Source organism: Pseudomonas capsici (genome assembly GCF_017165765.1).
In the GTDB taxonomy this organism is placed as follows: domain Bacteria; phylum Pseudomonadota; class Gammaproteobacteria; order Pseudomonadales; family Pseudomonadaceae; genus Aquipseudomonas; species Aquipseudomonas capsici.
In genome coordinates, this window is the sequence record NZ_JAFGZD010000002.1 from 1 (window position 1) to 57430 (window position 57430).

51 protein-coding genes and 4 tRNA genes (1 of these 55 cut by a window edge) are annotated in these 57430 nt (G+C 56.4%); 37 read left to right on the forward strand and 18 right to left on the reverse strand.

Going from position 1 to position 57430, the window contains the following annotated elements; genetic code table 11:
* Positions 1-349 precede the first annotated feature (349 nt).
* The 4 genes from JSY17_RS02740 to JSY17_RS02755 all read left to right on the forward strand — a co-directional run bounded on the left by JSY17_RS02740 (position 350) and on the right by JSY17_RS02755 (position 2470).
* Positions 350-679 (forward strand): PA4575 family protein, encoded by a 330-nt coding sequence (locus JSY17_RS02740; protein WP_117163431.1) that lies wholly within the window; start codon positions 350-352, stop codon positions 677-679.
* Between the two features lie 114 nt (positions 680-793).
* A complete protein-coding gene (locus JSY17_RS02745) occupies positions 794-1282 on the forward strand; it encodes a TIGR00645 family protein (protein ID WP_117163430.1) in 489 nt (162 codons plus the stop codon).
* Positions 1283-1421: 139 nt separating this feature from the next.
* Positions 1422-1730 (forward strand): DUF6482 family protein, encoded by a 309-nt coding sequence (locus JSY17_RS02750; protein WP_117182066.1) that lies wholly within the window; start codon positions 1422-1424, stop codon positions 1728-1730.
* Positions 1731-1852: 122 nt separating this feature from the next.
* A complete protein-coding gene (locus JSY17_RS02755) occupies positions 1853-2470 on the forward strand; it encodes an FKBP-type peptidyl-prolyl cis-trans isomerase (protein WP_117163428.1) in 618 nt (205 codons plus the stop codon).
* A 78-nt stretch (positions 2471-2548) separates the two neighbouring features.
* Here the strand turns inward: JSY17_RS02755 and JSY17_RS02760 are convergent, their stop codons facing one another.
* Both JSY17_RS02760 and JSY17_RS02765 read right to left on the reverse strand, forming a co-directional pair.
* Complete coding sequence (locus JSY17_RS02760) at positions 2549-2791, reverse strand: PA4570 family protein (protein WP_025261881.1); 243 nt, start codon at positions 2789-2791, stop codon at positions 2549-2551.
* A 154-nt stretch (positions 2792-2945) separates the two neighbouring features.
* Entirely contained in the window at positions 2946-3914 is a 969-nt protein-coding gene (locus JSY17_RS02765) for a polyprenyl synthetase family protein (protein WP_201013109.1), read from the reverse strand.
* A 240-nt stretch (positions 3915-4154) separates the two neighbouring features.
* Between JSY17_RS02765 and rplU the strand changes: the two genes are divergently transcribed.
* The 5 genes from rplU to JSY17_RS02790 all read left to right on the forward strand — a co-directional run bounded on the left by rplU (position 4155) and on the right by JSY17_RS02790 (position 7924).
* Positions 4155-4466 (forward strand): 50S ribosomal protein L21, encoded by a 312-nt coding sequence (rplU, locus tag JSY17_RS02770; protein WP_002551971.1) that lies wholly within the window; start codon positions 4155-4157, stop codon positions 4464-4466.
* 32 nt (positions 4467-4498) lie between these two features.
* On the forward strand, positions 4499-4774 hold the full coding sequence (gene rpmA / locus JSY17_RS02775; RefSeq protein WP_025261879.1) for a 50S ribosomal protein L27: 276 nt from the start codon (positions 4499-4501) through the stop codon (positions 4772-4774).
* Positions 4775-4986: 212 nt separating this feature from the next.
* Positions 4987-6210 carry an Obg family GTPase CgtA gene (gene cgtA / locus JSY17_RS02780; protein WP_206400504.1) on the forward strand — a complete coding sequence of 408 codons (1224 nt, stop codon included), beginning with the start codon at positions 4987-4989 and terminating at the stop codon, positions 6208-6210.
* Positions 6211-6308: 98 nt separating this feature from the next.
* On the forward strand, positions 6309-7427 hold the full coding sequence (gene proB / locus JSY17_RS02785; RefSeq protein ID WP_122371751.1) for a glutamate 5-kinase: 1119 nt from the start codon (positions 6309-6311) through the stop codon (positions 7425-7427).
* 26 nt (positions 7428-7453) lie between these two features.
* Positions 7454-7924 carry a CreA family protein gene (locus JSY17_RS02790; protein ID WP_117182198.1) on the forward strand — a complete coding sequence of 157 codons (471 nt, stop codon included), beginning with the start codon at positions 7454-7456 and terminating at the stop codon, positions 7922-7924.
* A gap of 150 nt (positions 7925-8074) precedes the next feature.
* On the opposite strand, the gene rpsT is transcribed toward JSY17_RS02790, so the two are convergent.
* Positions 8075-8353 (reverse strand): 30S ribosomal protein S20, encoded by a 279-nt coding sequence (gene rpsT, locus JSY17_RS02795; protein ID WP_117163424.1) that lies wholly within the window; start codon positions 8351-8353, stop codon positions 8075-8077.
* A 250-nt stretch (positions 8354-8603) separates the two neighbouring features.
* Here rpsT and murJ point away from each other — a divergent pair, with 250 nt between their 5' ends.
* From murJ to ispH, 6 genes are all read left to right on the forward strand, one after another.
* Positions 8604-10142 carry a murein biosynthesis integral membrane protein MurJ gene (gene murJ, locus JSY17_RS02800; protein ID WP_200998865.1) on the forward strand — a complete coding sequence of 513 codons (1539 nt, stop codon included), beginning with the start codon at positions 8604-8606 and terminating at the stop codon, positions 10140-10142.
* Positions 10143-10272: 130 nt separating this feature from the next.
* Complete coding sequence (gene ribF, locus JSY17_RS02805; RefSeq protein WP_200998866.1) at positions 10273-11199, forward strand: bifunctional riboflavin kinase/FAD synthetase; 927 nt, start codon at positions 10273-10275, stop codon at positions 11197-11199.
* A 177-nt stretch (positions 11200-11376) separates the two neighbouring features.
* Entirely contained in the window at positions 11377-14208 is a 2832-nt protein-coding gene (gene ileS, locus JSY17_RS02810; RefSeq protein WP_200998867.1) for an isoleucine--tRNA ligase, read from the forward strand.
* Positions 14201-14719 (forward strand): signal peptidase II, encoded by a 519-nt coding sequence (gene lspA, locus JSY17_RS02815; protein ID WP_117182071.1) that lies wholly within the window; start codon positions 14201-14203, stop codon positions 14717-14719. The genes ileS and lspA overlap by 8 nt, the downstream gene beginning before the upstream one ends.
* On the forward strand, positions 14712-15179 hold the full coding sequence (locus tag JSY17_RS02820; protein ID WP_117163419.1) for an FKBP-type peptidyl-prolyl cis-trans isomerase: 468 nt from the start codon (positions 14712-14714) through the stop codon (positions 15177-15179). The genes lspA and JSY17_RS02820 overlap by 8 nt, the downstream gene beginning before the upstream one ends.
* A 58-nt stretch (positions 15180-15237) precedes the next feature.
* Positions 15238-16185 (forward strand): 4-hydroxy-3-methylbut-2-enyl diphosphate reductase, encoded by a 948-nt coding sequence (ispH, locus tag JSY17_RS02825; protein WP_025261870.1) that lies wholly within the window; start codon positions 15238-15240, stop codon positions 16183-16185.
* Positions 16186-16187: 2 nt separating this feature from the next.
* On the opposite strand, the gene JSY17_RS02830 is transcribed toward ispH, so the two are convergent.
* Positions 16188-16688, reverse strand: coding sequence for a GspH/FimT family pseudopilin (locus JSY17_RS02830; RefSeq protein ID WP_206400505.1), 501 nt, complete (start codon positions 16686-16688; stop codon positions 16188-16190).
* Positions 16689-16821: 133 nt separating this feature from the next.
* Between JSY17_RS02830 and JSY17_RS02835 the strand changes: the two genes are divergently transcribed.
* The 7 genes from JSY17_RS02835 to thiO are packed head-to-tail and all read left to right on the forward strand — an operon-like array spanning position 16822 to position 23781.
* A complete protein-coding gene (locus JSY17_RS02835) occupies positions 16822-17292 on the forward strand; it encodes a GspH/FimT family pseudopilin (protein WP_122371730.1) in 471 nt (156 codons plus the stop codon).
* Entirely contained in the window at positions 17292-17810 is a 519-nt protein-coding gene (gene pilV, locus JSY17_RS02840) for a type IV pilus modification protein PilV (RefSeq protein ID WP_117182075.1), read from the forward strand. Before JSY17_RS02835 ends, pilV begins: the two co-directional genes overlap by 1 nt.
* Positions 17807-18511, forward strand: a complete 705-nt coding sequence (locus JSY17_RS02845) for a PilW family protein (RefSeq protein ID WP_200998869.1) — start codon at positions 17807-17809, stop codon at positions 18509-18511. Before pilV ends, JSY17_RS02845 begins: the two co-directional genes overlap by 4 nt.
* Positions 18512-18524: 13 nt before the next feature.
* A complete protein-coding gene (locus JSY17_RS02850) occupies positions 18525-19025 on the forward strand; it encodes a pilus assembly PilX family protein (RefSeq protein WP_122371728.1) in 501 nt (166 codons plus the stop codon).
* Positions 19012-22173 carry a pilus assembly protein gene (locus JSY17_RS02855; RefSeq protein ID WP_206400506.1) on the forward strand — a complete coding sequence of 1054 codons (3162 nt, stop codon included), beginning with the start codon at positions 19012-19014 and terminating at the stop codon, positions 22171-22173. Before JSY17_RS02850 ends, JSY17_RS02855 begins: the two co-directional genes overlap by 14 nt.
* 12 nt (positions 22174-22185) lie before the next feature.
* Positions 22186-22584: a type IV pilin protein gene (locus tag JSY17_RS02860; RefSeq protein ID WP_206400507.1), complete on the forward strand. Its 399-nt coding sequence runs from the start codon at positions 22186-22188 to the stop codon at positions 22582-22584.
* Positions 22585-22611: 27 nt separating this feature from the next.
* A complete protein-coding gene (gene thiO / locus JSY17_RS02865; RefSeq protein ID WP_408636080.1) occupies positions 22612-23781 on the forward strand; it encodes a glycine oxidase ThiO in 1170 nt (389 codons plus the stop codon).
* Here the strand turns inward: thiO and JSY17_RS02870 are convergent.
* The 4 genes from JSY17_RS02870 to JSY17_RS02885 form a co-directional block, all read right to left on the reverse strand.
* Positions 23751-25091, reverse strand: a complete 1341-nt coding sequence (locus tag JSY17_RS02870; protein WP_117182081.1) for a sigma-54-dependent transcriptional regulator — start codon at positions 25089-25091, stop codon at positions 23751-23753. The genes thiO and JSY17_RS02870 overlap by 31 nt on opposite strands.
* Positions 25092-25093: 2 nt before the next feature.
* A complete protein-coding gene (locus JSY17_RS02875; protein WP_206400508.1) occupies positions 25094-26686 on the reverse strand; it encodes a sensor histidine kinase in 1593 nt (530 codons plus the stop codon).
* On the reverse strand, positions 26676-26915 hold the full coding sequence (locus tag JSY17_RS02880; protein ID WP_117163408.1) for a PP0621 family protein: 240 nt from the start codon (positions 26913-26915) through the stop codon (positions 26676-26678). The genes JSY17_RS02875 and JSY17_RS02880 overlap by 11 nt, the downstream gene beginning before the upstream one ends.
* Before the next feature lie 211 nt (positions 26916-27126).
* Positions 27127-28149 (reverse strand): outer membrane protein assembly factor BamD, encoded by a 1023-nt coding sequence (locus tag JSY17_RS02885; protein WP_117182083.1) that lies wholly within the window; start codon positions 28147-28149, stop codon positions 27127-27129.
* Between the two features lie 149 nt (positions 28150-28298).
* On the opposite strand from JSY17_RS02885, the gene rluD reads away from it, so the two are divergent.
* From rluD to JSY17_RS02925, 8 genes are all read left to right on the forward strand, one after another.
* Positions 28299-29261, forward strand: coding sequence for a 23S rRNA pseudouridine(1911/1915/1917) synthase RluD (rluD, locus tag JSY17_RS02890; RefSeq protein WP_117163406.1), 963 nt, complete (start codon positions 28299-28301; stop codon positions 29259-29261).
* Positions 29258-29986, forward strand: coding sequence for a peptidoglycan editing factor PgeF (pgeF, locus tag JSY17_RS02895; protein WP_206400509.1), 729 nt, complete (start codon positions 29258-29260; stop codon positions 29984-29986). The genes rluD and pgeF overlap by 4 nt, the downstream gene beginning before the upstream one ends.
* A 167-nt stretch (positions 29987-30153) precedes the next feature.
* Complete coding sequence (gene clpB, locus JSY17_RS02900) at positions 30154-32718, forward strand: ATP-dependent chaperone ClpB (protein WP_117163404.1); 2565 nt, start codon at positions 30154-30156, stop codon at positions 32716-32718.
* A 300-nt stretch (positions 32719-33018) separates the two neighbouring features.
* A tRNA-Asn gene (locus JSY17_RS02905) sits at positions 33019-33094 on the forward strand.
* Between the two features lie 29 nt (positions 33095-33123).
* Positions 33124-33200, forward strand: a tRNA-Pro gene (locus JSY17_RS02910).
* 5 nt (positions 33201-33205) lie between these two features.
* Positions 33206-33281: transfer RNA gene (locus JSY17_RS02915), tRNA-Lys, on the forward strand.
* 95 nt (positions 33282-33376) lie between these two features.
* Positions 33377-33453: transfer RNA gene (locus JSY17_RS02920), tRNA-Pro, on the forward strand.
* Positions 33454-33641: 188 nt separating this feature from the next.
* A complete protein-coding gene (locus JSY17_RS02925; protein ID WP_117182085.1) occupies positions 33642-34541 on the forward strand; it encodes a DMT family transporter in 900 nt (299 codons plus the stop codon).
* A gap of 521 nt (positions 34542-35062) precedes the next feature.
* Here the strand turns inward: JSY17_RS02925 and JSY17_RS02930 are convergent.
* The gene (locus JSY17_RS02930; RefSeq protein WP_183134012.1) at positions 35063-35965 is read right to left on the reverse strand and encodes a DMT family transporter; all 903 of its coding nucleotides are present in this window, start codon (positions 35963-35965) and stop codon (positions 35063-35065) included.
* 185 nt (positions 35966-36150) lie between these two features.
* Here JSY17_RS02930 and JSY17_RS02935 point away from each other — a divergent pair, with 185 nt between their 5' ends.
* A complete protein-coding gene (locus tag JSY17_RS02935; RefSeq protein ID WP_122371721.1) occupies positions 36151-37041 on the forward strand; it encodes a 2OG-Fe dioxygenase family protein in 891 nt (296 codons plus the stop codon).
* Between the two features lie 67 nt (positions 37042-37108).
* Here JSY17_RS02935 and JSY17_RS02940 read toward each other — a convergent pair whose 3' ends face one another.
* From JSY17_RS02940 to JSY17_RS02960, 5 genes are all read right to left on the reverse strand, one after another.
* Positions 37109-38443, reverse strand: coding sequence for an LLM class flavin-dependent oxidoreductase (locus tag JSY17_RS02940; RefSeq protein ID WP_122371720.1), 1335 nt, complete (start codon positions 38441-38443; stop codon positions 37109-37111).
* 22 nt (positions 38444-38465) lie between these two features.
* Complete coding sequence (locus tag JSY17_RS02945) at positions 38466-39239, reverse strand: ABC transporter permease subunit (protein ID WP_206400510.1); 774 nt, start codon at positions 39237-39239, stop codon at positions 38466-38468.
* Positions 39236-39856, reverse strand: a complete 621-nt coding sequence (locus JSY17_RS02950) for an amino acid ABC transporter permease (protein WP_117182090.1) — start codon at positions 39854-39856, stop codon at positions 39236-39238. Before JSY17_RS02950 ends, JSY17_RS02945 begins: the two co-directional genes overlap by 4 nt.
* Complete coding sequence (locus tag JSY17_RS02955) at positions 39853-40674, reverse strand: substrate-binding periplasmic protein (protein ID WP_122371719.1); 822 nt, start codon at positions 40672-40674, stop codon at positions 39853-39855. The genes JSY17_RS02950 and JSY17_RS02955 overlap by 4 nt, the downstream gene beginning before the upstream one ends.
* A 106-nt stretch (positions 40675-40780) precedes the next feature.
* Positions 40781-41509: an amino acid ABC transporter ATP-binding protein gene (locus JSY17_RS02960; RefSeq protein ID WP_206400511.1), complete on the reverse strand. Its 729-nt coding sequence runs from the start codon at positions 41507-41509 to the stop codon at positions 40781-40783.
* Positions 41510-41804: 295 nt separating this feature from the next.
* On the opposite strand from JSY17_RS02960, the gene JSY17_RS02965 reads away from it, so the two are divergent.
* A complete protein-coding gene (locus tag JSY17_RS02965; protein WP_206400512.1) occupies positions 41805-43514 on the forward strand; it encodes a helix-turn-helix domain-containing protein in 1710 nt (569 codons plus the stop codon).
* A gap of 34 nt (positions 43515-43548) precedes the next feature.
* Here JSY17_RS02965 and JSY17_RS02970 read toward each other — a convergent pair whose 3' ends face one another.
* The 4 genes from JSY17_RS02970 to JSY17_RS02985 form a co-directional block, all read right to left on the reverse strand.
* Positions 43549-44847, reverse strand: a complete 1299-nt coding sequence (locus tag JSY17_RS02970; protein WP_117182094.1) for an NAD(P)/FAD-dependent oxidoreductase — start codon at positions 44845-44847, stop codon at positions 43549-43551.
* Positions 44848-44913: 66 nt separating this feature from the next.
* Positions 44914-45087, reverse strand: a complete 174-nt coding sequence (locus JSY17_RS02975; RefSeq protein WP_117167578.1) for a DUF3094 family protein — start codon at positions 45085-45087, stop codon at positions 44914-44916.
* A 36-nt stretch (positions 45088-45123) separates the two neighbouring features.
* Complete coding sequence (locus JSY17_RS02980) at positions 45124-45633, reverse strand: MOSC domain-containing protein (RefSeq protein ID WP_117167577.1); 510 nt, start codon at positions 45631-45633, stop codon at positions 45124-45126.
* Entirely contained in the window at positions 45630-46259 is a 630-nt protein-coding gene (locus JSY17_RS02985; protein ID WP_117167576.1) for a DUF1780 domain-containing protein, read from the reverse strand. Before JSY17_RS02985 ends, JSY17_RS02980 begins: the two co-directional genes overlap by 4 nt.
* Positions 46260-46644: 385 nt before the next feature.
* On the opposite strand from JSY17_RS02985, the gene JSY17_RS02990 reads away from it, so the two are divergent.
* From JSY17_RS02990 to JSY17_RS03010, 5 genes are all read left to right on the forward strand, one after another.
* Entirely contained in the window at positions 46645-48051 is a 1407-nt protein-coding gene (locus tag JSY17_RS02990; RefSeq protein WP_206400513.1) for a TolC family outer membrane protein, read from the forward strand.
* A gap of 148 nt (positions 48052-48199) precedes the next feature.
* A complete protein-coding gene (locus JSY17_RS02995; RefSeq protein WP_117184895.1) occupies positions 48200-50362 on the forward strand; it encodes a type I secretion system permease/ATPase in 2163 nt (720 codons plus the stop codon).
* Positions 50355-51776 (forward strand): HlyD family type I secretion periplasmic adaptor subunit, encoded by a 1422-nt coding sequence (locus tag JSY17_RS03000; RefSeq protein WP_206400514.1) that lies wholly within the window; start codon positions 50355-50357, stop codon positions 51774-51776. The genes JSY17_RS02995 and JSY17_RS03000 overlap by 8 nt, the downstream gene beginning before the upstream one ends.
* A 29-nt stretch (positions 51777-51805) precedes the next feature.
* The gene (locus JSY17_RS03005) at positions 51806-52345 is read left to right on the forward strand and encodes a hypothetical protein (protein WP_206400515.1); all 540 of its coding nucleotides are present in this window, start codon (positions 51806-51808) and stop codon (positions 52343-52345) included.
* A gap of 2122 nt (positions 52346-54467) precedes the next feature.
* On the forward strand, positions 54468-57430 hold the 5' portion of the coding sequence (locus tag JSY17_RS03010) for a calcium-binding protein (protein ID WP_408636082.1). 10006 nt of this gene lie beyond the right edge of the window; only the first 2963 of its 12969 coding nucleotides appear in the window; its start codon is at positions 54468-54470; its stop codon lies off the right edge, out of view.

Below are 57430 nucleotides of genomic sequence, written 5' to 3' on the forward strand. Positions count from 1 at the left end.
GCTCAATGGCCTGAGCCCTGTCGACTACAGGGCTCAGGCTGCTGGCTAAAATCGTCCAACTTTTGGGGGGCAGTTCAGTCTGTAGGAGGGGCCTTGGCCGCGATAGCCAGTTGAAGGCGCTGAAAATATGTTGTCTGTGAGCTGAAGTCGCGGCCAAGGCCTCTCCCACCAGTTGCTTTGGCTACTCAGCATTACCCCTGAGCAAAAAGGCCGGATGCCCGTTCATCCGGCGTTCTTTTGTTCTGCGGCTTTTCTTCTATCCTGTGTGATTACCACAGTGGCCAAATGGACTGGCGCGTCGCTCCCTTGAACGGGAGAGACGAATACTGTCGCTCACGAGGAACTCGCCATGTCGCGTAGCCTCTGCCTTACCCGTCAATGTCTGGGGCTGATGACCCGCATTGAATGTGTCATCCGGCCCCTTCCTGGCGATGGGGGCATGTGGATGTTGCTCTTCGCCGCCGGGATGTCCGGCGAACAGCCATCAGCCATCAAGTCCCAGGGGCCATTCAACGGTTTGCTGGCTGCTGAGTCGGTGCTGCTCGCCATCACTGAAAGCCTTCTTCTGCATGGCTATGAAAGCGTTGCAGACGTGCCGATCTGGCGGCTGCACATGCAGAGTGAACTGCGCCGTATCGACAGTGACATTGCCCGCTGTGAGCGCACGTTTACCTTCTAGAGGCTGCTGGAAACAGGTGGCGAAGGTTTTTCTGTGTCATTTTGTCACGCCTCTAGAGCTATGGGCTCTCCCTGAATATACTCGCCCGTCATTCCAAATCACTGGCGAGTCTCAATGGAACGTTTTTTCGAGAATGCGATGTACGCATCGCGTTGGCTGCTGGCCCCCATCTATTTCGGGTTGTCCCTCGGACTGCTGGCGCTTGGCCTGAAGTTTTTCCAGGAAATCTTTCATGTTCTCCCCAACATTTTTTCCCTGGCCGAATCCGACCTGATTCTGGTCCTGCTGTCGCTGATCGACATGGCGCTGGTGGGCGGCCTGCTGGTCATGGTGATGATTTCCGGTTATGAGAACTTCGTCTCGCAACTGGATATCGATGAGAACAAGGAAAAGCTCAACTGGCTGGGCACCATGGACTCCTCGTCCCTGAAAATGAAGGTCGCGGCCTCCATCGTGGCGATTTCTTCCATCCACCTGCTGCGCGTTTTCATGGATGCCAAGAATATCGAGACGCAGTATCTGATGTGGTACGTGATCATCCACATGACGTTCGTGGTGTCGGCATTTGCCATGGGCTATCTGGACAAGCTGACCAAGAACTGAGGTCTGCTGCCTGTCCCGCCGCCCGCCTTCTGTGTTCAGCGATGGACAAAGGGGCGGGCGGTTTCGTTTCTGGCGTGTTGCGCCGAGATGAGGTAGAAAACCTGTTCTGATTCCTCTGAAGCAACTGCGAGGTTAGATCATGAATGTTCAGGAATTTACCGATCATGCCCAGGCCGGAAGGATCGACGAGCTGAATCTGATTTCCATCGAAGGCGGTATCTACCTGCTTGAGGTGTGTATGGAAGGTGGCTCGCGCATGCTCAAGAGCGATGAAGGCAAGACTCTGCATCTGCGTTCGGTCGAGCATGCTCGGGACTTGCTCAAGGCATTGCCGGTGGTGCCGTTCTATCTGGTCCATGCGGTGGTTCATGACGAACTGTGCGGCATGCCGGTCAATGATCGCTCGGTGATGCGCCTGCCGATCTCCTTTCATTCATCCTGGTCCTGACTGCGATAGGGCACCACAGCCAATTGTGCTAGGCTGCTTGCCCTTTTGGTTCGGGGCACATCAGGGCGAAGGGCGATGTTCTCGCTGTTTGCGGTCTGGGTGTCCCTCTACGGAGCAGCGTCATGTCCGAAGTCAATCTGTCCACCGACGAAACCCGCGTCAGCTACGGTATTGGCCGTCAGCTGGGCGACCAACTGCGTGACAACCCGCCACCGGGCGTCAACCTGGAAGCCATCCTGGCAGGTCTGAGCGATGCATTCGCCGGTCAGCCAAGCCGTGTCAGCCAGGAAGAAATGTCTGCCAGCTTCAAGGTGATCCGCGAAATCATGCAGGCCGAAGCGGCTGCCAAGGCTGAAAAGGCTGCTGGCGCAGGTCTGGCTTACCTGGCTGAAAACGGCAAGCGCGAAGGCGTGACCACTCTGGCTTCGGGGCTGCAATTCGAAGTGCTGACTGCTGGCGACGGCCCGAAGCCTACCCGTGAAGATCAGGTTCGCACTCACTACCACGGCACCCTGATCGACGGCACTGTCTTCGACAGCTCCTACGATCGTGGCGAGCCTGCCGAATTCCCGGTCAGCGGCGTTATCGCTGGCTGGACCGAAGCGCTGCAATTGATGAATACCGGCAGCAAATGGCGTCTGCACGTGCCGAGCGAGCTGGCTTACGGCGCTCAAGGCGTTGGCAGCATTGCGCCGCACAGCGTTCTGGTATTCGACGTAGAACTGCTGGCTGTTCTGTAATCGGTTACTGACCGATGCAGATGGCTGCTGAACGAATCGCGTTGATTCGTTCAGCAGCAGTACGTGAATGAATCATGTTCAGTGCAACTCTCCTGCCGGGCGCAAGGCCCGCGCGTAACAGAAGAGGAACAGATTGCGCACCAGTTCTTTCAGCACCACAGGCTCGCTGGAACTGAGGCTGTGAACATCCAGATCGCCCTGATCCCGTAATTCCTCCAGCGCTTCCTCTTCCAGTACGGCACAGACTTCGCCTGTCTCGCGGTGAAGGATTCTCAGATAGGGCTGTGGCCGATCCAGCCATGCATCGATCAAATAAGTCATGTTCCATCTCCTGCTTTGGATTTTATGAGAATAATTCCTATTACGATAATAGCAAGCTTCTATTTGAGATTAATTCGCATTTTCTGCCGGATGGTTGATCTGCGTCCATGAAAAAGCCCGTCACTGGGACGGGCTCTTGTGTTTCCGACGAGTGTCAGTGAGTGCGGGCGACCGCGAACTCGCTCAGTCCTACCAGTGCGTCGCGGTATTCGCTGGGTGGCAGGGCGTCCAGGCAGGCAATGGCGCGTGCTGCATAGTCGCGGGCCAGTTGTGCGGTGTAATCCAGGGCACCGGCTTTCTCGACGGCGTCGCGGATGCTTTCCAGATCTTCCAGGCCGCCTTTCTGAATGGCCTGACGAACCAGAGCTGCCTGTTCCGGCGAGCCTTCGCGCATGGTGTAGATCAGCGGCAGGGTAGGCTTGCCTTCGGCCAGATCGTCACCGACGTTCTTGCCCAGTGTCTCGGCGTCGCCGCGGTAGTCCAGCAGATCGTCGACCAACTGGAATGCCACGCCCAGATGATCGCCGAAAGTACGCAGGGCTTCGCTCTGCTCGGTGCTGGCGTTGCACAGGGCGGCGGCGCTGTGGGTCGAGGCTTCGAACAGCATGGCTGTCTTGCCGCGAATCACTTCCATGTAGGTTTCTTCGGTGGTGCTGGCGTCGCGAATCTTGGACAACTGCAGGACTTCGCCTTCGGCGATGATCCGCGTGGCCTTGGACAGAATCTGCATGACCGGCATCGAGCCCAGTTCGACCATCATTTCGAACGAGCGGGAATAAAGAAAATCGCCGACCAGTACACTGGGCGCGTTGCCCCACAGGGCGTTGGCCGTTGAGCGACCGCGACGCATGCCGGACATGTCGACGACATCGTCATGCAGCAGGGTTGCGGTATGCAGGAATTCGATGGTGGCGGCCAGCAGGCGCAGGTCGTCGCCTTCGCGTCCCAGGGCTTTGCCACACAAAAGCACCAGCAGCGGGCGCAGGCGCTTTCCGCCGGCCGACGTGATGTAATCGCCGATTTTCGAGACCAGCGGCACGCGAGACGTCAGTTGCTTCTTGATGATAAGGTCAACGGCACTAAAGTCGTCCGCCACCGCGCGGTAGAAGGCTTGGGGTTGCATCAGCGACAAGTGCTCCAGATAGGTTGCGCCGCATGCTAGGTTGCAGGGTAGGGCATGTCAAGGTATGCCGTCCCGGGCCTTGCAACCCATGCTTGCCTTGCGTACAATCGCGCACCCTAACTTTCCTGGGCAGCACCTGCCTTACGCAATTGCAACCAGGCCGTTCCAGCCTGATGCAGCCATGCCAGCCGATACTCTTCTTATAAAGAGCTGGGTGAGCAGGATTTTCGGAGAAATACCATGTACGCAGTAATTGTTACCGGTGGCAAGCAGTACAAAGTCGCCCCAGGTGAATACCTGAAAATTGAAAAACTGGAAATCGCTACTGGCGAATCCGTCACTTTTGACCGCGTCCTGCTGGTTGGCAATGGCGACGACGTCAATATCGGTGCTCCAGTCGTTGCTGGCGCTACTGTCGTGGCTGAAGTGGTTTCGCAAGGTCGTCACGACAAGGTTCGCATCATCAAGTTCCGTCGTCGTAAGCACCACATGAAGCGTATGGGCCACCGCCAGTGGTACACCGAGATCAAAATCACAGGTATTCAGGCTTAATTCAGCCTAATCCTCATTTGGAGAATTGACTCATGGCACACAAAAAAGCTGGTGGTAGTACCCGTAACGGTCGCGACTCAGAAGCCAAACGCCTTGGCGTGAAGATGTATGGCGGCCAGGCTATCGTTCCAGGCAACATCATCGTGCGTCAGCGCGGCACCCAATTCCACGCTGGCTATGGCGTTGGTATGGGTAAAGATCACACCCTGTTCGCGAAAGTGGAAGGCGTGATCAAGTTTCAGGTCAAAGGCGCCTTCGGTCGTCGCTACGTGAGCATCGTTCCGAAGACTGAAGTCTCCGCAGCGTAATTGCGCAGTAGCTTGAAAAGCCCTGTCTCGCGACGGGGCTTTTTTGTTTGTAGTAAGAGGTTGGTGAGTCTCTTGCAAAGCTGTTTGTGCGGGCTGTTGTGATGTGGACCTTCCGGGTCGCTGGTTTCTGATCGGTATCGCAACGCTCATTTTTGCAAGAGTCTTATGTATTTATGTGGTTCTGCTCGTCCCTGTGGCGGGAGGCGTGCGTTATGAAGTTTGTAGATGAAGTTTCAATTCGGGTAAAAGCCGGTGACGGCGGCAACGGTTGCATGAGCTTCCGTCGCGAGAAATTTATCGAAAACGGTGGTCCCAACGGCGGTGATGGTGGTGATGGCGGTTCGGTCTATATGATCGCCGACGAAAACCTCAACACGCTGGTCGACTATCGCTATACCCGTCATTTCGATGCCGAGCGTGGCTCCAATGGCGGCAGTGCCGATTGCACGGGTCGCAAGGGTGAAGAGCTGGTGTTGCGTGTACCGGTCGGAACGACCGTGATCGATGCGACAACCCAGGAAATCATCGGTGACCTGACCAAGGACGGCCAGCGCCTGCTCGTTGCTCAGGGCGGCTGGCATGGTCTGGGTAACACTCGTTTCAAATCCAGTACCAACCGTGCTCCGCGTCAGACGACGCCGGGCAAACCGGGGGATCAGCGTGATCTCAAGCTGGAATTGAAAGTGCTGGCTGACGTCGGTCTGCTGGGCTTGCCGAATGCGGGTAAAAGTACCTTCATTCGCTCTGTGTCGGCAGCCAAGCCAAAAGTCGCGGATTATCCGTTCACGACCCTGGTACCAAACCTGGGCGTGGTCAGTGTCGATCGCTGGAAGAGCTTTGTCATTGCCGACATTCCCGGCTTGATCGAAGGTGCCTCCGATGGCGCGGGTCTGGGGATTCGCTTCCTCAAGCACCTGGCGCGTACGCGTCTGCTGCTGCATCTCGTCGATATGGCGCCGCTGGATGAAAGCAGTGCTGCCGATTCTGCCGAGGTCATCATCAATGAGTTGATCAAGTTCAGCCCTTCCCTGGCTGAGCGTGACCGCTGGCTGGTGCTGAACAAGTGCGATCAGCTTCTTGAGGAAGAGCAGGAAGCCCGCAAGCAGGAAATCGTCGAGCGTCTGGGCTGGACGGGGGCGGTCTATGTGATCTCCGCGATTGCGAAGGAAGGTACCGAGCAGTTGTCCCGTGACATCATGCGCTACCTTGAAGAGCGCAGCCTGCGTCTGGTCGAAGAGCCTGGTTATGCTGAAGAGCTGGCCGAGCTGGATCAGCGCATCGAAGATGAAGCGCGTGCTCAGTTGCAGGCACTGGACGATCAGCGTGCCCTGCGTCGTAGCGGCGTGAAGAGCGTGCATGATATTGGCGAAGACGACTGGGATGAAGATGATGTGGACGATGAAGATGGTCCGGAAATCATTTACGTCCGAGACTGATCGCATGCAGTAAACTTGAACGCCGCTACTGATTGATAGCGGCGTTTTTGTATCTCGAATCCGTATTAAGAAAATTCTCTGGCTAAGGTTGGAAGATGATGCGCAGCAAAGTGACGGGTGCCCAGCGCTGGGTCGTGAAGATCGGCAGTGCCCTGCTGACGGCGGATGGCAAGGGGCTGGATCGTTCGGCCATGGGTGTGTGGGTAGAGCAGATGGTGGCGCTGCACGAGGCGGGCGTCGAGCTGGTGCTGGTTTCTTCCGGGGCGGTCGCTGCCGGCATGAGTCGCCTGGGCTGGTCTGTGCGACCCAGTGCCATGCATGAGCTTCAGGCTGCCGCTGCCATCGGTCAGATGGGGTTGGTGCAGGCCTGGGAGTCGAGCTTTGCCGAGCATGACCGGCATACCGCGCAAATTCTTCTGACCCATGATGACCTGTCCGATCGCAAACGTTATCTGAACGCTCGCAGCACCCTGCGCACGCTGGTTGAGCTGGGGGTTGTGCCGGTCATCAACGAGAACGACACGGTCGTGACCGACGAAATCCGTTTTGGTGACAACGACACGCTGGCAGCGCTGGTGGCCAACCTGGTCGAGGCTGATCTGCTGGTGATCCTGACGGATCGCGATGGCATGTTCGACGCCGACCCGCGCAATAATCCTGAGGCTCAGCTCATTTATGAGGCGCGTGCCGATGATCCGACGCTCGATGCGGTAGCTGGCGGTACGGGCGGTGCCCTGGGGCGTGGCGGTATGCAGACCAAGCTGCGTGCGGCGCGTCTGGCGGCTCGTTCCGGTGCGCATACGGTGATTGTGGGTGGTCGTATCGATCGTGTGCTGGCGCGTCTCAAGGCGGGTGAGCAATTGGGTACCTTGTTGTCGCCCGAGCGTGAAATGCTGGCGGCTCGCAAGCAGTGGCTGGCCGGTCATCTGCAGACTCGCGGTACGCTGGTGCTGGATGGTGGTGCGGTGGCTGCTCTGGTCAAGGATCACAAGAGCCTCTTGCCTGTAGGTGTGAAGGTGGTTCAGGGCAGTTTCCGTCGTGGCGAAATGGTTGTGTGCGTTGCGCCTGATGGTCGTGAAATTGCTCGCGGCCTGAGTAACTACAGCGCTGTCGAGGCGCAGAAGATTATCGGTCAGTCATCCGATGCCATCGTGCGTGAGCTGGGTTATATGGCTGAGCCCGAGCTGATTCATCGGGATAACCTGATTCTCGTCTGATGCTGGCCATCACAAAGGAAAGTTCGATGCGGGTCATGAAGGCTTTTTTGGCAGCATTGCTGGTCGTGCCTGCCTTGGCGGCGGCTGAAGAGATTGGTCAGGTATCGACGGTATTCAAGTTTGTCGGTCCCAATGACCGGATCGTGGTCGAGGCTTTCGATGATCCCAAGGTCGAGGGGGTGACCTGTTATCTGTCCCGTGCCAAGACGGGTGGGGTGAAGGGTGGTCTGGGGCTGGCCGAGGATCGTGCCGAGGCCTCGATTGCCTGTCGCCAGGTCGGGCCGATTCGTTTCCAGCCGCCGCTCAAGGATGGTGAGGAAGTGTTCAAGGAGCGTACTTCGCTGGTCTTCAAGACCATGCAGGTGGTGCGCTTCCTGGACAAGAAGCGCAATACCCTGGTTTATCTGGTCTACAGCGACCGGATTATCGAGGGTAGTCCGCAGAATGCAGTAACGGCGATTCCGATCCTGCCTTGGCCGCATGCGGATGCGCAATGATGGGGGCTTAGTGGGATTGGTGGTTGTGGGAGGCAGCTTGCTGGCGGCGATAAGCATTCTTTGATGTCGCTGGCGCTGTTAAGTCGTCTCTAGCGATATGCGGGCAATAAAAAACCGACCCTTGGGTCGGTTTTTTAAAAAGCTTATCGCTTAGGCTGCAGCAGCAAGGTTCAAAGCCTTGATGTGAGCGTTCAGACGGCCTTTATGGCGAGCAGCTTTGTTCTTGTGGATGATGCCTTTATCGGCCATGCGGTCGATAACAGGAACAGCCAGAACATAAGCAGCTTGCGCTTTTTCTGCGTCTTTTGCGTCGATGGCTTTGACCACATTCTTGATGTAGGTACGAACCATGGAACGCAGGCTGGCGTTGTGGCTGCGACGCTTCTCAGCCTGTTTTGCACGTTTTTTGGCGGAAGGTGTGTTGGCCACCGTCGAGCTCCTCGAAAGACTTTTATGAAATAGCTAACAAAATAGGCCGCGAATCATGCCGATGAGTTTGTCGCTTGTCAAGGGCAGTTGAGGTGTTCCGCCGAGTGGTCGCTATCTGCACCCGGATATTTATTTCCGGCGTATGACCTGTAAACTCGCGGACTTTCGCTCCGGGCTTTTTGCGGCGCGAAGTATCGCATGAATGAAGGTCTGAGCGCCTATCCTTTAGCCAGGGCATAACACTCTTTAGATGAATCTACTCAAGTCATTAGCCGCCGTCAGCTCTATCACCATGCTTTCCCGGGTGCTGGGTTTCATTCGCGATACCATCATTGCCCGTACGTTCGGGGCCGGGATGGCGACGGATGCCTTCTTCATTGCCTTCAAGCTGCCGAACCTGCTGCGCAGGATCTTTGCCGAGGGGGCATTTTCCCAGGCCTTCGTGCCGATCCTTGCCGAATATAAAAGCCAGCAGGGCGAGGAGGCGACCCGCACCTTTGTGGCTTACGTCACGGGGCTGCTCACGCTGGCGCTGGCACTGGTCACCCTGCTGGGCGTCATTTTCGCGCCCTGGGTGATCTGGGCCACTGCACCGGGTTTTGTCGATTCGCCGGAAAAGTTCGCCCTGACCAGCGACCTGCTGCGGGTGACCTTTCCTTATATATTGCTGATTTCCCTGTCATCCATGGCCGGTGCGATCCTCAATACCTGGAACCGTTTTTCCGTGCCGGCGTTCGTGCCGACGCTGCTCAATGTCAGCATGATTTTCTTCGCCCTGTTCCTGACGCCTTATTTCGACCCGCCGGTCATGGCGCTGGGGTGGGCGGTGCTGGCAGGCGGTTTGCTGCAGTTGCTGTATCAACTGCCGCACTTGAAGAAAATCGGCATGCTGGTCCTGCCGCGCCTCAATCTGCGGGACACGGGCGTCTGGCGTGTGATGAAGCAGATGCTGCCGGCCATCCTTGGCGTATCCGTCAGTCAGATATCTCTGATTATCAACACGATATTTGCCTCGTTCCTCGTCGCAGGTTCCGTCTCGTGGATGTACTATGCCGACCGCCTGATGGAGCTGCCGTCCGGGGTGCTGGGCGTGGCGTTGGGGACGATCCTGTTGCCGATCCTGTCGAAAACCTATGCCAACAAGGATCGTCAGGAATATTCGCGGATTCTCGACTGGGGCTTGCGCCTGTGCTTTTTGCTGGTTCTGCCTTGCACACTGGCGCTGGGCCTGCTGGCTGAGCCGCTGACGGTTTCCCTGTTCCAGTACGGCAAGTTCGATGCGCTGGATGCGGCCATGACCCAGCGTGCGCTGATCGCTTATTCGGTGGGGTTGCTGGGGATTATCCTGATCAAGGTGCTGGCTCCCGGTTTTTATGCTCAGCAGAATATTCGTACGCCGGTTAAAATCGCGATTTTCACCCTGATTGTTACCCAGTTGCTCAACCTGGCGTTTATCGTGCCGTTGCAGCATGCGGGTCTGGCGCTGGCCATCAGTGTGGGAGCGTGTATCAACGCCGGTCTGCTGTTCTGGCAGTTGCGCAGGCAGGACCTGTTTCAGCCGCAGCCTGGCTGGACGAAGTTCCTGTTCAAGCTGATTCTGGCCGTTGCGACCATGTCGGCAGTGCTGCTGGGGCTGATGCATGTGATGCCGGCCTGGAGCGAAGGGCAGATGCTTGAGCGTTTCGTGCGTCTGGGCGTGTTGGTCGTGGCGGGTGTAGCGGTTTATTTCGGTATGTTGCTGCTGCTCGGTTTTCGTCTTCGGGATTTCGCTCGCAAGGCCATCATGTAGCGTTGTTTGACGGGTGGTTGTCGGATTTACGCGTTGCGGTCCGACAACTGTTGTCTGGTCTGGGTGTGCTGCCTGTCGCCCGGGGCCGTGTGTGGTTATAATCGGCCACTTTATGAGCAAGAAGTGCGTTATGCAGCTGGTTAGAGGCCTCCACAACCTGCACCCCTCACATCGGGGCTGCGTCGCCACGATTGGCAACTTTGACGGTGTCCACCGCGGTCATCAGGCTATCCTGGTGCGTCTGCGCGAGCGTGCTGTCGAGTTGGGCGTGCCCAGTTGCGTGGTCATTTTCGAGCCGCAGCCACGGGAATTCTTCGCTCCGGAGACCGCGCCGGCACGTCTGGCCCGGCTGCGGGACAAACTTGAACTGCTGAGCGCCGAGGGTGTTGACCGGGTCCTGTGCCTGTCTTTCAACCAGCGTCTGAGCAAACTGAGTGCCGCCAGCTTCGTCGAGACCATTCTGGTCGGCGGGCTGGGGGTGCAGCATCTTGAGGTGGGCGACGATTTCCGGTTCGGTTGCGACCGCAACGGCGACTTCGACTTCCTGCAACAAGCCGGTAATGCCCATGGTTTTACCGTAGAAGCGGCGCAGACCGTTGAAATCGATGGTGTCCGGGTCAGCAGTACCAAGGTGCGTAATGCCCTGGCTGTCGCGGATTTTGCCCTGGCCGAGCGTTTGCTCGGTCGCCCGTTCCAGATTACCGGACGGGTTCTGCATGGCCAGAAGCTGGCACGCCAGTTGGGTACGCCCACGGCAAATGTGCAACTCAAGCGTCGTCGTGTGCCGTTGAGCGGGGTTTATCTGGTCAGCGCGAACATTGATGGCAAAGCCTGGCCGGGAGTCGCCAATATCGGCGTGCGTCCGACCGTGGCAGGTGATGGCAGTGCCCACCTCGAGGTTCATCTTCTGGATTTTGCCGGTGATCTCTATGGCCGGCGTTTGACGGTGGCTTTCCACCACAAGCTGCGCGATGAGCAGCGTTTCGCCTCACTGGAGGCGCTCAAGACGGCGATCAATGCGGACGTCGCCGCCGCCCGTGCCCATTGGCATGGTTAACCTGACGGATGTGTATGAAGAATGTTTGCGCGACGGTCAGGCAAGGCGCGTACCGGCGAGGAAGCGGTCGGAGTCGCGGGCAACTTTACTTTAGTAAATGAGCATTCCGAGACGGTGCGCAATGCCGCATGAACGAGCGCAGACATTTAGCATGCATATCCTAACCAAGAGCCTGAAATGACCGATTATAAAGCCACGCTAAACCTTCCGGACACCGCCTTCCCGATGAAGGCCGGCCTGCCCCAGCGCGAGCCGCAAACTCTGCAGCGCTGGGACAGCATTGGCCTGTACCAGAAGCTGCGCGAAATTGGCAAGGATCGTCCAAAGTTCGTTCTGCACGACGGTCCTCCCTACGCCAACGGCAATATTCACATCGGTCACGCCGTCAACAAGATCCTCAAGGACATGATCGTGCGCTCCAAGACCCTGGCGGGCTTCGATGCGCCTTATGTTCCGGGCTGGGACTGCCATGGCTTGCCGATCGAGCATAAAGTCGAAGTCACCCACGGCAAGAACCTGTCCGCAGACAAGACCCGTGAACTGTGCCGCGCCTATGCCGCCGAGCAGGTCGAAGGTCAGAAGGCCGAGTTCATCCGCCTGGGTGTGCTGGGCGACTGGGACAATCCGTACCTCACCATGAACTTCGCCAACGAAGCCGGCGAAATCCGTGCGCTGGCCGAAATGGTCAAGGGCGGCTTCGTGTTCAAGGGCCTCAAGCCCGTGAACTGGTGCTTCGATTGCGGTTCGGCCCTGGCTGAGGCTGAAGTCGAATATCAGGACAAGAAGTCTTCGACCATCGACGTCGCATTCCCGATTGCCGATGAGACGAAACTGGCCGAAGCGTTCGGTCTGGCATCCCTGTCCAAACCTGCTGCCATCGTGATCTGGACCACCACGCCCTGGACCATCCCGGCCAACCAGGCGCTGAACGTCCATCCTGAATTCACCTACGCGCTGGTCGATGTCGGCGACAGGCTGCTGCTGCTGGCTGAAGAGCTGGTCGAGTCCTGCCTGGCACGTTACAAGCTGGAAGGCTCGGTGATTGCGACCACCGTTGGCCAGAAGCTGGAACTGATCAACTTCCGTCACCCGTTCTATGACCGTCTGTCGCCACTTTATGTGGCCGACTACGTCGAACTGAGCGCCGGTACTGGCGTGGTTCACAGTGCGCCTGCCTACGGCCTGGACGACTTCAATATCTGCAAGCAGTACGGGATGAGCAACGATGACATCCTGAGCCCGGTGCAGAGCAACGGCGTGTATGTCGAGTCCCTGGAGTTCTTCGGCGGCCAGTTCATCTTCAAGGCCAACCAGAACATCATCGACAAGCTGGCCGAAGTCGGCAACCTGCTGCACACCGAAACCATCAACCACAGCTATATGCACTGCTGGCGTCACAAGTCGCCGCTGATCTACCGGGCCACTGCGCAGTGGTTTGTCGGTATGGACAAGCAGCCTGCCGCTGGTGGCACCTTGCGCGAGCGTGCCGTCAAGGCCATCGAAGATACGAAATTCGTCCCGGCCTGGGGGCAGGCGCGCCTGCACTCGATGATCGCCAACCGTCCTGACTGGTGCATCTCCCGTCAGCGCAACTGGGGTGTGCCGATTCCGTTCTTCCTGCACAAGGAAAGCGGCGAACTGCATCCACGCACTGTCGAACTGATGGAAGAAGTCGCTCAGCGTGTCGAGAAAGAGGGCATCGAAGCCTGGTTCAAGCTGGACGCTGCCGAGTTGCTGGGCGATGACGCTGTCAAGTACGACAAGATTTCCGACACTCTGGACGTCTGGTTCGACTCCGGCACGACCCACTGGCACGTCCTGCGCGGTTCGCACCCGATGGGCCACGAAACCGGCCCGCGTGCCGATCTGTATCTGGAAGGCTCCGACCAGCACCGCGGCTGGTTCCATTCCTCGCTGCTGACCGGCTGCGCCATCGACGACAACGCACCTTACCGCGAGCTGTTGACCCACGGTTTCACTGTGGATGAAAACGGTCGCAAGATGTCGAAGTCGCTGGGCAACGTCATCGCGCCGCAAAAGGTCAACGACACTCTGGGTGCAGACATCATGCGCCTGTGGGTTTCGGCCACGGACTATTCGGGCGAGATGGCGGTTTCCGAGCAGATCCTGCAGCGCAGCGCCGATGCCTATCGTCGTATCCGCAACACTGCACGTTTCCTGCTTTCCAACCTGTCCGGTTTCAACCCGGCCACCGACCTGCTGCCTGCCGAAGACATGCTGGCGCTGGATCGCTGGGCTGTGGACCGCACTCTGCTGCTGCAACGCGAGCTGCAGGAGCACTACGGCGAATATCGTTTCTGGAACGTCTACTCGAAGATCCACAACTTCTGCGTGCAGGAGCTGGGCGGCTTCTATCTGGACATCATCAAGGACCGTCAGTACACCACGGCTCCCGACAGCAAGGCGCGTCGCTCGTGCCAGACTGCGCTTTTCCACATCTCCGAAGCGCTGGTACGCTGGATCGCGCCGATCCTGGCGTTCACCGCCGACGAACTGTGGCAGTTCCTGCCGGGTGAGCGTAACGAATCGGTGATGCTCAACACCTGGTATGAAGGTCTGAGCGAAATCCCCGAAGGTTTCGAATTGGGCCGCGCCTATTGGGAGCGGATCATGGCGGTGAAGGCTTCGGTCAACAAGGAAATGGAAAACCTGCGCGCTGCCAAGGCCATTGGCGGCAACCTGCAGGCCGAAGTGACTCTTTACGCTGAAGATTCGCTGGTTACCGACCTGTCGAAGCTCAGCAACGAACTGCGCTTTGTGCTGATCACCTCCACCGCGACTGTCGCGCCTCTGCTGTCGGCTCCGGCCGATGCGGTGGTGACCGAGGTTGCAGGTCTGAAGCTGAAAGTGGTCAAGTCCGGTCACGCCAAGTGTGCCCGTTGCTGGCACCACCGTGAGGATGTTGGCATGAACCCTGAACATCCTGAAATCTGCGGTCGCTGTGTGGATAACATCAGCGGCGCTGGCGAGGTTCGTCACTATGCCTAATCCAGGCGCTGCAGGCCGTTTCGGTCGTTTGAGCTGGTTGTGGTTGAGCCTGCTGGTCCTGATCGTCGATCAGGCCAGCAAGTATTACTTCGAGAACCGGCTGGAGATGTACGAACAGATCGTCATCATCCCGGACTACTTCAGCTGGACCCTGGCCTATAACACCGGAGCTGCCTTCAGCTTTCTGGCCGATGGCGCCGGTTGGCAGCGTTGGCTGTTTGCCCTGATTGCTATTGTCGTCAGTGCGGTGCTGGTGGTGTGGCTAAAGCGTCTTGGTCGGGATGAAACCTGGCTGGCAATTGCTCTGGCATTGGTCCTTGGAGGCGCTCTGGGTAATCTTTATGACCGTGTCGTGCTCGGCCATGTCATCGACTTCATTCTGGTGCACTGGCAAAACCGTTGGTATTTCCCGGCGTTCAACATAGCCGACAGCGCAATCAGCGTTGGCGCGGTCATGCTGGCTGTGGATATGTTCAAGAGCAAGAAAGAAGAGGAGCCCGCTCATGGCTGAACAGTCATCGACTCAAGGCGAGCTGCGCATTGGTCAGAACACGCAAGTCACCTTGCACTTCGCCCTGCATCTTGAAAACGGCGATACGGTAGACAGTACTTTCGACAAGGCTCCGGCCACGTTCAAGGTGGGGGATGGCAATCTGTTGCCCGGCTTTGAAGCCGCCATCTTCGGCTTCAAGGCCGGTGATAGAAAAACCGTTCAGGTACTGCCGGAAAATGCCTTTGGCCAGCCTAATCCGCAAAACGTGCAGATCATCCCGCGTTCGCAGTTCCAGGACATGGAGCTGTCCGAAGGATTGCTGGTGATCTTCAACGATGCGGCCAATACTGAGCTGCCGGGCGTGGTGAAGAAATTCGACGATGAGCTGGTCACCGTCGATTTCAACCATCCCCTGGCTGGCAAGACACTAAACTTTGAAGTACAAATCTTCGAGGTCAAGCCGATTCTGGCTTCCTGAGCCGGACATCAAGCCCGGCTTCGGCCGGGCTGCTCCGCACGTAAATACGAGGCACAGCATGCAAATCAAACTCGCCAACCCACGTGGCTTCTGCGCTGGTGTGGACCGTGCGATCGAAATCGTCAATCGCGCCCTGGAAGTGTTTGGTCCGCCGATTTATGTGCGTCATGAAGTCGTTCACAACAAATTCGTCGTCGAAGACCTGCGCGCCCGTGGTGCGATCTTCGTTGAAGAGCTGGAGCAGGTGCCGGACGATGTCATCGTTATCTTCAGTGCCCACGGTGTTTCCCAGGCGGTGCGCGCCGAGGCGGCGGGCCGTGGCTTGAAAGTCTTCGATGCGACCTGTCCGCTGGTGACCAAGGTGCATATCGAAGTGGCCCGTTACAGCCGTGATGGCCGTGAGTGCATTCTGATCGGCCATGAAGGACATCCCGAAGTCGAAGGCACCATGGGCCAGTACGACGCCAGTAATGGCGGTGCGATTTATCTGGTGGAGGACGAGGAAGACGTCGCCAATCTCCAGGTGCGTAACCCCGATGCCCTGGCTTTCGTGACCCAGACAACCTTGTCCATGGACGATACCAGCCGTGTCATCGACGCCCTGCGTTCGCGTTTCCCTGCCATTGGCGGGCCGCGCAAGGACGATATCTGCTACGCCACGCAAAACCGTCAGGATGCGGTCAAGCAACTGGCCGATGAATGCGATGTGGTACTGGTGGTGGGCAGTCCCAACAGCTCCAACTCCAACCGTCTGCGCGAGCTGGCCGAGCGCATGTCGACACCGGCATACCTGATCGACGGCGCCGAAGACATGCAGCGCAGCTGGTTCGACGGTATCGAGCGCATCGGTATCACTGCCGGTGCGTCCGCGCCGGAAGTGCTGGTACGCGGCGTGATTCAGCAATTGCAGGCCTGGGGCGCGACCGGTGCCGATGAGCTGTCTGGCCGCGAAGAGAACATCACGTTCTCCGTTCCCAAGGAGCTGCGGGTCAAGTCTCTGCCTTAACGTCAGGCACAAAGATCCGTCGGTCTCTTGTCATCCTCGACTCTGACTCTTCCGGTAATGGCCACTATCACGCGATAGTGGCTCACCGGCTGATCGCGGACGCAGATGTGAAAGGTGCCGTTGGCCGCCTTCCTGAGGCCGCCCAGGCCGGTGAAACTGATGTGTTCCGCAATCTTGCTGTTGCCGACAATCCGGGTTTTGCCATTCATGGCTCGCTCGGCAAGCAATGTATCGTTATCGTCCGGTCCGTTGCCTTTGGTGTCGTCGATGATTCGCCAACCGTTGCTCCAGTCTCCCTCAATGGCATACAGGGTCACCACCTGATTGCGGGTAATGGCTGCAACCCGTGCCGAGCGTATGCCGCCGGCCAGTTCCTGGGCCGCCACCTGCCTGCGATTGGCATCGATAAAGTCTGTAAACGGAGTGCTGGCAACATTGGCAAGAATGGCCACAATGGCAACCACGATCAGTAGTTCGACTAACGTGAATCCTGCATGCTTCATCGTTTTTTCCTCCCTGGAAAACCTTGTTCCAAACGCCATCCGGGCATTCGTCATCGCAAAACAACCGTATATCCTGCTGGATATTTTCAGGCATCGCTGCTGCCTTATAGTCGTAACGTCTAGGAGACACCCAATGCGTTATATGTCCAAGGGCTTCAGCCTCATCGAATTGTTAGTCACTGTGTCTGTGGTGGCGATCGTGGCGGCGCTTGCCGTTCCGAGCTTTACCAGCACGATCCAGAACAACAAGGCGGATGCCGAGCTCAATGATTTGCAGCGGGCGCTCAACTATGCACGTCTTGAGGCGATAAACCGGGGGGTGACGGTACGTATCGCACCAACCAGCGGGGCGGACTGGAAGACCGAGCTACAGGTTTTTCTGGCTTCCGATACATCGGCCACCCCGACTGCGTTGCGCAAGGTTGCGCCCCTGAGCAGCGGAGCAACCCTGACGGCGACTGACGTCACCGGGATCGAATTCAATAATCTGGGCGCCTTGTCTACGCCCACCACTGCGGTGGTGATGAACTACACGCGAGGCTCGATTGCCAGGACCATGAATATTTGTCTGACGGGCCGGATCATTCTGGGTGGAAGTTGCTGATGCTAAATGAAGTGCGACGTCGCCAGACGGGCATGACGCTGATCGAGGTACTGGTCTCGGTCCTGATACTTGCCATCGGCCTGCTGGGTGCCGCCGCGATTCAGCTCAACGCTCTCAAGTACACCGACAGTTCCACCATGACCAGTCAGGCAAGCTTCATTGCCTACGACATGATGGATCGTATCCGGGCGAATGTGGATGGCAATGCGGTCGCCAATGGCACCACCAACGTACTGGCGACTTATGCCCTGGCCAATCTGGCCTCGGCTCCGTCGACAGGGAATCCGGCCCGGGCCCGGGATCAGGACCTTTACGATTTCAAGACCAACATCGCCACTTTTGCCGGCTCCACGGCCACAGCCAGCATCGATGTCAGCGGCGCGCCGGCCGTCACCATCACCATTACCTGGGACGATACGCGGGCGGCGGGTTCCAGCACCGTTGCATCCGGTGGTACTGCGGCCGATAGCACCCTGCAGACCTTTACCCTGACCTCGCGTATCGGGGTGAACCCATGAAGAAGTCATCCAGAGGCTTTGGCCTGATCGAAATCATGGTGGCGCTGGTGTTGGGGCTGGTGGTCAGCATGGGCATCATCCAGATATTCAGCGCCTCCCGAGGCACGTTCCTGACCCAGAATGCCTCGGCCCGCATGCAGGAAGATGCGCGTTTCGTGCTGAGCAAACTGATGCAGGAAATCCGCATGACCGGGATGTATGGCTGTCTGGGGTTCAGCAACTATGTGCCGACTGCACCTGCCATTGCATGGCCTGCTGCGCTGGATAATCCCATCCTGTGGGACAACGCCAATAAAACCCTGACTCTGGTGACCTCCGATATCGGCACCACCGGCAGCTCACCGACCTGGACGATTGTCTCCGACTGCCAGACCTCTACCCAGCTTTATGCCGGGGCAAGATCGCCTGCGGCAGGGCAGACCGCGTTCCAGATGCGTCAGTTGGTCTACACCCTTACCGGCCAGAACCTGACCATCAAATACGGCACAGGCGGGACTGCGCAGCCATTGCTGCAAAACGTCAGTGCTTTCGATGTTTCCTTTGGTATGGCGGGTAACCCCATGACCTATACCTCGACGATCTCGGCTGCCAATGCGCCCGATATACGCAGCGTTCGTATCAGTCTGACCCTGCAAGATCCGGATGGTCGTGTCAGAAACCAGCAATACAATGTGGTTGCCTACCTGCGCAATCGCTTTTAAAGGGCCGTATGCAATGAATTCAAAGCGGTTTTGCATCATGCCGGCATTCCCGGCCCGACAATCCGGAATGGTATTGCTGGTCAGCCTGGTATTTCTGTTGCTGCTGACATTGCTGGGGATTTCCTCCATGCAGAACGCTACCTTGCAGGAAAAGATGGCGGGCAGTGTGGCTTTGCGCAATCAGTCTTTCCAGAAGGCCGAAGCGGCATTGCGACTGGGCGAGTCATCCATCCGGGTGGTGGGTTTTACTCTGGCCAAATGCACCACTAACGCAACCTGCGCTCCCCCTGCCGAATCCACCACGCTTACTGCTGCCGGTACAAATGGCACATCCGGGGTGAGCTGGGTTGCAGCGGGAGGTGGTTTTTATGGCATCCAGAATCTTGGGACCACGGCAACGCCCATAAAACGCCCGCCGACCTGCACAGGCACCGTAACGCTTTATCGTGTCACGTCAGTCGCCATCCAAGGCACATCGAGAACGGTGCTGGAGAGTATCTATGCCAATTGCTAAGGCGTTTCGTCACGGTTTGAAGTATGCGTATGGTGCCTTGGCTGCGCTTTATCTGTCCGCGCCGGTTTATGCGTTCACACCTTCACAAGTACCCCTGTTGAGTGCTTCTGCCGTTACACCCAATGTCATGCTGCAGGTGGATAACTCCGGCAGTATGGATACGATCATTTTTGATTCGGGCTTCGATGCGTCGGCTTCATGGCCCACGATTGATACGGTCAACTGCAATATCTTCAGGTGTGAGCGAGGGTACACAATTCCAACAGGTGATGGTCAGTATGTCTTTTTAAGCGCTTTGACTCGGGATGGATGTACCAGCGGCTATAGTTTTGCCAAGCCCAATAACGGCACGATTTATTGCGTACCTTTGCCTGATCCGGCGCGATCCGGCACTACACGTTATCCAGGTGCTTATCTGTCTTATCTGGTATCACAGGTCAGCTCCAACAGAAGTGTGGCGAATATACCGACCGAAAGCCGTCTGACCTCTGCCATTTCTGTAGCACTGGGCCTGGTCGATGCCAACCGCTCATTGCGGATCGGGTTGGCGACTTACAATGCACCCAACAGTAACGACAGAGGGCCGGGCGGTAATATCAAACAGGCGGTTGCCGACCTGTCGCCTGTTCCGGCCACGACTTATCAGGCAGGCGTTACTCAGGCGACTGCCGATACAAACTACAGGAATCTGCGCGTCGCGATTTCGGCATTGACTGCGGAGGCCAACACGCCTCTTGCTGAAACCTATTATCAGGTGACGCGCTATTTTCGCGGACTTACTCCTTTTCCGTCATACACCAATTCACCGGCAACTTTCACAAGCCCCATTCAGTATCGTTGTCAGAAAAACTATGGTGTTGTATTGACGGATGGCTTGCCTACTTATGACAAGAACTTTCCCACCAATGATGTAGATGATCCCAATCGTTACTTGCCCAACTGGGATCGGGTCAACAATGATGGCCCGAATACCAATGAGGCCAATGAAGGGGATACGCTCTATCTGGACGATATTGCCAAGTTCGCCTATGACATTGATATGCGCAAGGACTCCACATCCCCAGGTGGCGATCTGACGGGGCGAAGCTGGGATAATGCCGGATTCCCGAGACAGAACCTGAGCACCTACGCGATCGGCTTCACGCTCGATAACCAGATGCTTATCGATGCCGCGGACGATAACCATGGCCATGGCAAATACTTTCAGGCCAATGACAGTGCCGGCCTGAATACCGCATTGAACCTTGCGCTTACTGACATCTATGCCAAGGCAGGCTCCGGCGGTGGTGGCGTATCAAGTTCATCGACCCTCCAGGCCGGAACACAGTTTTACCAGACGCTCTACGACCCGACCGACTGGCACGGTACCGTCAGGGCCTTCAACCTCAATGCCACGACCGGAGCCTTGAGTGCGCCGGTCTGGACGACGGACAGCACGATTGTCAGTGGCTCTACTGCCCCTGTTTTCGAGTCGTGGAATACGGGAGCCATTCCTTCGAGAATCACGCTGGACTACGCCAACTTCAGTCCGGCCCAGCAACTGGCATTCACCTCGACCTTGCCTACAGGCGTGACGGGGCCAGAGGTGATTGCCTGGGCCAAGGGCACTGCGAACGCCAAGTTGCGCACGCGCACCAGGCTGCTCGGTGACATCATCAACTCTACGCTGGGCGCGGGCCTGCCCACCGAAAAGACAGCTACCGATCTGGTTGGCGATACCAGTTACACCACCTATCTGGCCAACAAGAACAGCAACATGACCTACAGCCTTCTGGCCAATGCCAACGATGGCTTCTTCAATGTCATCAATGCCAGTAACGGGGTGCGGCGATACGCCTATATGCCTTCCACGTCGCTGGCTTCTCTGGCGACCATTTCTTCAACCAACTACGGCTCCGGGGTGCACAAGTTCACGGTTGATGGGCAGATTGCGGTTTTCGATACTCAATTATCCGCTGGCTCGGCATGGCGTACAGTCGCCTTCTCCGGTCTGGGAGCGGGCGGCAAGGCGTTCTTTGCGATCAAACTGTTTGAAGGGACCAGCAATACCCCCCAGGCAATGTGGGAGGTCAAGGCACCGGACACCTCCGACACCAATAACAGGTTCAACAACTTGGGTTACAGCTACTCCAAGCCTGATGTAGCGCGTATGGCCGACGGGACCGGCATCATGGTAGTGGGCAATGGCTATGGCAGTTTTACAGGCCGGGCGTCGCTGTTCGTGCTGAATGCCAATACAGGCGCATTCATTGCGGAAATCCAGACACCGCTTGTCGTCAGTGGCGAGACTGATAACGGCCTGTCCTCGGTCAAGCTGCGGGTCAACTCGCAGAACGTCGTTCAGGCTGCTTATGCCGGGGACCTCAAGGGGCGTATGTGGAAGTTCGACATGAGTGGTGCGGCGGCTTCCAGCTGGAGGGTCGCTTTCAATGGTACGCCGTTGTTCACTGCGCCAAGGGGAGCCAACCAGCCGATTACTGTACAGCCGCTGTTAATCGATCACCCGCTCAACGGCAAGCTTGTGTATTTCGGTACCGGTAAATTCAGTGAGGCCACTGACAAGCAGACCAGCGCCTTGCAGGACTTTTACGCCATCTGGGATGGTGATGCCGGATCAGGCAATATCGTTGAAGCCAACCTGCAGGCCCAGGCGGTCAATGGTTCGGTGACCGGCAATGGCAATACTTACTTCACTTCCACTACCAACGATGTGGACTGGGCCACCAAGAAGGGCTGGTACATGCCACTGGCAACCGCTGCGCCTTACCTGGGCGAAAGGATTATCTATCCTGCACAGACCTCTCGTGGCCGTATCATTTTCACCACGGCCTCGGTGAACTCCACCGACCCGTGTGAAAGTACCGGTACCGGGCGTCTGTTCGAGCTGGATGCCGCCACCGGCAGCATGCTCAATTATCAGGTGCTCGATACCAACGGCGACAATGACATTACCGCTGCCGACACCCTCGTTGCCGGCCTTGGGATCGGTACGGGGATTCCGGTGGTCGCTTCCATCGTGGCAGGCACCAACGGCAACAACGACAACAAATACCTGATCGACTCCAGTGGCGGAACGCCGGTCAAGCTGCTGGAGAAGGGCGGGAGTGCCAACGTCTTCCAGCGCATCATGTGGCGACAAATCCAGTAGGGAAGGTGATTCATGCGAGCAGTATCCAGAGGCTTTACCTTGATCGAACTCATGATCGTCGTGGCGATTGTCGGTATTCTGGCGGCCGTTGCTTACCCCAGTTATGTCGAATACACGAAGCGTACTCAGCGTTCGGCCATTGCCAGCCTGCTTTCGGAGCAGACCCAGACCCTTGAGCGTTTCTTTTCAAGAAATGGCACCTACGCCGGAGCGCAAGGTTTGAGTGGCGGTAATAGTTATTACAATATCGGCTCGGTCCTTACCGCCACAGGTTTCACCTTGACCGCCACCCCGACCGGCTCGCTCATGAGCGGCGATAAATGCGGTAGTTTTGTCATCACCAATACCGGGGCGATCAGCAATTCAGGCGCCACCAGCGGCGTGACAACCAAGGACTGCTGGGGGCGTTAACTCCTTTTTCTTTGCCTAGAGACCAAAATGCACAAGCAACATGTAGTGATCGTCGGCGGTGGTGTTATCGGGTTGTTGACTGCCTTCAACCTTGCCGCCGAAGTGGCCAGTGTCGTGTTGCTTGATCGCTCCGGCGTCGGTCAGGAGTCTTCATGGGCGGGTGGCGGGATTGTGTCGCCACTCTATCCATGGCGCTACAGCCCGGCAGTTACCGCCCTGGCTCACTGGTCCCAGGACTTCTACCCGCATCTGGCCGAACGCCTGTTTGCCCGGACCGGCGTTGATCCTGAAGTTCACAAGACAGGTCTGTACTGGCTGGACCTGGACGATGAGCAGCAAGCCCTGAACTGGGCGGTCCGTGAGCAACGACCGCTGAGTAGTGTCGATGTGTCGGCTGTTCACGATGCGGTACCGGCGCTGGGGCAGGGCTATTCACGGGCCATTTACATGGCCGATGTGGCCAATGTGCGTAATCCTCGTCTGGTGAAATCCCTCAAGGCGGCGTTGCTGGCCTTGCCCAATGTCGAGATTCGCGAGCAGTGCGAAGTCAGCGGGTTTGTTCGCGAGGGCAATATTGTTCGGGGTGTGAGCACGCCAACGGGCGATATTCTGGGCGACCGTGTCGTGCTGGCGGCGGGTGCCTGGAGTGGCGAATTGCTCAGGAGCCTGGGCCTGGAGTTACCCGTCGAGCCGGTCAAGGGCCAGATGATTCTCTACAAGTGCGCATCCGACTTCCTGTCGAGCATGGTGCTGGCCAAGGGTCGTTACGCCATCCCGCGTCGTGATGGTCATATCTTGATCGGTAGCACGCTGGAGCACGAAGGCTTCGACAAGACGCCGACCACGGCTGCGCTGGAAAGCCTCAAGGCTTCGGCCATCGAATTGATTCCCGAACTGGCGAATGCCGAGCCCGTTGCCCAGTGGGCAGGGCTGCGTCCCGGCTCGCCCGAAGGCATTCCCTTTATCGGCCCGCTGGAGGGTTTCGAGGGGCTGTGGCTGAACTGTGGGCACTACCGCAACGGTCTGGTGCTGGCGCCTGCATCTTGCCAGTTGTTGACGGATCTGCTGCTGGGGCGTGAGCCGATTATCGATCCGGCTCCTTATGTACCGGGTTTTTCGCGAATGAATTCGCCACTACTAAGAGCCAATTCATTCACGAACCGGGTTCAATCCAGCCCCAGCTTCTTCAACCGGTAACGCATCGATCTGAATGACAGGCTCAGGCGCTGCGCTGCCGCCGTCCGGTTCCAGCGGGTTTCTTCCAGGGCCTGCAGGATCAGTTTGCGCTCGATGCTTTCCAGGTAATCTTCCAGATTATCGATATCGGCCAGATTGTGGCCGTCGTGTTCCTGAGGCGTACCGGACTCAGCCAGGCGAAGGTCCGAAGCGTGGATTTCATCGTTTTCGCAAAGGGTGTAAGCACGCTCCAGCATGTTTTCCAGTTCGCGGACATTGCCGGGGAAGCGATAGCTTTTCAGGGTTTCCAGCGCCTGTGGATGAAGACGCGCCGAGGCCTGGCCGCAGTTGGCGGCCAGACGTTGCAGGACGCTGTCCACCAGTTGGTCGATATCTTCGCGTCGCTCACGCAGAGGTGGTACTCGCAGCTCGATGACGTTCAGGCGGTAATACAAATCCTGCCGGAAGCGTCCGGCAGCGACTTCGGCGTTCAGGTCCTTGTGGGTGGCGCAGAGAATTCGCACATCCACGACCTGTTCCTGCTGACCGCCGACGCTGCGTATGGATTTTTCCTGGATGGCTCGCAGCAGTTTTACCTGCATGGCCAGCGGCAAGTCAGCGACTTCATCCAGAAACAGCGTGCCGTTATTGGCCGCCTGAAACAGCCCCGGCTTGTCTTCATGGGCACCGGTGAAGCTGCCTTTGCGATGGCCGAAGAACTCGCTTTCCATCAGTTCGGACGGGATTGCCCCGCAGTTGACCGGCACGAAAGGCTTGTCGATACGTGGCCCTTGCTCATGAATCAGCCGAGCGACCAGTTCCTTGCCGCTACCCGATTCGCCACTGATATAGATCGGTGCCTGACTGCGCGCCAGTTTGTCGATTTGCTTGCGCAGGGCACGCATGGGCGGTGAGTTGCCCAGCAGACGGCTGTCGATGCTGCGTTCTGCCTGGACGCCGGGGTGCAGGCGCAAGGCGCTGCTGACCAGTTCCCGCAGTCTGCTCAGGTCTACCGGCTTGGTCAGGAAGTCGAAGGCACCGGCCTTGAGTGCGTGGATGGCCATATCCAGACTGCCATGGGCGGTGATCATCGCCACGGGGGTCTGTGGGTAAGCCTGTTGAATATGCTGTACCAGCTCCAGGCCATTACCGTCAGGCAGGCGCATGTCGGTCAGACACATGTCGAATGCCTCGCGAGCCAGCCACTCGCGGGCCTCGGTCACATTGCGGGCGCTGCGGGTGTCGAGTTTCATGCGGCCAAGCGTGATCTCCAGAAGTTCACGAATGTCCGGCTCATCATCGACTATCAGAATCTTTTGCCGTTGGGTCATGCTCAGCTCAACTTGAACGGGTGAGCGAAAGTGATACGCATGCAGCTACCGCCCTCGGGACGAGGGGTGTAATCCAGATGCGCCTGGTTGCTTTCGCACAGCTCCCGGGAAAGGTAGAGGCCAAGGCCGGTACCTTTGCTTTCTGTGGTGAAAAAGGGCTCGAAGAGTTTGGCCAGATGCTGTTCGGAGACGCCCGGCCCGTCATCGAGCACTTCCAGGGTGGGCAGGTCGTTTTCCGGGTTATGGAACAGCTTCAGCCAGACCTGGGCCACATCATGCTGCTTGCTGCTGTAGCGCAAGCCGTTGTGCAGCAGGTTGGTCAGCACCTGATTCAATTGCTCCGGGTCCATGCGCGTGGTGAGCATGCCCTGGCCGAATTCGGTATGAACCTTTTGGTTGGCTGGCGCTGAGCTGCGAAAGTCTGCGACGAAGTTCTCCAGCCAGGTTCTCAGGTCGAGCAGTTCGGCTTCGGTTTCGCGGCGTCTGGACAATTGCAGGACGTTCTCGATCACTACATTGATGCGTCGCGATTGATCATGAATGATCTGCCCGAGTCGCCGGTCCGGTGCTGACAGCTCTTCCGATTCGTTGAGCAGTTGCGCTGCATGGCTGACAGCTCCCAGCGGGTTGCGGATCTCATGGGCAATGCCGGCTGTCAGGCGGCCCAGTGCGGCAAGCTTCAGTTGCTGGGCCTGATGGGCGACCTGTGAAAGGTCTTCCAGAAAGATCAGCGTCTGGCGCTGGTCGCCACGGTTGAGTGCGGCGAAGCTGGGTTTCAGGATCGGGCCGATGGCGGAGGTCGATATGCTGCGCGGCGCCATGATGGGATTGATCAGCCATTGCCGCAGGCGATCCACCAGTTGTGGCGAGTATTGATCGATGACCTGACCGACCAGTTTTTCATGCCCCAGCAGGCTCAAGGCGCCCTGATTGGCCAGCAGCACCTGGCGGCGTGAGTCGAGCACCAGAATACCGGTGTGCATGCGTTGCAGGATCAGGGCATTGAGCTCTTCGAGCTGGTCGACATCGGCGGCCCGCTGTTCGGCCAGCACTTCGCTCACTTGCATGCGGGCGGTCAGTGCCTGTACCAGCAGGGCAGCGGCAAAGCACAGGGCTCCCAGCGTACTGGCCTGCACATAGTCATTGGAGGCCACCGGGCTGATGAAGCTGATGTAGAACGTCAGGTAAATGATGCCGATGGCGGAGACGGCAGCAATCAACAGCCCGAGGCGACCGCGCAGCAGAACATTGCTGATGGCGACCGAGGCAATCAGCAGGTTGCCGATACCACTTGAAGTGCCGCCCGCGGCATAGAAGAGGCCTGACAGCATCACCGCATCGGTCACTGCCAGGCTGAAGAGCTGGACTTTGTGGCGGGGGCGCTCAAGCAGCACCACAACCAGAATGTTGAACACCAGATACAGCCAGCAGCCAGCCCGAAACAGGTTCAGATTGGCCAGTTGCAACAGTTCGGTGTCCAGGTCGCTGGAGATCAACAGCACCAGCACAATGCCGATGGTCAGTCGATACAGGTGATACAGCCGCAGGATCCGTTGCGCTTGGGGGCTGCCGAGTGAAAGCGTCTCAGCGGTCACGAGTCGCGGGGCCTTCTAGCCTGTGCGCTTCGCTGCAATACCATTGTTGTTCCTGGCTCAATGCACGATCACGAGGAAGATGAACGCCACAATGGGCACAACGCACCATGGGCGATGCCGCAGTTTCTGGCGGATCTGCAGGTTTTTTTTGAGCAGGCGGGTTGAGCAGGCGCTTGATGAACCACACCGCTGCCGCGATCAACGCAACCCACATAATTATGCGAATCATGACTACCGAGCTTAATGATTGAAGAGTTGGCAGTGTAGCCAAGGAGCAGGCGGGCGGACAGGGTACAGAAGCGAAGTGGAAGCGAATTTATTCGTGAAGAGTCTGATATGCCCGAAGGAAATCCATCGTCTTATCGCGTATGAATCCGCTCCTGCAAATGTGGGGGCCACAAAAAAGAGGCCCGCAGGCCTCTTCGTTGTCATCACCGGTTTCAGTCGAACATGCCGAATGTCATGTAGCTGAACCAGGAGCGGCTTTTCTTGCCTTTCGCTTCTTCGGCTTCACGGGCCTGCTCATCCAGTTCTGCCTGGTTTTCCGGCAGCAACTCTTTCGGGATGGCGTCCTTGGCATCCTGGTACTGCTTCTGGATGTCCTGGTTGGCGCGGGTTTCGCCCGGTGGCAGAGGCGCGCTGCCATTGATCAGACCCAGAGTAGCTTTCGACAGCCATGTACGGTTGTCAGCTTCTGCCTCGCGAGGCGTGAACTGACCGTCAGCCAGTTGCGGATGGTTCGGGTAGTTGGCCTTCAGGACTTCGAGGCTGGTGGCTGCCAGTTCGTCGAGGTGCAGGCGCTGATAGGATTCGACCATCACTGCCAGACCGTCGCCGACCGAAGGCGTTTCCTGGAAGTTTTCCACCACGTAGCGGCCACGGTTGGCGGCGGCGACATAGGCCTGACGTGTCAGGTAGTAGTCGGCTACGTGAATTTCGTAGGCCGCCAGCAGGTTGCGCAGGTAGATCATGCGCTGCTTGGCGTCAGGCGAGTAGCGGCTGTTGGGGTAGCGGCTGGTCAGTTGAGCGAACTCGTTGAACGAGTCGCGTGCAGCGCCCGGGTCACGCTTGGTCTGGTCCAGCGGCAGGAAGCGCGCCAGCAGGCCGACGTCCTGATCGAAGGAGGTCAGGCCCTTCATGTAGTAGGCGTAATCGACATTGGGGTGCTGCGGGTGCAGGCGAATGAAGCGCTCGGCAGCGGATTTTGCTGCTTCGGGCTCACTGTTCTTGTAGTTCGAGTAGATCAGTTCGAGTTGTGCCTGATCGGCATAGCGACCGAACGGATAGCGTGACTCCAGCGCCTTGAGTTTCTCGGTGGCGCTGTTGTAGCTGTTGTTGTCCAGGTCGGCCTGCGCCTGCTGGTACAGCTCGACTTCACTGAGGTTCTCGTCGATGACTTCCTTCGACGAACAGGCCGCAGTCAGTGCGAGGATGGCGATCAGCAGCAGGTGTTTCACTTGCATGGCGGCTTGCGTCCCTATAACGGCCTGCTGTCTTGGGCGGGGCCGTCCTGTTATGATGAACGCCCCGCAAGACCCGCGGGGCAAAAGACGCCGTATTTAACCACAAGCGCGCTGCCGAAACCAAAGGCTAGCCGCCTTCTAGTCTGGCCATGTCCGAAAATATAGAACTTCGCGCAGAGGTGCCGTCCGAATTGGGCGGTCAACGCCTCGATCAAGTCGCCGCACAATTATTCGCAGAGCACTCGCGCTCGCGCCTTTCCGCCTGGATCAAGGACGGCCGTCTGACTGTGGACGGCGGTGTCCTGCGCCCGCGTGACATCGTTCACGGTGGCTCTGTCCTGCAACTGATCGCCGAGCAAGAGGCTCAGGGCGAGTGGGTTGCCCAGGATATCGAGCTGGATATCGTTTACGAAGACGACCAGATTCTGGTGATCAACAAGCCTGCTGGCCTTGTGGTGCATCCTGCCGCAGGTCATGCCGACGGGACCTTGCTCAATGCACTGCTGCACCACGTTCCGGACATCATCAACGTGCCGCGTGCCGGCATCGTGCATCGTCTGGACAAGGACACCACGGGCCTGATGGTGGTCGCCAAGACCCTCCAGGCCCAGACCCAACTGGTAACGCAACTGCAGAATCGCAGCGTCAGCCGTATCTATGAGTGCATCGTCATCGGAGTCGTCACCGCTGGCGGCAAGATCGATGCGCCGATCGGTCGTCACGGCCAGCAGCGTCAGCGCATGGCGGTGATGGAAGGCGGCAAGCAGGCGGTCAGTCATTATCGCGTACTTGAGCGCTTCCGCTCCCACACTCATGTGCGGGTCAAGCTGGAAACCGGTCGTACTCACCAGATCCGCGTGCACATGGCGCACATCAACTATCCGCTGGTAGGCGATCCTGCCTACGGTGGTCGTTTCCGTATCCCGCCAGCGGCCAGCCCGAGCATGGTTGAGTCGTTGAAGACGTTCCCGCGTCAGGCTCTGCATGCCCGCTTCCTTGAACTGGATCACCCGGTTACAGGCCAGCGCATGAGCTGGGAATCGCCGTTGCCTGACGATTTCGTCTGGCTGCTGTCGTTGCTCAAGCAGGACCGCGAGGCGTTTGTCGGGTGAACGACTGGCTGATTCCAGACTGGCCTGCGCCTGCGCACGTCAGGTCTTGCATCACCACTCGTTCGGGCGGGGCCAGTCAGGCTCCGTTCGACAGCTTCAATCTGGGCGATCATGTGGGCGACGATCCGCAGGCGGTTGCCGGCAATCGTCGACATCTGTCTTCACAATTGAATGTGCAGCCTGCCTGGTTGCGTCAGGTGCACGGTGTCGCTGTGGCGCATGCCGACCCTTCTGCGGTGGCCGAAGCCGACGCAAGCTGGACCGACACGCCGGGTGTCGCCTGCAGCATCATGACCGCCGACTGCCTTCCCGCGCTGTTCTGCAATCGTGAGGGCACCCGTGTCGCTGCGGCTCATGCCGGCTGGCGGGGGCTTGCGGCAGGTGTGCTTGAGGCAACGGCCGACAGTTTGAATGCCGCCCCTGAAGACATAATGGTCTGGCTCGGCCCTGCCATCGGGCAGCCTTCTTTCGAGGTCGGCCCGGAAGTCCGGGAAACCTTCATGGCGACCCATCCGCAAACGGCCGATGCCTTCATCCCAAGTGCCAATGCCGGGCGCTTCATGGCCGATATCTACGCCCTTGCGCGTTTGCGGCTGGCCGCCTATGGTGTTTTATCAGTCCACGGTGGCGGGCTGGATACCTTCACTGACTCGCGTTTCTTTTCCTACCGCCGGAGCGCCACCACTGGCCGTTTCGCCTCGCTGATCTGGATCGAGCAAGCCTGATTGCAGGCTTCTTCATGCCGCCGGCAGTCCGCTCCAGCATCAGGCTGACAGGCATCAATAAAGTCAAACTTGAAACCCGCAGAATCGTCCGCATCTAACTGACTATCCAGCAGGTTTTCGTTATAGGTGTGTTCATTGCTCCGGCCTGCTCTGAAGGAAGGTGACTAATGCGTATCGATAGATTGACCAGCAAACTGCAACTGGCCTTGTCAGATTCCCAATCGCTGGCCGTTGGCATGGATCATCCAGCCATTGAGCCCGCGCACTTGATGCATGCGCTGCTTGAGCAGCAAGGCGGTTCCATCAAGCCTCTGTTGCTGCAGGTAGGCTTTGACATCAACAGCCTGCGTAAGGAGTTGAGCAAAGAGCTCGACCACCTGCCGAAAATCCAGAATCCTACTGGCGACGTCAACATGTCCCAGGATCTGGCACGCCTGCTCAATCAGGCTGATCGCCTGGCGCAACAGAAGGGCGACCAGTTCATTTCCAGTGAGCTGGTGCTGCTCGCCGCCATGGACGAGAACAGCAAGCTGGGCAAGTTGCTGCTCGGGCAGGGCGTGAGCAAGAAAGCCCTTGAGAACGCCATCAATAACCTGCGTGGTGACGGCGCGGTCAATGACCCCAACGTCGAAGAGTCGCGTCAGGCTCTGGACAAGTACACCGTCGATCTGACCAAGCGTGCCGAAGAGGGCAAGCTCGATCCGGTGATCGGTCGCGACGACGAAATTCGCCGCACCATTCAGGTCCTGCAGCGTCGCACCAAGAACAACCCGGTGCTGATCGGCGAACCCGGCGTCGGCAAGACTGCCATTGCCGAAGGTCTGGCACAGCGCATCATTAATGGCGAAGTGCCCGACGGCCTCAAAGGCAAGCGTTTGCTTTCGCTGGACATGGGCGCATTGATTGCCGGTGCCAAATACCGTGGCGAGTTCGAGGAGCGCCTGAAATCGCTGCTCAATGAGCTGAGCAAGCAGGAAGGCCAGATCATCCTGTTTATCGACGAACTGCACACCATGGTCGGCGCCGGTAAAGGCGAGGGTTCGATGGATGCGGGCAATATGCTCAAGCCGGCTCTGGCCCGTGGCGAGCTGCATTGCGTCGGTGCGACCACGCTCAACGAGTATCGCCAATATATAGAGAAGGACGCTGCACTCGAGCGTCGTTTCCAGAAAGTCCTGGTGGAAGAACCCAGCGAAGAAGACACCATCGCCATTCTGCGTGGCTTGAAGGAGCGCTATGAGGTTCACCACAAGGTCGGGATTACCGACGGTGCGATCATCGCCGCTGCCAAGCTGAGCCACCGCTATATCACCGACCGCCAGTTGCCGGACAAGGCCATCGACCTGATCGACGAAGCCGCCAGCCGCATCCGCATGGAAATCGACTCCAAGCCGGAAGTGCTGGATCGTCTTGAGCGTCGCCTGATCCAGTTGAAAGTCGAATCCCAGGCTCTCAAGAAGGAAAAGGACGAAGCCGCGATCAAGCGTCTGGAGAAACTGCAGCTCGATATCGAGCGCATGGAGCGTGAATACGCTGACCTCGAAGAGGTCTGGGCTTCGGAAAAAGCCGAAGTGACCGGCTCCGCTCAGATCCAGCAGAAAATCGAGCAATCGCGTCAGGAGCTGGAAGCCGCCCGCCGTCGTGGCGATCTGAACCGCATGGCCGAATTGCAGTACGGCATCATTCCGGATCTGGAGCGCAGCCTGCAGATGGTCGATCAGCACGGCAAGCCGGAAAACCAGTTGCTGCGCAGCCGGGTGACCGAGGAAGAGATTGCCGAAGTCGTCTCGAAGTGGACAGGCATTCCTGTATCGAAAATGCTCGAAGGCGAGCGTGAGAAGCTGCTGAAGATGGAAAGCCTGCTGCACAAGCGTGTAATAGGCCAGAGCGAGGCCGTGGTGGCCGTGGCCAGTGCCGTGCGTCGCTCCCGCGCCGGGTTGTCCGACCCCAATCGCCCGAGCGGTTCGTTCATGTTCCTGGGCCCGACCGGTGTCGGCAAGACCGAGCTGTGCAAGGCGCTGGCGGAATTCCTGTTCGATACCGAAGAGGCCATGGTGCGGATCGATATGTCCGAGTTCATGGAGAAACACTCCGTCGCTCGCCTGATCGGTGCGCCACCGGGGTATGTCGGCTATGAAGAGGGCGGTTACCTGACCGAGGCGGTGCGTCGCAAACCTTATTCGGTGATCCTGCTCGATGAGGTCGAAAAGGCCCACACCGATGTTTTCAACATCCTGCTGCAAGTGCTGGAGGATGGACGCCTGACGGACAGCCATGGCCGTACGGTGGATTTCCGTAATACCGTGATCGTCATGACTTCGAACCTGGGGTCTGCACAGATCCAGGAGCTGGTGGGTGATCGTGAAGCCCAGCGTGCTGCGGTGATGGATGCGGTCAGCACGCATTTCCGTCCGGAGTTCATCAACCGGATCGACGAAGTGGTGATTTTCGAGCCGCTGGCCCGGGATCAGATCGCTGGCATCACGGAAATCCAGCTGGGACGTCTGCGCAGCCGCCTTGCCGAACGCGAGCTTTCCCTGACGCTGAGTCCGGAAGCCCTCGACAAGCTGATCGCCATTGGCTACGACCCGGTGTATGGCGCACGGCCTCTCAAGCGTGCAATCCAGCGCTGGATCGAAAACCCGCTGGCGCAACTGATCCTGTCGGGCAGCTTTGTGCCTGGCTCCAGCATCACCGGCAAGGTGGTGGACGACGAGATCGTGTTTGGCTGATGACTTCTTTATATAGCTGAACGCAAGGGCTCTCCGTGTGAGGGCCCTTTTTCATCACGGTAGCTGGCGGGACAGAAAATCGGGTTTGCGGGCGGTATGCAGGGGATCTGAAAAAAAATCGCAAATCATTGTCTTAAAAGCAATTTAGAGGGTTGACAGGTGTTTTTGAAAATGTAGAATAGCGCGCCTCAGAGACGTGAACGCAACGTTGCAAACGAAGCGAACAAGGTCGAAGAGGTTGAATTAACGAGTTAACAGCGAGTTGATTCAATGCAGTAAGTTGAATCTGAAATCCAACGTTCCGCGATAGCTCAGTTGGTAGAGCAAGTGACTGTTAATCACTGGGTCCCTGGTTCGAGTCCAGGTCGTGGAGCCAGATTTCAAAAGGTTCAATGCAGTTTCAGTCGGGGTATAGCGCAGTCCGGTAGCGCGCCTGCTTTGGGAGCAGGATGTCAGGAGTTCGAATCCCCTTACCCCGACCATATTTGGGTCGTTAGCTCAGTTGGTAGAGCAGTTGGCTTTTAACCAATTGGTCGTAGGTTCGAATCCTACACGACCCACCATTTTTGGCTACAGAGTATCTTTGAAGCCGAATCTTATAGATCTGATGCCAGTTGTATCAGATCGAAGGCAGCTGGTTGAGGTGTCTTGATTTCAACGGGGTATAGCGCAGTCCGGTAGCGCGCCTGCTTTGGGAGCAGGATGTCAGGAGTTCGAATCCCCTTACCCCGACCATATTCAGCACGAAAGTAGTTTTTTTATAGCTACTCTCGATGCGACCCGAAAGATGCCTGGCTTTAGCTTGAACGCTAAAACCGGGCATTTTTCTTTTGTGCGTGATAAAAGTCATCGCATGACGCAAGGAAGCACGGCCGTCGTTGCAAGCCAGAGGCGGCTACTTCATTTCCAGGTAAGGAATATCCATGAGCACGAGCTTACTCAAACGTCCCGAGTTTTTTGCACTGATTGCCGCGATTCTGAACGGCACCATCGGTGTTTTCACCCGTATGGGCTTCGCACACGGCGCAAGCTCCAATCAGATTGCATTCTGGAAGTGTTTCGGCGCTTTCCTTGTGATTGCCCTCTACTGTGCCGTCAACCAGAAGCGCAGACGCGAAACTCTGGCGTTGGCCAGCAAGTGGCCTCAATTCGCCTTGCTCGCGTTTCTGGGAATATTCTGCCTCTACTTTTTTGAAACCTGGGCTTTCGAAGAAGCTTCCATACCGCTGGTGGCCTTTCTGCTTTATGCCGCGGGTGGCATGACCATTATTCTGTCTGCCCTGTTTCTGGGGGAGCGAATCGGTCTGTACAAGATCATCGCTTTTGGCACCATTCTGGCGGGCGTCTACCTGATTCTGAGCTACGAAGGCGAGATCAGCGGCAGCTATCTCGGTATCACGCTGGCATTGCTGGGTGGGCTGGGGTATGCCTTGTTCATATTCAGTTCCAAGCTGATGAACATTGGCAGTGGCTTGCCGCAACTGGCCTGGCTTTTTGGTTTTGGTAGCCTGTATCTGCTGGTGCCTTTACTGAAAGAGGGCTTTGTCATTCCGGGCGGCATGGCTCTTCTGGCCATCGCAGCTCTGATATTGCTGCCCACCATTGGTGGCTTCTATTGCACGACCAAGGCCGTGGATGAAGGAGAGGCGAGTAAAGTGCAGATCATTGAAACCAGCGACCCGCTTTTTGCCACGCTCTTTGCATTTATCTTGTTTGGCGAGTCGCTGGGGTTTGTCGGAACCCTCGGAGCGCTGTGCATCATGGCCGGTCTGCTTTTTGCCCTGAAAAAGAACGACCCGCCTGCTCTTGTCGCCGCAAAGTAATAGATTTTTCGCGAATGAATTCGCTCCTGCCCGGGTTCAATACACCGGTTAAAGTGGGAGCGACTTCAGTCGCAAATACCTGATCCAAAGCCCGCCTTCAAGCAGCCTATGCTGCCCCCTCCATTCTCCTGCAGCCCGAATTATTCTTAGAGAAAGAAGTTATAAGGTTAGCTGCAGGAAAAATAAATCCTGAAAAAATAATACTGCGTTGTAATCTTTCTTTACAGAAATACTTATAAGACGATGTATTTATCAGGGATCGCTTTGATATTCCATACGGTAATAAACTTGTTAAAAAATGGCAGTTGTCAAAAAACAGTGTGTCATTATTATCTGCCCTAAATTTCCACGAGAAATAAAACACTCCTGACGACACAATCAAACGGAGTTGAAACTCACCCATATTAATGGAGGATCCAAAAGGTCTGGAGTTTCTCGAAGGGCCAAAAGCCTTGGCGAGGGTTGCGATAATTCCTCAGCGGTTTTGCTGAGGAATTATCGGCAAACAGAAAGCATACAAGTTATCGGGTAGCGGGTGCCGCATTTTTTGATCTGCAAAACCAGACACCCAGCAAAGACAGGATAAAACCGGCAATTTGTACGGGCACGAGCCTGTCTCCGAAAATAGCCCATGCCTCCAGCGCAGCCAGTGGAGGCGCGAGTAGTAACAGGGATGTTGTTTTAGTCATGTCCCCGTTCCTGATCAGCCAGACCAGAGAAAGTGTTCCCAGTCCTGACAAGACCATAACGGCCCAGGCAAGAGAAAAGATGAAGTTTGCATTGAGGATCAGGTGTGACTCGCCAAGAGACAGTATCAGGATCAGTGATGTAAACGCCGAAAACAGGTTCTGCAGTGCCATGGAAGGCAAGAGTTCAGATGACCCGAGGGAGGTTTTTTGCAGGATGGTGCCAAGGGTTATCGAGAGCACGGAAAGCAGGGCAACCAGTAATACCCAGAATGAGTAATCAGGGTGGTTGCCTGTTTGAAATGAAGGCGAAAGGACGAGGGTGACACCGGAAAGTCCGATCAGGATACCCAGAGCCTGAAGGGGGGAGATTCTTCCCTTCAGAAAGGTGATCGAAATCACGACTGTCAGCAGTGGCTGCAAGGCACCCAGCAGAGCCATCAGAGCGGCGGGTAGTCCTTTTGAAATGGCCCAGTAACTTCCGCCCAGGTACAGCCCGTTGATCAGCAGACCTGCAACGATGTGTTTGTGCCACTCATTGAGTGGAGGCCATATTTTTTTGAATAGTGCAGAAACGACAGCGAACAACAGAAAGGAAAAAAAGAAACGAATGGCCAGGAAGATGTTGGGCGACGCGGAACCCACAATCATTCTTCCAACAATAAAGCCGGTGGACCAAAGGACAACAAACAGGCAGGAAACAATCAGGACCGTGTTGTTATGCAGCTTGGCTTTCAATATGTTCTTCCCTGAATAAATAAATTGGCAGGAGATTTTGAGTTCGACTTTTTGGAAAGTCAATAGTGTTTAAGGCGTGAGTGGGCACTAAGGCTGTCTGAGAAAATTTGTTTTCAAAGAAGCTTTATATTGCCCGCACATCCGGGCGGCTCTCGATCTTGGTATTAACTTTAATGAGGTTCACTATGGGTGCTTTTAATCTTGTCGATTTCTTGTCAGAAGTGAAGTTTGCATACGTCAGGGAAAGTTTTATTTCCCTGGACGGGGATGATGTCACGAAAATCGTAAAAGGGCTGGGTGCCACGGATGAGGATCTGGAAAATCTCAAACGTGTCAGCGATAACCTGCCTCCTGATCCGACGTTGCCTTTTCGAGAGTCCAGGAATGGTCGTTTCGAACTGGACTTCGCCAACTCGAAAATCAACCGGATCGAGTTCCAGCCTTTCGTGCTTTCTGTTCAGGAAGACTTTGTACGCCACGACTCGGGGAAGATAAGAGAGTTCAGGGGGATTGGCGATGACCTGCAACTCAATCGTGCCTTTCAGGCATTGCTGCTTTTCAAGGCATTCTTGATCAAGGATACCTCGGTCACCCCAAGGCCAAGCCTTGATTATGATTCCACCAGTCTGGTTTCAACGGTTTTCAACCTCAGAACCATCACGACACCGGAACTGCTGGGTGAGCCTGCGCTGGAAGGCGTGCATGCCGATGGCGTCGACCATACGATGACGACTCTGTTGGGCAAAGAGAATATTACGGATAACAGTGCGATCACTTTTATCCATGACAACAGGGAAAAGAATGGCACCCGCTGGAACGAGGTCAACCCCGAGTATCGTCGAGGGCAGGCACAGCACAAAAAGTTTCTGGATACATTGCTGATCGCCGATCACCAGAGAAAGCACAGCCTTTCGCCTGTGCATGCGGCCGTGAGCGATGCGCGGGCCACGCGGGACATGCTGATCTTCTTTACGCGGCACCCGACGAAGAAAGGGCATATTTCAAACCCTTATGACTCTTTCAATCCGCACAAAGAGATTCCTCTGTCGATCAATTACCCTGAATTCATTGCGTAGGTGTTTTTCATGAGCCCCATCTGCCGAAAGGATGGGGCTGCGCTTTTTAGAAGAACCTGTGCCGACCTCACGTCGGCAAGTCGATACCGGGTAGTTCCAGATGTGAGCGCAGTGTATTGCCCGTATAAGCGGTGCGATAAGCGTTGCGCCGTTGCAGCTCCGGGATGACCAGATCGACGAAGTCCTGCATGCCTCCGGGAAGATGAGGCCACATGATCGCATAGCCATCCACGAGCCCTGCATCGAACCAGTCCAGCAACTGGTCGGCTACCTGCTGCGGATCACCCACCACTACACGATGGCCTGCTGCGCTGGCGACGCGTTCGATAACCTGTCGCAGTGTCATCTGTTCGCGTTGCGCCATGTCCCGAAGCAACTCGTAACGGCTTTTGATGCCGGGAACGGCAGCCGGGTCCAGCTCCGGGAACGGCCCGTCCAGCGGCCAGTCCGACAGGTCCACACCAATGAGCTCGAACAGCAGGGCTCTACCCACTTCGGGTTGCAGCAGACTTCCCAGTTCGGCCTGTTTCTCGCGAGCCTGCGCCTCGGTTTCACCGACGATCACCAGCACGCCAAGCAGCAGACGTATTCCTTCTGCAGAACGTCCATGGCGTTGCGCCAGGTGGCGAATGTCCGAACCGATGCGCTGGGCTTCCTCACGGGTCTGGGCTGCAAAGAACACGGCATCGGCAGTCTGTGCAGCGAAGCTTCTGCCGACATCCGAAGCGCCGGCCTGGAACAGCACAGGATGACCTTGAGGTGAGCGGGGGACATTGAGCGGGCCTTCGACCTTGTAGAACCGGCCTTCATGGCGGATGGGAGTTACCCGTGCCGGATCGGCGAAGCGGGCGTTTTCCTTGTCACCGACAATGGCGTCATCCTTCCAGCTGTCCCAAAGCTTGCGGACTACGGCGACAAACTCTTCAGCGCGGGCATACCGCTCATCATGGGGTGGCAGGCTTGATCCAAAGTTACGCGATTCCGCCTCGCTGGCCGTCGTCACGATATTCCAGCCAACACGCCCGCCGCTGAGATGATCCAGCCAGGCGAAGGTGCGGGCAACGTTGAACGGCTGCGTGTGAGCGGTCGATACCGTCCCTACCAGACCTATATGTTCAGTCACACCAGCGATAAGGGCGAGGGTGCTGATGGGCTCAGCCCGAAAGGGAATGCCCTTGGCAATATTTTTAAAGCCGTCTTTATCCCGATCCTGTGTCACAGCCAGAATGTCCGGGAAAAAGATCAGATCGAACAGGCCGCGTTCGGCCAGTCGCGCGAAATCCTTGTAGTAAGCGGCACTGAGCACTTGAGACGTGCCGGCTTGTGGGTGGCGCCAGGAGGCAATGTGGTTTCCCCCAAGAGCACCGAATGCAGCCAGGTGCAGTTGACGTTGACTGGTCATGGTTTACTCCTTGTATGAGATTTCAACTAACGGCAACCTTGGCGCTCTGGCTATCGTGCTCCGGGGTGGTATTGCCGCAGATACGTGCGGATATCCGGTTGATGACCCCTTGCAGAACATCACTCATGACATAGTAAAAAGCGGCAATGAGTGCGTAGCACTGCCAGGGTGCAACGACCCGGTTGTTCACCAGTACGGTGGTTCTGAAGAAGTCGGTGATTCCGAGTGGATAAAGCAGTGTGGAGAGTTTGAAAACCACAATGGATATCGCGCCCAGCGCTGGAACACAGGAGATCAGTGCCTGGGGCAATATGATGCGAAACAGTATTGTTCTGCGTGACAGGCCGGTGATTTCGGCGGCTTCGATCTGGAGTTGTTCGACACCGGCGACTGCACTGCGCAGGGCTTCGCAATAATAGCTTCCCCCGATCAGGGTCAGCGCCACGACGGCGGCCGATGCCGGTGTCACTCTGAAAGGTAATACCTCAGGCGATACCAGATAGGCCGCGCTGATAATGAAAAGCGGTGGTATGGCCTGAGTGCTCACAACAATGAAGCCTGCGATAAAACCCGGAAGGCCGCCTGCGAGTCGCAAGCCTGCCAGCAGTGCACCGAAGAGCAGCCCCAGCGATACGCCCGTCAAGGAGTAGATGGCAGTCGTATAAAGGCCATCCAGAAAAAACGGCCATGACGAGGCCAGTTCTTTCCAGACCGGATCGATCAGCGCCCATACCCCAAAAAAACCGAAGATGATCAGTAAGCGGTATCTGCCGATAATGGACAGGATGATGTTCATATCCTGTTCCTTAATCTTTTTTCCATGAAATAACCGGCAGCCATTATCGGTAGCGTCAGCACTGCATAGGAGGCCGCTGCCGCGAGGAAACCGCTCAGGTATTCGAAGGTTTGCGACTGCAGTGTTTCCGAGGCTCCGGTGAGTTCCACTACACCAATGAGCGAGACGATCGAGGTGTTTTTAATGATTTCTGCGGTCTGCAGCACCAGCGAAGGGGCGACCAGACGCAACGCTTCGGGCAGACGGATTGAAAAGGCGGTTCGCGACCATGACAGACCTGAACTCAAGGCTGCGTCTTCGTATTCGCCGGGAATCGCTCTGAGCCCTCCCGACAGGATTTCGGCGCAATAGCCGACTTGATGCAGTACCAGTGCAATCACGCCACACACCAGCGGGTTGAGTTGCAGAAGGTAAAAGCACACGAAAAGTTTGACGATCAGAGGGATTTTCATCGCCAGGTCTACATATCCCCGTGCCCATGCAGAGCGGGCGTGTAGCGCCAGGGCGACAGGAGCACTGAGGATTGCAGTGAACCCCAGGCTCATGACGGCCAACAACAGAGTCGTGGTAAAAGCCGAGGCGAACAGAGTGCTCGCCTCATCCCAGAAAGAGATCAATTCTCGATCCCGGGCTGCAGTCGGTATTCAGACCAGAGGGTGAACTCGGGTTTGTAGCCAAAGTGCTTTTCGTACAGTTCGGCAAACTCGCCACGGGCCCAGATTTTCTGGAGGGTATGGTTCAGGTAATTGCGCCAGAGCGAATCGTTCTGGCGCACGATGATTGCCTGCGGATCGGTAAAGAACGCTTCGCCAATCTTCAGACTGTCGCCATAGCGTTTGGCGTAGGCCTTGGCTGAAAAGCTGTTGAGCAATACGGCATCCGTCTGATTCGAGCGCAGGGCTTCAACGGCATCGCTGTAGTTGTCAAAGAACGTGACCTGGCCAGTCGGTACCAGATCTTTGAAAAGTTGGGCGGCGTAATTGTTCTTTGATGTCGAAACCCTTTTGGGCGGCGTGTAGCTCTTGATGTCGCTACTTTCATCGGCCCTGACCAGCGGCACCACATAGTCCCAGTTATAGACAATGGTGAAGTCCAGTACCTGTTCACGTTTTACGGTAGGAGTCGTCGAGCCGAACATGGCATCGATGTTGCCGTTCTTGATGGAGGGAATCTGCACCGCCCCGGAGATGGGCTTGAACTCGACACTCACATTCAGTTCTTTGGCAACAGCCCGGGCAAGGTCCGGAGCGAAGCCGACGCTCTGACCGTCTGCACCGATCTGGGCCATGGGCGGTGCGCTGGGATCTACGCCAATGACCAGTTTGCCGCGCTGTCTGACCTGATCCAGCACTGACACCGGATCGGCAGCGACAGTGGGCAGGGAAAGAAAAGAAGAAAGCAGCAGAATAGCGGCCCCCAACGCATTTTTTTTCATCGGCTTATTCCCTGTATATCGAGTAGTTGTCCTGGAATACAGTTATTCCGGCTGGTCGCTGTCATGTTGGTCTCGGTTCAATAACGGCATGGCGCAGAGTGCGTGATTAACGATGCAGAATACTTTCGATAAAACGAGCGGCCCGGTCAGTTTTCGGGCTGTTGAAAAAGTCCTCGGCAGGTTGTGTCTCGAGGTTTTTTCCATGATCGAAAAAGGCAACTTCATGAGCGACTTCCCGGGCAAAGCCCAGTTCATGAGTGGCGACGGCCATTGTTGTTCCACCCCGAGCCAGGCCGCGCATGACTTCAAGCACCTCGTGGACAAGTTCCGGGTCCAGCGCCGACGTGGGCTCATCCAGCAGCAGTACATCCGGCTCAAGTGCCAATGCACGGGCGATGGAAGCGCGCTGCGCCTGACCGCCAGACAGAGTGGCGGGCCAGGCTGTACTTTTATCGGTCAGACGAACCTTGCCCAGCGCCTCATAGGCTTTTGCTTCGGCATCCTGATGAGAAAGCTGTCTGACTTTGCGCAAGGCCAGCGTGATGTTTTCCATCACCCGCATATTGGGATAGAGTGCCGGTCGCTGGAAAACAAAGCCGATTCGCCCCCGCACTTCAGGTCTGCGCAAGGCTTCACGATCGATTGGAATGTCTCCCAGAAGCACCTCGCCCTGTGTGGACGGTTCAAGCCCGCTCAGGATCCGCAGTAACGTGCTTTTTCCACATCCACTGGGGCCGCAAAGTGCAAGAACCTTTCCTTTCTCAAGAGAAACGGACACGCCGTCCAACACGATTCTATCTCCAAAAAATTTATATAATTCTTTGGCCTCAAGCATTAAATAACTCCAGGGTGAAAAATTAAATATCCCCTGATAGTGTCAGGTAAGTAGGGTGTATGAGGGCGCTACAATAGGGTCGATAAGTTATCAGTCGCTAAAATGCTTTGCAAATAACAAAAGATTCTATTCTTAGAGAATAGGAAGAGGCGGTTTTTGAATTGTTGTAAAAAAACTTTACATTCATGTCGGTGCAGTCATATCTTCTCCGGGCTTGAAAGGTGAAAGGATTGTCTCTTTTGAGCGAGTCCACAGGTGCATGTGGTTTTATGGTAGAAAGAGAGCGGTAATTTACATGGCAGGTTATGAAGTGGGCATCAATGGAATGAAGGCCTCGCATCTCGGCGAGTCTTGTGATTTTGATTATGAGCTGAACCTGATAGGCGACATACTGACTCCTGTTCTGGGTGAGTATAACTTTTCGCTCGCCATTTATGATCATCACAGTAACATGGTGGTGTCTCGCGGTCTGGTATACATTCCTGCTGTTCTACCCGAGAGCCTGAAGGAAAACTCAGGCGTATTGTCCTCATCGGAAAGTCATACGCATCTGCTTTATTGGAGAATCCTGCCTGATCAGGTCGATATGTTTTTTGTCGTCTCGATAAAGAAGGATGGCTGTGCAGAGATCGATGAGAAAATCCTGTCGGTGGTGGGGCGTATCGGTATCCACTTTTTCGGACAGAATATCCTGCTCAACAGGTTTTCACTCTTTCTCAGGCAGTCCATTCAAGAGAGAGATGCTGTCAGTGGACTCATCGAAGATGGCTTGCTTGTCCTCGATCAGTCCGGTTTTCTCAAATATATAAATGAAGCCGGGAAGAAAATTCTCAGAATAGACGATGCGAAACGCCAGTTCCGCGACCTGCTCGGGTTTGAGCCCATTATCGGCGATGTTTTCACGCAAAAGCGGGGCTATGTAAACAAGAAGGTTGTCATTCGGCGAGGTGAAGAGGAAATCCCGTTGCTGGATACCGCCATCCCCATTGCAGATGATGAAGGCAGCATTGTTTCCGTTGTAAATATATTCAGAAGATTCTCCAAGGCTCCCAGCCCGGTTGATCAAGGCTTGCGCAAGGAGTCAGGCGCAGGGTTCGACAAGCTGCTGGGAGCGTCCATTCTCTTTCAGGATGCTGTAGAGCATGCGAAGCAATATGCCGGCCTGAATGAGGTTGTGCTGATCTCGGGAGAGCCCGGCACAGGAAAAAGTACCTTTGCACAGGCGATTCATGGTGTTGATGAAGTTGCTCATGAAGGAATGCTGATTATCGACTGTCCTGTATTGTCGGCTTCCGAATTCAAGACAAGGGTTCTTTCTTGCGTAACTACGCAGGAGCAGGTCGGCAGGTGGGCGTTTCATCCGGATATTCTTCAGTGCCGGACATTGTTCCTTGAGGGGGTCGATGTTCTTCCCGTCTCTATACAGCTGTATCTTGTACAAGCCTTGAAAGAGTATCAAAAAATAGCCGGGCCCAAGATTATCATGTCAACCAGCGATACGATGGCTGTCGTACTTCACGAACAGCGATTGCATCCAAAGTTGCTCGGGATATTGAGCCGTCACAATCTTGAACTGCCACCCTTGCGGAAAAGACCGAAAGACATAGAGCTTTATGCGGACTTTTTCTGGCGTGAAGCTCAGGTGCAGGAAAGCAAGAGAGTCACTATTCCTGTTCGTCTTTGCAAACTGTTGAAGAAACAGGAGTGGAGCGAAAATATTTCACAATTGAAATCGGTGATTCACAAACTGGCGACTGCTCCTCGTCGTTTCAAGTCCGAAGAAGAGTATGTTCAGGAGGTCAGTGATCTTGTCAGGCTGTCCGCTGTTTCCTATCAGGCTACCCGCCCGGATTTTGATCAGCCCTTGATACACGATGCCGAGAAACAGGCCATTTTTCTTGCGTTGCAAGCCATGAACTTTAACGTCTCCAAAGCTGCACTGGCTCTTGGAATAAGCCGTCCCACACTGTATGCAAAAATGAAAAAGTACGAAATAAGCGCCTGAACCCAGGCGCTTATTCAAACTTGACGCTTACAGCTTAATGCAACTTCATCCGTGGCTCGGTTCCCTTGCCGATCTTGCTGCCCAGCATCAGCATCAAGGTGCGGAAAGCGCCATACAACGCCATCTGGTGCATGCGATACAGCGAGATATAGAACATCCGCGCCAGCCAGCCTTCCAGCATCACGCTACCCATCAGATTACCCATCAGGTTGCCCACTGCCGAGAAGCTCGACAGGGAAATCAGTGAGCCGTAATCCTTGTAGGTGTACTCCGGCAGTGCCTTGCCTTCAATCCGCAGGCGCAGTGACTTGACCAGCAAGGAAGCCTGCTGGTGAGCGGCCTGGGCGCGAGGCGGAACGTTGCGGTCGGTGCCTTTCTGTGGGCAGGCGGCGCAGTCGCCAAAGGCAAAGATGTTTTCATCGCGTGTGGTCTGCAGGGTCGGCAGCACTTGCAACTGGTTGATGCGATTGCTTTCCAGCCCGTCGAGTTCATGCAGGAAGGCCGGGGCTCGAATGCCCGCTGCCCAGACTTTCAGGACCGCCGGAATGAACTGGCCGCTGGCTGTGACCAGACCTTCGGCAGTCACTTCGCTGACGGACGAATTGGTCAGCACGGTCACGCCCAGTTTCTCCAGGGTTTTATGTACCGGCGCGCCGATGCGCTCAGGCAAGGCAGGCAGAACCCGCGGCCCGGCTTCGATCACGGTGATGCGCAGGTTTTCCGGTTTGATCTGGCCCAATCCGTAGGACGCCAGCTCATGGGCGGCGTTGTGCAGTTCGGCGGCCAGTTCCACGCCTGTTGCGCCCGCGCCAACGATGGCCACGGTGATTTCCTGAGCGTTGTCGGCTTGTCCGGCGTGGGCACGCAGATAGTGATTGAGCAACTGCTGGTGGAAGCGTTCTGCCTGCTTGCGGCTGTCCAGAAACAGACAGTGCTCGGCCGCACCCTTGGTGCCGAAATCGTTGGTGGTGCTGCCAACCGCCAGTACCAGAGAGTCGTAACCCAGGCTGCGCGCCGGCACCAGTTCTGCGCCGTTCTCGTCCTGAGTGGCGGCCAGATGAATCTGGCGATTCTCACGATCCAGGCCGGTCATGCGCCCGAGCTGGAACTGGAAGTTGTTCCACTTGGCCTGGGCCACATAGTTCAACTCGTCTTCATAAGAGTTGAGCGAGCCGGCGGCCACTTCATGCAGCAAGGGTTTCCAGATGTGCGTCAGATTGGCGTCTACCAGCGTCACGCTGGCGGTGCCTTTCTTGCCCAGGGTTTTACCCAGACGGGTTGCCAGCTCCAGACCGCCAGCGCCTCCGCCAACGATGACAATACGATGAGTCATAAGGATTACTCGGAAGGTTTAAGGAATTCGGGGGTAGGAGCTCGATCTTCGCGAGCGCAAGGCAGCTCATAGCGTCAGATAGCTCAGTAAACGGCTCAGAAAGCCCAGGCCGATGACCACGGCAACCACCAGAACAAGGAGCAGCAATGGCCGGAAAGGCCTGCGCTCAACCTGATGCTGGGGGGCGTTGAGGTAGTGTTGGACACGTCTTTGGTCGTCCGGGTTCAGACGGCTGCTCATTTTTGCCTCTTGCAGACGTTGTCTGCTGTCAGTGCGTTATACCGCTGTTGGCTCCAATGGTTCGACTCGCAGCATGTCATCCAGTCGAATGATTCCGCTTTGTATCACTCGGGCGGTGATTCCGCCATGGCCGCGTACGGCCTGGAAGGTCCCGTGCCCCAGGCGTTGTTCGAGCCGTGCGCAGGGCTGGCACCAGCCGGTGGTTTCCAGAATGGCCTGGCCGACCTTGAATCGTCGGCCTTTGAGGCTGAACAGGTTGATGCCGCTGATGACCAGATTGCGGCGCAGGTCCTGCGGCACGATGGGGTTATCCACAGGTCTGCCCAGCAGCGAACTGACCACCGCCAGATGTTCCCATTGAATCAGCGTCACCTGCCGGGCATTGCGTGGGCCGGGGCGCGAGTGGTCACCGGTCAGCCCGGCTTCGCGACGCGCTTCCACGGCATCCAGCTCGATCATGTCGAGGCGCGATTGCGGGCGCACGCCGATCCAGCGCACCCGGCCTTGTTGAGGCACATCGGCCAGCAGTTCTTGCAGGGGGCTCATAAACTGATTCCAACATCGAAGACGACACTGCGTCCCAGGTTGGTCCGCAGAAAATCCGGAGCGCCCGGATGGGCAAACAATACCCGTGCGAAGGTCGGGCCGACCAGTGACAACGAGCGCCAGCCCTGGCGCAGGTATTCAGTCGGTGGTGGAAAGTGACTGTTGAGATCCAGCACTTCACGCTTGAGGCTGGCAAACGCAATGATATCCAGCTCGCCCAGATTCAGGCCGCGCTCACGATAATTACTGGCCTTCTTGCTTAACGTGGGAGCCAGCCTTCGCAGCAACTCCGACGCCGGGATACGTTTGGGCTTGGCCTCCCGTCGTACCAACTGGCTCAGAGAGAACGCGCTACGTCGCCGCTCCAGTTCCTCACGCCACTCATCGTTGAGACGTCGACCTTCATCGAGGACAAAGAACACCTCGAAACAGGCATCGCGAAACAGCACATCGGGAGGCTCCTGACCCGCAGGCAGGAAGTCTTCATGGCGATGGGGAATATTCAAGCCTTGCAGCAGGCGTTCACAAACCCAGCGCTCGCGCTCCCACTTTCTCGCATTGGAAAGGAAGGAGTTGGCTTGTTCGGCCTGGATTGTGAGCAGGCGCAGGTAGTCTGAATCATCCATGGCCCAAGCTTAGCGCCCAAATGTGAACGAGAAAAACAAAGACTTGGGTGTTTCGGGAGTTTTTTGCGTGGATTTCAGAAGCAGCAGGTCTGCCATGAAAAATACCGGTTTCCCTGACTAGGCTTTGTACGAAATGTATCTGCGCTCGATGATGCTGCGTTAAAAACAGGCTCGTGCGCGAGTCCGGGCTCGGCGCCCCCATCGCAATGCTCATTTACACCAGTAAAGTCGGGCGCGACTCCGACCGTTCCTCGCCTGTTTTTGCCTTGCCTCACCTTCGCTCGAAAACATTTCGTACAGAGCCTAAAGCTTTTGTTCTTTGCGCCGAACCCATGGCGAGCCAATTAAATGACGCTCAGGAATTCCTTTCTCGCATGGAACGTAGATGAATCCCTATTTCTCCCTTGGTCTGGTCATCCTGTGCTGTGCCAGTGCATACAGCGGATCGGCTTTATCGCGTGATTTGCCTGGGCAGCATGCCGATCTGTTAGGCGTTTATCAGGCCGCAGCTCTCAACGATGCGCAATTGTCGGCTGCCCGCCATGCCTACCAGGCCCAGCGCGAAGCCGTGCCCCAGGCACGGGCCGGTCTGCTGCCGAACCTGACCGCCGGGGCGACCTCCGAAGTGACCCGGCTGGAGCGTGATGAACCTGCGTTGAGCCGCGAGCGCAGCGGTACAACCTTCCGTGCCAACCTCAACCAGCCGTTGTTCCGTATCGATCGCTGGTTTCAATTGAAGGCTGCACAGTCCAGTGTGAGTCAGGCCGAGCTGGAGCTTTCCGCTCAGGAACAGACTCTGGTGCTGACAGCCGCTCAGGCCTACTTTGAGACCCTGCGCCAACTGGACGGTTTTGCCGCTGCCCAGGCTGAAGAGGCCGCCCTGTTGCGCCAGCGCGATCAGGCCCAGGGGCGTCTGGAAGACGGGGCTTCCAGTATCACCGACGTGTATGACGCACAGGCTGCCTATGACAATGCCCGCGCCAACCGTCAGCAGGTGCAGCGAAGAGTGGACGATGCCTATGAGGCACTGGAGCGTTTGACCAAGCACACCTACACCTCGATTGCCGGCATGGGGCATCAACTGCCGGTCGAGGCCCCCGTCCCCAATGACGCTCGCGCCTGGGTGGATACCGCCGTGCGGCAGAACCTTGAACTGCAAGCCAGCGCGCATGCGGTCAGTGCCGCCGAGCAGACGCTCAATCAGCGCAAGGCAGGGCATGCGCCGACCATCGATGCCGTCGCCTCCTACCGCAAGGGCGACAACGACAGTTTTGGCTACAGCAACCCTACCGACTTCGGCAGTAACGGCTATCGCGACAAGGTTGCACAGAGCAGCATCGGCATTGAGCTGAGCATTCCTCTTTACTCGGGCGGGATGACCAACTCCCAGATCAAGGAGTCCATCGAGCGCCTTTATCAGAGCCAGGACGAACAGGAAGACCGTCGCCGGGAAGTGGTGTTGAACACGCGCAATGCCTTTCGCGGTATCAATGCCGGAATCGAGCAGATCACGGCACGCCGGCAAAGCATCGTGTCCGGTCAGAAGTCCGTGGAGGCCAACCAGGTCGGTGTGGATGTCGGCTCGCGCAATATTGCCGATGTGCTCAATGCCCAGCGTCAGTTGTACGCGGCAGTCCGTGACTACAACGATGCCCGCTATGACTACATTCTCGACAATCTCAAGCTCAAGCAGGCGGCCGGCACCCTCAGCCCGGACGACCTGAAAACGCTCGCTGCATACCTGAAACAGGACTACAACCCGGCCCGGGATTTCCTGCCACCCGGGCTTTGAGCGTGTTTTTTACGGTGCGTAGTTCAAAAGTAACAGTGCCGATACATTAGTTTTTGAAAATGTGATATTCATCACAGTGGCTTATTGCCATTGTTTAACAAGTTGATCAGATTTGCCCGCTCAGGCGGCATATCAGCAGGGAAGCGCTATGAACGATTCAGGAATGGGCACTGCGGTGCCTGAAAGCGCCCCGCGCCTCGACACTGGCCTGGCCTCGCTGGTCATGCTTGCGCGCTTCCATCAGGTAGCGGCTTCGTCTGATCAACTTGCCCATGAGTTTGGCAGCCATGACCAGAACCTGTCTCTGGACAGCCTGCTGCTGGCCGCCCGCAAGCTCGGCCTCAAAGCCAAGGCTGCCAAAACCACCACAGAACGTCTGGATCGCACGCCTCTACCTGCCATTGCGGCTGATAACAATGGCGGCTTCTTTATCATTGCGCGCCTGGATCAAGGCAAGGCGTTGATCCATGATCCGCTCGCCCAGCGTCCCGAAGTCATTACCTTCGAGGCCTTGCAGGAGCGCTGGACCGGGCAGTTGGTGCTGATCCGTTCTGAAGCCGGTACGCCGGGCGAGTCTTCCCGCTTCGACTTCACCTGGTTCATCCCGGCCATCGTCAAATACCGCAAGTTGCTGGGCGAAGTGATGCTGGTGTCCTTCGTCCTGCAGATTTTCTCCCTGATCACGCCGCTGTTCTTTCAGGTGGTCATGGACAAGGTGCTGGTCCACCACGGTCTGACAACGCTGGACGTAATTGCCATCGGTCTGGCTGGCGTCATGTTGTTCGAGTCGGCGCTGTCGGGCTTGCGCACCTATGTGTTTGCCCACACCGCCAGTCGCATCGATGTCGAACTCGGCTCGAAGCTGTTCCGTCATCTGATCACCCTGCCGCTGTCGTACTTTCAGGCGCGTCGCGTGGGGGATTCCGTGGCGCGGGTGCGTGAGCTGGAAAACATCCGCAACTTCCTGACCGGCAATGCGATCACCCTGCTGCTGGATGTGCTGTTCTCGGTGGTGTTCATTGCTGTGATGTTCTACTACAGCGGCTGGCTGACCTTGATCGTCTTGCTGTCGCTGCCGCTTTACGTGCTGGTGTCGGTGCTGATTACCCCGGTGCTGCGCAAACGCCTCAACGACAGTTTTGCCCGAGGTGCCGAGAACCAGGCCTTTCTGGTGGAAACCGTCAACGGCATCGATACCCTCAAGTCCATGGCTGTGGAGCCCCAGGCCATCCGCAAGTGGGACAACCAGCTCGCCGGTTATGTCGCTGCCGGTTTCAAGACCCAGAACCTGTCGACCATCGCCAACGAAAGCGTCTCCCTGATCGGCAAACTGGTGACCGTCGCGACCTTGTGGTTCGGTGCCCGACTGGTGATCGACGGCCAGCTCTCGGTGGGGCAACTGATTGCATTCAATATGCTGGCCGGGCGTGTGGCCCAGCCGATCATGCGTCTGGCGCAACTGTGGACCAACTTCCAGCAGACCGGTGTCTCGGTTCAGCGTCTGGGCGACATCCTCAATACCCGTAACGAACTCACCCAGGCCACCCGCAGCGCACTGCCGCCCATCAAGGGCCGCATCGAGTTCGATCAGGTCCACTTCCGCTATCGCCCGGACGGTTCGGAGATCCTGCGCGGCATCAATCTGACCATCATGCCGGGCCAGGTGATTGGCGTCGTGGGGCGCTCGGGGTCCGGCAAAAGTACCCTGACACGCCTGCTGCAGCGGCTTTACGTGCCCGAGCGTGGTCGGGTGCTGGTGGATGGCATGGACCTGGCGCTGGCCGACGTGTCCTCGCTGCGTCGACAGATCGGTGTGGTATTGCAGGACAACATGCTGTTCAACCGCAGCATCCGCGAAAACATTGCTCTGAGCGATGCCGGTGCGCCGCTGGAAACCGTCATGCAAATGGCCAGACTGGCCGGTGCCCATGACTTCATTCTGGAACTGCCGGAAGGCTACGACACCATGGTCGGCGAGCATGGCGCATCGCTCTCGGGCGGTCAGCGCCAACGCATTGCCATCGCCCGGGCCTTGATGGGCAATCCGCGCATTCTGATTTTCGACGAAGCTACCAGTGCCCTGGACTATGAGTCCGAGCGCATCGTCCAGCAGAACATGCAGGCCATCTGCAAGGGCCGCACCGTCATTATCATTGCCCACCGCTTGTCGGCGGTGCGCGATGCCAACCGTATCGTGGTCGTCGATCGCGGACAGATCGTCGAGCAGGGCACCCACGCCGAACTGTTGACGCATCAGGCCGGCCATTACTCACGCCTGCATCGTCTGCAGCAAGGAGGTGGTCATGTCTAACGCCGAATCCAGCGGACTGCTGCAACGTTATCGCCGGGTATGGCGTCAGTCCTGGCGCCGCCGTCATGAAATGGATGCGCCCAGGCGTCTGGCCCATGAAGTGCAATTTCTGCCTGCTGCTCTGGAGTTGCAGGACAAGCCTACTCATCCGGCCCCCCGCATCTTCATGTGGGCGATCATGGGCTTTGCCACACTGGCCTTGCTCTGGGCCTGTCTGGGCAAAATCGATGTGGTCGCCACGGCCAGCGGCAAGGTCATCCCCAGTGGCAAGACCAAGGTCATCCAGTCCAGCGAAACCGCAGTGGTCAAGGCCATTCATGTGCGCGACGGGCAAGCGGTCAAGGCGGGCCAGTTGCTTCTGGAACTGGACTCCACAGCCGCCGATGCCGATGTCGGGCGGGTGCGCAGCGACCTGCTGGCAGCACGCATCGACAACGCACGTGCCGCCGCCATGCTCGATGCCATCAACCAGCGCAAACCGCCGCGGGACCTGACCGGTATCATTCGCGATGCCGATCCCGAACATGTGCTGGCTGCCGAGCGCTGGCTGCAAGGCCAGTATCAGGAATACCGCAGCAGCCTCGACCTGGCCGAAGCCGAAATCCAGCAGCGCCAGGCGGATATTCAGGCGGCACGCATCCAGGTCGCGAGCCTGCAGAAAACCCTGCCGATCGCCACCAAACTGGCCAACGACTACGAAAATCTGCTGAAAAAACAATACATCGCTCGCCATGCCTATCTGGAAAAGGAACAGGCTCGTCTTGATCTTGAGCGACAACTCAGCGTGCAACAGGCCAGCGTCCTGCAATCCACCGCCGCCCGCCAGGAAGCCGAACGCCGTCGCGAAGGCGTCGTCGCCCAGACCCGTCGCGCCATGCTCGACCTGCTGCAACAGGCCGACCAGAAAATCGCCACCTTCAGCCAGGACCTGACCAAGGCCCGTTACCAGGAAGACCTCACCACCCTCGAAGCCCCGGTCGACGGCACCGTCCAGCAACTGGACGTCCACACCGTCGGCGGCGTCGTCACCCCCGCACAACCCCTGATGGTCCTCGTCCCTGACGGCCAGCCCGTGGAAGTGGAAGCCATGCTGGAAAACAAGGACGTCGGCTTCGTCCGCGCCGGCCAGCCCGTCACCGTCAAAGTCGAAACTTTCACCTTCACCAAGTACGGCACCATCGAAGGCGAAGTCATCAGCGTTTCCAACGACGCCATCGAAGATGAAAAGCGCGGGCTGATCTATAGCAGCAAGATTCGCCTTAACAGCGATACGCTGAATATCAATGGCGTGGATATCAAGTTGTCGCCGGGTATGGCGGTGACGGCGGAAGTGAAGACTAATAAGCGGCGGGTGATTGAGTATTTCTTGAGTCCGTTGCAGCAGCATGCGTCGGAGAGTTTGAGGGAGCGGTAGAAAAAAACGCTATGTGGCCAAGAACAAGGATGAGCAGTTTGAAGAGTTCTTTATTGCTGTTTTGTTGTTTTTCATTGGTCGTACCTTTATTCGCAGAGGCCTCTCACTCATATGATGGTCGCTGTGACGTTGCTCGAATGAAATTTAGTGTTTCTTCGGCAACGTGTGACATTTTGAAGTCTACTTCTTCTGGTGTCGTGATTTTTGGCGTTAATGCCGATGACATGAGTATCGTTGCTCCCGGGAAAGCACAAGGTAATCACGTCATTGTACGTATTCGGCGCGTCGAGATCCCCGTTGCTCGTTCACAGATTGGTTTGCGCGGTTTCGAGCCTGTTTCAATCAGCGATGGGCGCTCGAAATACGAAGTTCGCGGTCGTGTCATTTATACGTTTATCGATAAGGGTGGCGAGGTTGTATACGTGAGTCGTGGTTTGAACACGTATGAAGGCAATCGGATTTTGTCGGGGAGTGTTGAACTCTTATATCAGTTTGATATTGCTCGTGATGATTTTGAAGTACTGAATGAAAAGCTGTTGAAACTAATCGAATCTATTGGTATTCACTGAGAGGGATGTCATGAGCATTGTAAGTCTTAATTCAAGCCAAGTTTCCACGTTAGGCAATCTGCAATCTCAGGGTAATTACCCCGGTGCATACGCTTATCTCAAGACCATTGTCGATCAGCAAGTGGCTTCCAATCCCTCCGGGCAAAATGCTGTTGAGCTGGGGAAAATATCAAACTGGCTTTCTGCTGCTCAATCCATTAACCAGAATGATGGTAGTTTTTATAGCGATATGGTTCGCGGCTCAGTGCGTTTTGCAGCCGCTGCCGATGGCAGGTCTCTCTCGGATGCTGATTTTCAGGTTGCATCGGATGCGTTGGCAAATAATGTTCTTAATGATGTCATCGGCCAAAATGGTATTCCCCCATTACAGGACATTATTGATGCCGACGTACAGTCGGCTGTTTCAGATCTGAATCTGGAGCGCTGGAACTGGGCAGGGACTATTGGCGATATTCTTCCTCCGCCCTTGGGGCTCGATGGTGACTATGTACAAATAGGAGGAGACACGTTCAGCGAGTACATGGGGAACCTGACAGAAGCCTTGCTGCAAAACGTTGCGGGCATGATGAAGTATATGGGGCTGGATGAGCCTATCGGTTCTGTTTTTGAATGGATGTGGGATGACCTGGGACTTGATGAGTTCGGTCAGTCCTTGGGTGGATTCATTTATGACACCGTTCAAAAGTATTTCTCCGATGCGTATTCATATATTGACCCGTTGGTACTGGATCTTGATGGTGATGGTGTCGAGACCGTTTCGCGAGATAAAGGGATCATTTTTGACCATGATGGAGATGGCCATAAGCTTGGAACGGGTTGGGTCGGTGCCGATGACGGGCTGCTTGTACTCGATAAAAATAAAAATGGCAGCATAGACAACGGCTCTGAGCTGTTCGGTGTCAATACTGTATTGAGGAATGGTAAAACCGCCTCAAATGGGTTTGAAGCCATTGCCGATCTTGATGATAACGAAGACGGTATCTTTGATGAGCAGGATGCTGCTTTTACTTCGGTCAAGGTCTGGCAGGATCACAATCAGGATGGTATTTCCCAGTCGAATGAATTGAAGACACTCGCAGATCTGGGAGTCACCTCAATCAATGTGACAGGTGCCGTGCACGGCTCTGCCAATAATGGAAACATCATATCCAATCTTGGCTCCTATACGCGTGTCGATAACCAGACGGGAGCGGAAACCCAAGGTATCGTAGGTACCATCGATTTCGCCCAAAATACGTTTTACAGAGAGTTTTCCGACAAGATTGCATTGGATGAAGAGGCAAAGAAACTGGCCGATATGCAGGGGTCAGGTACTGTGCGCGATCTTCGTGAAGCCAGCATGCTCAGTAGTTCTTTGAAGCAGGCTTTGTCCGATTATTCATCGGCAACTACTCGGCAAGCGCAATTGGCGTTGGTAGATCGTTTGCTGGGGGCATGGGCCGGGACGAGTACCATGGATTCCTTCGATGAGCGAATCGAGGACCTGGGGACCGGTTTTTATCAAGTGAAATTCAGTTATTCGTGGGAGAAGCCCTCTTCCCTTTTTATCTCCAGTGATAATGGTGGTAATAATACGCCTCCTCCTTCCAGAGAACCCACTGCGGCACAACTTGCTCAGCAAAGTGCTCTTGAGAAAATCAAGATACTGGAAGCATTTACGGGTATTGAGTATTTCAATTTTTCCTCCCGAGAGGAAGGTGAGGGCGATAGCAAGAAAATATACTTGTCAGCAAGTTCCGGTAATAGCGCTGGCGGGCATCGCACAGTTGGTGCTTTGCTGACGGGTACAATATATATAACTGAGGAAAATCTGAGCTTGCAAAGCTTCCAGATTGACCAGATCAATAAAGCTTATGATGCATTGGTCGAATCGGTTTACAGAGGCCTGCTATTGCAGACTCGTTTGCAGAGTTATACCTCGCTGCTGGGAGTTTCATGGAGTGGGGAAGGTTTTTTCATTGATTACAGTGCCATCACTCAGGAGCTGGCGCGCGTTCATGCACTGGATCCGGTCAAGGCAATTGTAGACGGAGCAGAACTGGGCGCTTCGTTGAAGAAAGGTATATGGAATGAGTCGATATCAACCTGGCTGAATGAACTTGATGATGTTGGCCTTGCGCAGTTGAAAAATGTATACGGTGGGAAAAATGCCGTGCTGTTGGGAACGGCTGCCGGAGACAGTTACAATGGCACGGAGCAAGACGACTTTCTGGTCGGTGCCAAAGGCAATGATTATTTGACGGGAAGCGGTGGCAATGACTTCCTTATTGGAGGTGATGACAGCGATTATCTTAGCGGCGGAGTGGGTGCCGATGTACTAAGTGGCGGGGAGGGCAGTGATACTATTTATGGTGACGGTGGTGATGATCTTCTGCTGGGGGATACCGGCAATGATTATCTCTATGGTGGTGATGGATCCGACACCTATTTCTTCCGTTCCGGCTGGGGACAGGACACTGTCAATAACTATGACCTGACCACTAACAAACAGGACGTCATAGAGTTTTCCGAGGAAATTTCGCCTTCCGATATTGTTGTAAGTCGTAATTATGATGATCTGCTGTTGAGCCGACGTGGCAGCAGTGATCGCATCACGATCAGTAGCTATTTCAACCGTGACGCTGCTGGCCCTTATGTCCTGGAAAGCATACGTTTCGCTAATGGTACTCAGTGGTCTGTAGATGAAATCAAGGCGATGGTTGTCGTTGCTACCGATGGTAATGACTCGATATGGGGTTATGCCTCAGACGATATCCTCCGTGGTGGCTTGGGTGACGACACTCTTCAGGGGCTGGCAGGCAATGACACCTTGCACGGTGAAGCTGGCAACGATTACCTGTACGGTGGGGCCGGTGCAGACCAACTGTCCGGTGGCGAGGGTTCGGATTATTTGTCTGGTGGCGAGGGTAGCGACAGCCTCCAGGGCGATGCAGGCAACGACAACTTATATGGCGATGCAGGAAACGATCAACTCGATGGTGGTATAGGCAACGATTACCTTTATGGTGGTGAAGGTTCTGACACCTATCTCTTCAGCCGCGGCTGGGGTCAGGACTCGGTCAATAACTACGACTCAAGTGCTGGCAAGATCGATGTAATCGAGTTCGCGGCGGATATCCTCCCGACCGACATCATCATTACCCGGTCAGGAAGTGATCTGATCCTGTCGCTGAAAAACACGACTGACAAAATTACGGTCTCCAGCTACTTCCATAATGACGGCAACACTCCTTACGCTCTGGATCTGATCCGCTTTGCCGATGGAACTCAATGGAGTGTCGAGCAAGTCAAGGTCATGGCAATCCTCAGTACCGAGGGGAACGATGTTCTGACCGGATATGCCTCGGATGACAGCATTAGTGGGGCTCAGGGAAGTGACACCCTTTATGGTGGTATGGGCCAGGACACCTTGAACGGTGGTGCCGGCTCGGATTACCTGTATGGCGAAGACGGTAACGATATTCTTGATGGCGGCTCGGGCAACGATACTCTCGACGGTGGTCGTGGCTCCGACACTTACCGGTTTGCCAAGGGCTATGGCCAGGACGTTATCAATAACGGAACCTACGGCGAAACGGCGGCAGACAAGATCGACGCCATCCAGTTCGACGGCCTCAATCCAGCCGATCTGCGGTTCTTGCGTTCGAGTGACGACCTTGTCATTCAGATCAAGGCGACAGGCGATACCCTGACCGTACGCTCGCATTTCAGCCAGGAAGGCACCTCGACCTATGCCATCGATCAACTGAAGTTTGCCGATGGTTCCGTGTGGGATGGCGTGCAGATCAAGTCTGTCGTTGTTCAGGCTTCGGAAGGTGCTGATACCCTCACAGGTTATGCCACAGCAGACAATCTCTCCGGGCTGGACGGAAATGACACGCTCAGTGGCCGTGCAGGCGATGACGTGCTCGACGGCGGCAACGGTGCGGATACCCTGAACGGAGACGAGGGCAACGATACGTTGCTGGGTGGCGCAGGTAATGACTCGCTAAGCGGCGGCTATGGCAATGACGTGCTGGATGGCGGTTCGGGTAACGACACCCTGGATGGTGGTTACGGCTCCGATACCTATATCTTCCGCAAGGGTTCGGGTCAGGACACCATTTCCAACGGTGTCTACAACGAAACCACGGTTGGCAAGCAGGATGTGATCCGTCTGGAAGGGCTCAACCTGGCCGATATCAGCCTGCGTCGCGAGTCCAGTGATCTGGTCATCCAGATCAAGGAAACCGGCGATACCCTGCGTGTTTCCTCGCACTTCTCTCCTGCCAGTACTTACTACAACTACGCCATCGATCAACTGCAGTTCGCTGACGGCACAGTCTGGGGCGTGGATCAGATCAAGGCGTCGCTGCTGAGTGGCAGCGAGTTCAACGACACGCTCACCGGCTACGAGGCTGACGATACTCTCGACGGTCTGGCGGGCAATGACACGCTGTACGGTGGCCTGGGCAATGACACGCTTGTGGGCGGAGAAGGTCGCGACACGCTGTATGGCGAAGAAGGTGACGACACATTGCTCGGTGGTGCAGGCAACGACAGCCTGAGTGGTGGTAACGGCAACGACCTGCTCGATGGCGGTGTTGGCAATGACACGCTGGAAGGTGGCAAGGGATCGGACACCTATGTCTTTGGCAAAGGGCTTGGTTCCGATGCGATTGATAACACCAGTTACAACGATACAACGGTCAATAAACTCGATGTTGTACGTCTCGATGGCCTGAACATTACAGATGTCAGTCTGCGTCGCGAGTCCGATGATCTGATTGTGCAGATTCGGCAGACCGGCGAGACCCTGCGCATCCGCTCGCACTTCTCTGCCGAGGCCGGCGGCTGGAGCTACGCCATCGACCAACTGCAGTTCGCCGATGGCACCGTCTGGGATCGTGCGCAGATAACCGCAAGCCTTCTCGATGGTACTGAAGGCAACGACACCATCACGGGTTATGACACTGCCGATACATTGGCAGGACTGGCGGGTAATGACACCCTCTATGGTCGTAGTGGCAATGATGTGCTCGATGGCGGTGATGGCAGAGACATCCTCTACGGCGAAGCCGGCGATGACACTCTGCTGGGTGGTGC

Coding starts and splice junctions, on each gene's coding strand:
- JSY17_RS02740 (WP_117163431.1), top strand. CDS start 350: ATGTCGCGTAGCCTCTGCCTTACCCGTCAATGTCTGGGGCTGATGACC.
- JSY17_RS02745 (WP_117163430.1), top strand. CDS start 794: ATGGAACGTTTTTTCGAGAATGCGATGTACGCATCGCGTTGGCTGCTG.
- JSY17_RS02750 (WP_117182066.1), top strand. CDS start 1,422: ATGAATGTTCAGGAATTTACCGATCATGCCCAGGCCGGAAGGATCGAC.
- JSY17_RS02755 (WP_117163428.1), top strand. CDS start 1,853: ATGTCCGAAGTCAATCTGTCCACCGACGAAACCCGCGTCAGCTACGGT.
- JSY17_RS02760 (WP_025261881.1), bottom strand. CDS start 2,791: ATGACTTATTTGATCGATGCATGGCTGGATCGGCCACAGCCCTATCTG.
- JSY17_RS02765 (WP_201013109.1), bottom strand. CDS start 3,914: ATGCAACCCCAAGCCTTCTACCGCGCGGTGGCGGACGACTTTAGTGCC.
- rplU (WP_002551971.1), top strand. CDS start 4,155: ATGTACGCAGTAATTGTTACCGGTGGCAAGCAGTACAAAGTCGCCCCA.
- rpmA (WP_025261879.1), top strand. CDS start 4,499: ATGGCACACAAAAAAGCTGGTGGTAGTACCCGTAACGGTCGCGACTCA.
- cgtA (WP_206400504.1), top strand. CDS start 4,987: ATGAAGTTTGTAGATGAAGTTTCAATTCGGGTAAAAGCCGGTGACGGC.
- proB (WP_122371751.1), top strand. CDS start 6,309: ATGCGCAGCAAAGTGACGGGTGCCCAGCGCTGGGTCGTGAAGATCGGC.
- JSY17_RS02790 (WP_117182198.1), top strand. CDS start 7,454: ATGCGGGTCATGAAGGCTTTTTTGGCAGCATTGCTGGTCGTGCCTGCC.
- murJ (WP_200998865.1), top strand. CDS start 8,604: ATGAATCTACTCAAGTCATTAGCCGCCGTCAGCTCTATCACCATGCTT.
- ribF (WP_200998866.1), top strand. CDS start 10,273: ATGCAGCTGGTTAGAGGCCTCCACAACCTGCACCCCTCACATCGGGGC.
- ileS (WP_200998867.1), top strand. CDS start 11,377: ATGACCGATTATAAAGCCACGCTAAACCTTCCGGACACCGCCTTCCCG.
- lspA (WP_117182071.1), top strand. CDS start 14,201: ATGCCTAATCCAGGCGCTGCAGGCCGTTTCGGTCGTTTGAGCTGGTTG.
- JSY17_RS02820 (WP_117163419.1), top strand. CDS start 14,712: ATGGCTGAACAGTCATCGACTCAAGGCGAGCTGCGCATTGGTCAGAAC.
- ispH (WP_025261870.1), top strand. CDS start 15,238: ATGCAAATCAAACTCGCCAACCCACGTGGCTTCTGCGCTGGTGTGGAC.
- JSY17_RS02830 (WP_206400505.1), bottom strand. CDS start 16,688: ATGAAGCATGCAGGATTCACGTTAGTCGAACTACTGATCGTGGTTGCC.
- JSY17_RS02835 (WP_122371730.1), top strand. CDS start 16,822: ATGCGTTATATGTCCAAGGGCTTCAGCCTCATCGAATTGTTAGTCACT.
- pilV (WP_117182075.1), top strand. CDS start 17,292: ATGCTAAATGAAGTGCGACGTCGCCAGACGGGCATGACGCTGATCGAG.
- JSY17_RS02845 (WP_200998869.1), top strand. CDS start 17,807: ATGAAGAAGTCATCCAGAGGCTTTGGCCTGATCGAAATCATGGTGGCG.
- JSY17_RS02850 (WP_122371728.1), top strand. CDS start 18,525: ATGAATTCAAAGCGGTTTTGCATCATGCCGGCATTCCCGGCCCGACAA.
- JSY17_RS02855 (WP_206400506.1), top strand. CDS start 19,012: ATGCCAATTGCTAAGGCGTTTCGTCACGGTTTGAAGTATGCGTATGGT.
- JSY17_RS02860 (WP_206400507.1), top strand. CDS start 22,186: ATGCGAGCAGTATCCAGAGGCTTTACCTTGATCGAACTCATGATCGTC.
- thiO (WP_408636080.1), top strand. CDS start 22,612: ATGCACAAGCAACATGTAGTGATCGTCGGCGGTGGTGTTATCGGGTTG.
- JSY17_RS02870 (WP_117182081.1), bottom strand. CDS start 25,091: ATGACCCAACGGCAAAAGATTCTGATAGTCGATGATGAGCCGGACATT.
- JSY17_RS02880 (WP_117163408.1), bottom strand. CDS start 26,915: ATGATTCGCATAATTATGTGGGTTGCGTTGATCGCGGCAGCGGTGTGG.
- JSY17_RS02885 (WP_117182083.1), bottom strand. CDS start 28,149: ATGCAAGTGAAACACCTGCTGCTGATCGCCATCCTCGCACTGACTGCG.
- rluD (WP_117163406.1), top strand. CDS start 28,299: ATGTCCGAAAATATAGAACTTCGCGCAGAGGTGCCGTCCGAATTGGGC.
- clpB (WP_117163404.1), top strand. CDS start 30,154: ATGCGTATCGATAGATTGACCAGCAAACTGCAACTGGCCTTGTCAGAT.
- JSY17_RS02925 (WP_117182085.1), top strand. CDS start 33,642: ATGAGCACGAGCTTACTCAAACGTCCCGAGTTTTTTGCACTGATTGCC.
- JSY17_RS02935 (WP_122371721.1), top strand. CDS start 36,151: ATGGGTGCTTTTAATCTTGTCGATTTCTTGTCAGAAGTGAAGTTTGCA.
- JSY17_RS02940 (WP_122371720.1), bottom strand. CDS start 38,443: ATGACCAGTCAACGTCAACTGCACCTGGCTGCATTCGGTGCTCTTGGG.
- JSY17_RS02945 (WP_206400510.1), bottom strand. CDS start 39,239: ATGAACATCATCCTGTCCATTATCGGCAGATACCGCTTACTGATCATC.
- JSY17_RS02955 (WP_122371719.1), bottom strand. CDS start 40,674: ATGAAAAAAAATGCGTTGGGGGCCGCTATTCTGCTGCTTTCTTCTTTT.
- JSY17_RS02960 (WP_206400511.1), bottom strand. CDS start 41,509: ATGCTTGAGGCCAAAGAATTATATAAATTTTTTGGAGATAGAATCGTG.
- JSY17_RS02965 (WP_206400512.1), top strand. CDS start 41,805: ATGGCAGGTTATGAAGTGGGCATCAATGGAATGAAGGCCTCGCATCTC.
- JSY17_RS02970 (WP_117182094.1), bottom strand. CDS start 44,847: ATGACTCATCGTATTGTCATCGTTGGCGGAGGCGCTGGCGGTCTGGAG.
- JSY17_RS02975 (WP_117167578.1), bottom strand. CDS start 45,087: ATGAGCAGCCGTCTGAACCCGGACGACCAAAGACGTGTCCAACACTAC.
- JSY17_RS02980 (WP_117167577.1), bottom strand. CDS start 45,633: ATGAGCCCCCTGCAAGAACTGCTGGCCGATGTGCCTCAACAAGGCCGG.
- JSY17_RS02985 (WP_117167576.1), bottom strand. CDS start 46,259: ATGGATGATTCAGACTACCTGCGCCTGCTCACAATCCAGGCCGAACAA.
- JSY17_RS02990 (WP_206400513.1), top strand. CDS start 46,645: ATGAATCCCTATTTCTCCCTTGGTCTGGTCATCCTGTGCTGTGCCAGT.
- JSY17_RS02995 (WP_117184895.1), top strand. CDS start 48,200: ATGAACGATTCAGGAATGGGCACTGCGGTGCCTGAAAGCGCCCCGCGC.
- JSY17_RS03000 (WP_206400514.1), top strand. CDS start 50,355: ATGTCTAACGCCGAATCCAGCGGACTGCTGCAACGTTATCGCCGGGTA.
- JSY17_RS03005 (WP_206400515.1), top strand. CDS start 51,806: ATGAGCAGTTTGAAGAGTTCTTTATTGCTGTTTTGTTGTTTTTCATTG.